The sequence below is a fragment of the Xenorhabdus hominickii genome (genome assembly GCF_002632725.1).
Classification (GTDB): domain Bacteria; phylum Pseudomonadota; class Gammaproteobacteria; order Enterobacterales; family Enterobacteriaceae; genus Xenorhabdus; species Xenorhabdus hominickii.
In genome coordinates this window covers 138,439-196,109 of sequence record NZ_NJAI01000004.1, presented here as the reverse complement: position 1 = coordinate 196,109, position 57,671 = coordinate 138,439, and the positions used below count along the sequence as shown (strand labels likewise).

Below are 57,671 nucleotides of genomic sequence, written 5' to 3'. Positions count from 1 at the left end.
GTATAAATTCATCAAAATCTCACTTGTCTATGTAACGGAAGATCGAATATAGGATCTTGAAAATACATTAAATTGTAAAGAATTATCTGATTTTGCTGCAAAAACACAAGAATTGTAGTGTTGACCTTAGGTGACAATGATTATTAAATAATAATTATTTGTTATAGTTCTAATAAGGAAAGATATGAAAATCAAGGGAGCTTATTGCCTATTTTTTATTTTGTCAGGGTGTTTTTCCCAAGCTCTGGCACTGGATTTTAGCTACAAAAGCGATATACCTATTGATAACAAGCCGTCAGAAGAATATCTGAAAAAGCGAGATGAGTTGAATCAAGGAAGTTGGAGTACAGAGAAGTTGGCGGAGGCTAATGCCTTAGCTGAGAAACGAGAGAATGAGCTTAAAGAGTATAACGATAGATCCGAACAGAAAAATAGACTGGCATTTTCTTATGATTGGGATGATAAGCAGTTGAAACTTGCCCCTCATATGCAACAAGGACATCCTATGCAGAATATAAAAGAACACACAAAACGTCGGTGCTATAGAGAAACTAGGCAGAAATTACAAAAAGAGAAAGGTAATGCTTATTCCAATGCTGATATTGCCGATTCCTGTGGCTTTTATCATTGATCCTATAACCCATCTGCTACCACAACAGATTCAACTCTATTTTTGAAACTGTGCAACAGTGTGTAAGGATGCAGAATATAGCGAAAGGATTCGTAAATTTAGTCGTCATTGCTGTCAATAAGCCTCGAATTATTGTGGCTCTCTTTCTATGCATTTATTGTTCCATGCCGATGGTGAATTTCATACATCATCGGCATGGAGATTCATCTACCAGTAAAGTTATTGGGATTTTCAGCATATTATGACTTGATGCACAATGTTATTATGCATAGAGTGGAGCGCAATGGAACGTTATGGCAGTTGAATTCAAGGAACGATGGTTGGAACGGTTTTATGAGGATGACCTTTCCCATAAATGTATTCCTGCGGCATTAAGCAATACTTTGTACCGAAAATTGCAAATGTTGGATGCTGCGACGGAAGAGAATGATTTAAGGGCACCACCAGGTAACGATTTTGAACGTTTAAAAGGGAATTTACAGGGATGGTGCTCAATAAGGGTAAACAGGAAGTATCGCTTAATTTTCCAATGGATGGATAAAACAGCGGTTGATACTTATTTGGATCCTCATAAGTACTGATCTGAACCGCAGTGTTCAGTAGAGAGTCGTCTGTAGAGGAAAAGGATGATGAGAAATACTAAACGTCGCCCAGCAACTGTGGGTGAAATACTTATAAGTGAGTTTCTTGAACCTCTGGGGATAGAAATCAACGTATTGGCCGATGCAATGGGTGTACATAGGAATTCGCTGAGTCGCTTGATCCATGATAAAGGAACCTTAACAGCACCAATGGCAATTAAATTGGGGGCTACGTTAGGAAATACGGCTGAATTTTGGTTGAATATTCAACATGCTGTTGAGGTCTGGGATGTTCGTCATCAAGAGAGCGAGATGAATACCAAGGACATTAAACGGTTAATTTAGTTTTCACCTTCAGTGGACTTGCGTTCAGCCTGATTGGGCTAGCCATCTCACATATATAGAATGAGATGGCTTTGACACATCTATACCCGTCGTCTTTCAAGTTGCAACTTTGTTAGTTACTCCCACTCATCCCAGTCACATAGTTATCTATGCTCCTAGAGACTCGTCCCCTTGCTGTCGTGCAACTAGAAATCCATTGAGTATAATTTACCTATTTAATTGCGATTATTTTCGCAATTAGGATTTTGCTTCTTCTTCGTGTAATTTGCTCATTAAACGGCGAATAGGGATGATTAAGGCCAGTAAAATAGCGGCACAAATTACCAATGATAATGAAACATTGGAGAACAATTGCGGCAGGCTATCCAGTTTATCGGCACGTACATTACCACCAATCAAGCCAGCGGCAAGATTCCCTAATGCACTAGCACAGAACCATAACCCCATGACTTGCCCACGCATACGTGATGGTGCCAATATGGTCATTGTTGCCAATCCGATCGGGCTAAGGCAGAGTTCACCTAGTGTCAGAAAGAGAACGCTGACAATTATCCATAGTGGTGAAACTGTATTGCCTGTCTCCAGTACGTTTTGGGAGGCAAGCATCATGATCCAAAAACCACCAGCAGCAAACAGCATACCAATTAAAAATTTACCGATACTGCTTGGGTTCATATTGCGTCTTGCCAGTGTAGGCCACAACCAGCTAAAGATCGGTGCCAACAGAATAATATAAAACGGGTTGATTGATTGGAACCAGACCGCAGGGATCTCATAACCCAGAACTATGCGGTCAGTATAGTCTTTGGCAAATAAGTTAAACGATGTCGGTTTTTGCTCAAATGCTGACCAGAATAAGGCGGCTGAAACCAGCAAGATAAAACAGATGAACAAGCGAATTTTCTCATTGCGATCTAATCCTGCAAACAGGAATAAATAGGCAAAATAGAGGATTACACTTGATGCAATAACATAGATTAAGGTGTTGGCAACTTTAACTGGATTAAATGGAATCACGCCTATCGCTATCAGTGTCACCACCGCACAGGTAGCCATCACGATGACACTGATCCATTTGCCAATATTTTTGCGTTTTACCATTGGGCGATCCCAACAGGAATCCAGCTCCTGTTCTTTATCATAGCGACGCATCAGAGGGATGGTATAAAAGCGGAAAATTAGCAATGCGGCCAGCATGCCTAATCCACCGACACCAAAGCCCCAGTGCCAACCATAATCGTTAACCAGCCAGCCAGTGATTAATGCAGCGATTAAGGAACCTAAATTGATACCCATATAAAACAGGGAGAAACCACCATCACGGCGAGGATCATCTTTTTTGTACAGAGTACCCACCATAACGGTGATACAGGTTTTGAACAATCCAGTTCCGAGTGTAATGAGCAACAATCCAATAAAGAACAGGTTATTACCCCAAATTGCAGAGAGTGCAATTGATAGATGCCCCAAGGCGATAATTATCGAGCCATACCAAACGGCAAGTCGTTGGCCTAACCAGTTGTCAGCCAGCCACCCACCAGGTAGTGATGTTAGATAAATACTTCCAGCAAAAATTCCGACAATCGCAGATGCTTGCTCACGGGGTATACCCATGCCGCCTTCAAATACCGCAGCAGACATGAATAAAATCAGAAGGGGGCGAATACCATAGAACGAAAATCGTTCCCACATTTCTGTCATAAAGAGGGCACTAAGTGGATAAGGATGCCCAAAAAAAGTCCTGTTTTTTCCGTTATTGGTTGAAGATTGCATCTAATAATTTTTCCTAAAAATTCATCTTCGTGATGGAGATGTTTTACAAGTTAAAATGAAAAAGGACACTTTATAATCATGTCAAATAATATCGTTAACATTTCGTTATAAAGTTACTTACTTAATTATTGGTGTATTTTTAACATGCTCTCTGCATTTTTCATTGGTAAGAAGCACATTTTCTACTTTATATTTCATTTTTTAGAACGAAAGTCGATAAGAATCTCAACTTTAGAATTTAATAGTAGATATATGATGGAAAATATTGACTCAGGCATTTTTTTATTCTTTGTAATGTTTTTTATTAATCCATTGATAATAAAATAAATAATCTTTTAATTAATAATCTTTGTTATATTTTATTTAGGTAATCATTTGGATATGAATATTGAGCAATGAAAGGTTACATAAAAACAATCGGCTTTATGTGTTGAAAGACAAGTAAAATATAGGGTTATTAACAATTCGATAGCATTATCAAGAGGGGATGATTAATTTGACCATTTTTCAGTCAATATCTCGCAGGAGACTAAAATATCGGCTGCTATTGTCTATAAATAGCAGCCGAGTAGTATTCATCAGTGAATATTATCGTTACTACCATATAAAGACGGCATACCTTCGGGACGTGTTTTGAAACGGCGATGTAGCCACATATATTGGTCTGGTGCTTGCATAATTTCCTTTTCAATGACCTTATTCATGAATGCTGCTGCTTCTACTTCATCTTGTTGAGGAAAGTTTTCTACAGCTGCTTGAATAATCAGCTCATAACCTTTTCCATTAGGCAATCTGCGGGGTGTAAAGGGAATCAATGCGGGATTGGAAAGGCGAACGAGAATTGAAGTTCCCGTTGTGGTTGCTGCATGTTCAACAGCAAATAACGGTGCAAATACACTTTTGCGTGGGCCGTAATCATGATCAGGTGCGTACCAAACGATTTCCCCTTTTTTTAAGCAGCGGATCATGCCTTTAACATCTTTTCTATCCAGCATGTATTTATTGGAACGGAGTCTTCCCCATGTTTGTAGCCAATCCATGACTGGATTGTCGTTTGGGCGATAGACACCGATTCCCGGGTTCAAGATACCAAAGATACGTGCCCCCAGTTCTAGTGTCAGAAAATGAATCCCAATAACGATGATCCCCTGACCTGTAGATTGCACTTTTTGTATATTTTCCCGTCCGGTGACTTTGAACCAATGTTCGATTCTCCAGTCAGGCCAAAACCAGGCCATGCCGGTCTCAAATAACCCCATGCCAACAGATTCAAAGTTTTTAGTTAGCCACTCATCTCGTTTCTCCGGTGACATATCGGGAAAACAAAGTGCTAGATTGCGTTCGGCGACTTTGGCCCGCTTTTTCAAAAAGCGTTGTGAGAGCCGGCCGAGTCGAGTTCCCATCCAGTAAATCACTGGATAAGGGAGTAAAACTAATAAATAAAGTATGCTGATGCCTAGCCAAGTCAGCCAGTAACGTGGGTGTAAAAATGAACGATGAAAAGTGGGTGCTTGTATCATGTGTTTTCAGTATGTTTTTTAGTCATTTTGAATCATTGCTGTGCTCAAAATTTTCACGTTCTCATTCTTAGCGAACGAGCTGTACGCTTCGGTTTCTGTGCCAGCCTGCATTCAAGCTGTCTGCAATAATATTAGATACCTATTGAGATAGGCTCTAAGCGTAGTGTTGGCACATTGTGACATTTTTTAGTGGAATATCGAAATATTGAGGCACTAAATACTTAATTGGGCGATAAATTGTTCGCTAGGCTCACTACCTGATAACGTTTTTTGCCATGTTTTTTACTATGTTTTTTACCATATAATGGGAGCGTACTTATGGTGTTGGCATGATTATGATATTCCTGTGTTAGATATTCAAATGTTTGCTTCACATTGGTTGAGTGGGAGGAGGCTCATGTTTGGATTGTACCCCAGTAAGTATTACCTGTAAAAATAGCAGGGTTATAAATCACTATTCGCTAAAGGTCATTTTCGCTATGATATTCGGCCATCAATGGGGCAGACATTGAAGTTTTTATTTTTTGTCATCGAAATTCAGGAAAGTACACCATGCCTGTCTTTTAAGGCTCTATCTATGAAGCCTTGTCTTATTCGATTGGAATAAAAATACTTTTAAATCAAACAAATAAAAAGTAACACTAAGCAACTATAATAAATTGAGACAGGCTATTTTTGGTGATGAGGGGCGCAGGGAAGATCATGCGTCCCTCTGTGCTTCTTTCGTGTTCAAAATACACATTAAGTTACCGGATGAAGAGCCGTGGCTGGCGAAGATACCTGTTGCGGCGCGTAAGAATAACAGTTATCTCGTTTACACACACGTCTTTTTTACGGTATTGATTGATCGTGCTGAAGATTTCCAAAATAGTTGAATGTCACCTTTTATGCGGGCGGATTTTACTAGTGTTTCTGAATCCGCCTATTATTAATAATAATTACGAGCTCCTTATTTTAAAATACTATCGTATTTAATTTATATATTTTGATTAATCTCCTTGAGGGGAGGTTTTTATTTTAATTGCTAAGTTTTATTTTTTGGTTTAATATGGTTATTATTAAATAACAATCTAGAGTTGTTGTTTATTGAAAGGCTTATGAGCCAAGTTCATAAATACTTTGGGTACAACCACTTGACCATGAAAAATTCACATACATTAACGTTGTTATGCTGCTGATTACTATGTCAACTCTTGCCTTATCCAAGTTGCTTATATTGCAAGAAAAATTATCTTTTATTGTATATATGCGCCAATCATTTGTAATAAACAGTACCCACCAATAATCAAAATCTGGAAACCAAAAGCTTGAATCATAAGTAATATCCATAACAGGTATATTTTGTTGATAGCCCCCAACGTTCTTTAACATCTTGTGTTCTTCTTTTTTATGACTATTAGCTCTGCGATGACGTATTATCACAAAATTAAGGTCGGTTTCCCAAATAGTAGAAAGAAAAACTTGCCCTTTTCTTATATCAGACATAATAACTTCTCCTGTGTTATTTATCGAAATATTACTCCAAGTTTTAACCTTAAAAAATTTATCTTAGTATCAGTTTATATTATGAGTCGTCAAAATTAACCTTGTCAATGATTGAATAAATATAGGTGTAAATTGTATTTATTATTAGTATAGTACAAGTTTTAATTTTTATTTATTTTTTCTGAGGGGGGCTAGTATGCATTATTGGTTTTTTTGGTGAAGTATAAATATGGCTAAAGTTATAATGCCGCTTACTTAAGTATGCTTTTGGTTTTTCAGAACAGCGGTATTATCAAACTACTTTTGTTTTTGCTCATCATAGCTTTATTTTACTTTTCAACACCATAAATAATATATTTATAAATATATCAAATTACCTCACAAAACTGTACAGTTTTTTTGGCATTATAACCTTGCTCAAGACCTGTATGGGCAAGGTCTCCCCGCCCATGCGCAACTGCACAAAAATACGCCCCCTTTTGTGTGCGGGCGAGGTGGGGGAGCAAGCGCGCGCATCAAGGGTGTGGACAGACCTATTTTTTCGGGGATCACGATAATTGGAAAAAGTGCCATTACATCGTACCAATGAGCCGCCACAGCGCGTTGGACTCATCAGTCAAGGAAGGCTGGAAAATAAAGAAAAACGCACACTGCGCGAATGAATGAGGATAGTCAGCGCAGTATGCGGTGGGTATGGTGGAATAGGAGGGTTTCCAGATAGGCATTACCGAATACCAGATAATCCAGCACGTAAGCGGCCATATCCTGCTGGGATAACAGCGGATGCGGAATAAAGCAACTCATGATCACATTGCGTTTAAAGAATAAGGGCGACTGATGATACACCGCCGACGAGAACGTCCGCGCCAGCCCGTAAAATCAATCTGGATTTCATACCAGCGGCCATTTTGGGCACACTCCATACAATCCAGTAGATCCCCGCCGGACACTATCGGCATAGGGGTATCGAAGGTACTCAGCCACGCGACAGTGCCGCTTATACAGGCGCACAGGCGTACAGGCGTGCAGGCGTAAAGGCGTAAAGGCGCACTGGCTGGATCTGAATTTTGGCAAACAACCCGCGACCACCTTAAAGCGTAAGCGAAAAAAGCCCAGAAAAAAGAAACAGGAAAAATCCAGCCGTCGTGAAGGTGAATATCTGGAAGGGGCCGACGGGAACGTCTACGTGATGAGCCAGACGTTCAAGACCGAACGGACAGCACGACGGGCGGCGGCGGCAAAATGGGCAACGCTCCAGTGCGGTGCGGCGGAGTTTTCAATCACGCTGGCGCGGGGACGGGCCGATCTCTATCCTGACCTGACCGCTTCAGTTGCGGGGTTCAAAACGGCCATTGACAGCCATCAGTGGACGATATCGCGTGTTGTTCATAACCTGAGTGAAAGCGGTTTTACTACCCAATTAGAGCTGGAATTAAAAATTAAGGATATCGACATGACAGAAAGTGAACAAGATCAATAAACAATGGGTTATAATCGCGGCAGGCACACCCCCAATGATGAGGGTTATTCATGGCGTTTACCTGTCCCCAATGCGGCGCTGTGGCAAAAACACGTACCAGTGAAATGATGAGTGAAGAGACGCGGTGCAATTATCACCAATGTCAAAATATTCTGTGCGGCTGTACGTTTACGGCCATCACTACCATTGAACGGTATTTGACACGCCCCAGAAGTTACCGACTGATTTTTAAGGTCCCGAAACTGGCGTTTCCGTCTAGCCATTACGGTGATGAACAAATTGGTTTTGGATTTTGAATAAAAAATAGCCCCAAATCGGGGCTGATTCTGTGTCTATTGTGCCGGTAACTTATTATTCAGGCATTATTTCCATGATAAGCTCTCCCGTATCTGACACTGTCACGTTCGGTATTAGCGCTATAATTTCTCCTGTTTTTATATCTATTTTTGCCGCCCGAGAATCTTTTAATATCCTTTCGAATACGTTTTTACCTTTGAATACTGTTTGTACTATAGCGTAAGGTTGTTGTTGATTGAGGGCTAATCGGTAGGTTGTTTCAACATGTTGATAACTTGAAACATCAAACATATTACTTTTAATTGCTTTTTCTAACGGTCTGTACGAATTATCCTTAGGGCTAAAGTTTGAAACAAAGTTATCCAGATTGATTAAGTCATGAGGTGTTTTTGAATCTTTTCTGAAATCCTCGTCACACGCAAGAATTTCATCAAGTTTTAGCTGCCCCGGTTTTGCAGAATAGTTTTGGCTTAAACAGTTGTAGAAAGACCCCGTCACCAGCTCATGCATTTTCTTGTAAGGAGAATGGTTTTCACCTGTGGAGGCGGTTTGCTTGTCAAAGCCGCTGGCAAAGCTGGAAAAGTTAGTAACGTTGACAAAATAGTAGATAACGATGCCAGACAGGACGAAAATAGCTATTCCTATTGCAGTTTCCGACTTTAATATGCTCGATCTTTTCTCTCCGCAGTGTGGGCATGCTTGTTCGTTCCTTGCAATTTCTCCCTTACACTTTTTACAATTTACTAACTTCATAGAAATCAATCCCTATCCAATTTTGTTTGGTTATCCATTTCAATCAAATTAATTTATTGAATAAATATTACAAATGAAAATCTTTGGTCAAAGATGATACCGTATAGATGTGAAACTTATTTGATAATTTTATAGCTATAAAATAAGAAAACCCTTCGAAATCTGAAGGGCGTTTGCATCATTAAGATTAACGACTTATGTAACCATGAGTGTGAGATAAAATTATAAGGTTAGCTTTATCATCTGTTGCCTTGCCAACCTCATCGCATGAGGAACGCGGATTCTCAAAAACATAGCCAGCATGATTATGTTTGTTAAGTACACGAATTTCTTTTGTATTTTTTAGGTATGAAGTTTTGCCATCAAGCCAAAGTGGGCTACAGACTCCCATGTTAATGACTGCTTGATAAATGTCGTTGGAAATTTATGGTCAAGGTTGATTCTGTATAGATGTGAAATCTATCTGATAGTTTGATAATGATAAATGAGAAAGCCCCTCGAAAATCAGGAAGCATTTCCGTTCAGTCATTACGGTGATGTTTGGGGTCTTAAGTAAATTCAGAGTAGGGATCTGATAGATCTAGGTCACAGAAAAAAGTAATATTGTAGAAAATAAAAAAACCAAGTGTGTACGAGGGTTTTTTAGTTAAAAATTGTCGATAATGGTCTATCTGTGTCCACAGAGTGGACACAGATAGACATAAGTATATATCAATAGAATACAAGGATATTTTGAACACCATGCCAGTGTTACATAACCGTATTTCTAATAAAGAGCTGAAAGACCGTATGTTGGCTGAAGTTGAGCCGCGCACGACCATCTCTTTTTATAAATATTTTACCATTTCTGAACCTCGGGCTTTTCGCGATAGCCTGTATCAAAAATTTGGCGAGTTGTCTGTTTTCGGACGGGTTTATATCGCCAAAGAAGGTATCAATGCACAAATTAGCGTACCTTCTAAAAATGTTGATGCTTTGAAAGCGTTATTGGATGAGACTGATCCTGCGTTATACAACCTACGTCTTAATATTGCTCTGGATGATGACGGTAAATCATTCTGGGTATTGCGCATGAAAGTGCGTGAACGCATTGTTGCTGATGGTATTGAAGATGAAACCTTTGATCCGTCAAAAACGGGCAAATATCTCAAAGCGGAGCAGGTTAATCAACTGCTGGACGATCCTGACACTGTTTTCGTTGATATGCGTAATCACTACGAGTATGAAGTCGGGCATTTCGAAAACGCGATTGAGATACCTTCTGATACGTTTCGTGAACAGTTGCCAATGGCAGTAGACATGCTGAAAGACGATAAAGATAAAAGTATCGTTATGTATTGTACTGGTGGAATTCGTTGTGAAAAAGCTAGTGCTTATATGCTGCATAATGGTTTTGACAAAGTCTACCATGTCGAAGGTGGCATTATTGAGTATGCCCGTAAAGCAAAAGAACAAGGGTTACCAGTGCGGTTTGTTGGTAAGAACTTTGTTTTCGATGAGCGTATGGGGGAGCGTATTTCTGACGAAATTATTGCGCATTGCCATCAATGCAGTTCGGTGTGTGATAGCCATACCAACTGTAAAAATGATGGTTGTCATTTGTTATTTATCCAATGTCCGTCTTGTGTAGAGCGCTTCGAAGGCTGTTGTAGCGATGTTTGTCGTGAAGAAATGAAATTGCCTGAAGATGAACAGCGTGCTCGTCGGGCGGGGAGAGAAAATGGGGCTAAGATTTTTAATAAGTCCCGCTATCGGTTGAATGATGGCCTGAAGGTTACATCATTACAGTCCGTTAAATAACATACCTCACATCTATTAAGTTGCAGCTTTACTGGCTGATACTTGTTCAAATATTAGTATTGGACACTCAACGTATTGAGTGTCCAGATATTTTTGGAGCACTTAAGTCTAAGTCTGTTGTTAGTGTTTGATATGGTCAAGCTGACTGTATTCTGATGCTTCTATCTTTTCAATCCCAGCCTGTAAAATGAGGATGAGTTGTTTCGCCACCCCTGTCGTTAACCACAATGTTTTGTCAACACTAACATTTTCTGTGGCTTGATCTTGGGAGGATGAGTAATGAAGACGTATCATCATGGCATCATAGGCATCAACAGTACTGATATCCCAGCCTACAACAGGATGAGTTTGAATTATTTCATTTTTTCTTTCCATATAACCTCCTAATCAGACTACAGCATCATTAACGATATATATGATTGACTAAGAGCAAGAGACTTCATCTAGGATGAATCAGTAGCAGTATAAACCTTTTTGGCAATCTAAGAAGGGAAAAGAACGGGATTTTTCTGGAAATCACTGTAATTGATTACTGCTATTTGTTAGTGAGGGAAAACGCGCGGAAATGGAATAAAGAGCCATCTCCGTACGTTCACCTATAGATTAGTAGCGAATTAATTACTCACATACCTTTACATCCCACCTGGCATCTTCTCCAGCAAGGAATGGAATTAATTTTTCATCACCACATTCAATATGTTCAACAACAGGGTTTGGTTTACGTGTGAGTTCAATAAATTCATCATTTACAGGTAAGCCGTAAAATGCTGGGCCATTTAGGGAACAAAATGATTCAAAATGTTCCATTGTATTCATCTCTTCAAAAACAGTGGCATAGGCGGCCAGAGCAGTTGGAGCATTGAAAACGCCAGCACAACCACAAGATGATTCTTTGCGATGCAGAACATGGGGAGCAGAATCAGTCCCCAGAAAGAAACGGTTACAACCACTGGCAACAGCTGCTCGTAATGCTTCCTGATGAATATTGCGTTTTAGTACAGGTAAACAGTAAAGATGAGGGCGGATACCACCAACTAACATATGGTTGCGATTAAACATCAAGTGTTGTGGTGTCAGTGTTGCACCTAATTTATCATCACCATCAAGAATGTATTCTGCAGCTTCCTTAGTTGTAATATGCTCAAAAACAACTTTCAATTCAGAGAATTGCTTACGTAATGGTTCCATTACTTGTTCGATAAATCGAGCTTCACGGTCAAAAATATCGATATGGGCAGCAGTGACTTCACCATGAACCAACAGGGGCATTCCTATTTTTTCCATGGTTTCTAATAACGGATAGATTTTTTTGATATCAGAAACGCCATGGCTGGAATTGGTTGTTGCATTGGCTGGGTACAGTTTACAGGCGGTGAAAATACCTTCTCTATAGCCCGTTTCAATTTGGTCACTGGCCGTTGAATCTGTCAGATAACAGGTCATAAGCGGTTGGAAATGATGACCTGATGGAATAGCTGCGATTATCCGATCTTTATAAGCTTTGGCACTGGCAACATCTGTCACTGGAGGGACAAGGTTGGGCATGACGATAGCTCGGCCAAAAAAACGGCTGGTATGAGGAACAATGGTTTTCAGCATATCACCATCGCGGAAATGGACATGCCAGTCGTCAGGACGGCGGATTTTAATTGTATATGATTCGGTAGTCATGGAACCGGCTCCAGAATATGGATGGAAAATGATGGATGCTGATTCAGCATTCCTTAAGCCGGAGGAGGATGATAAAACGAAAATAGCTAAATAGCTATTAATGAATGAGAAAATGCTATTTTTTTTGAAATTAAATTTTAGATCTATATAGACTAGGGTATTCAGAGGGAATGATCATATCAAAAAAGGAAAATAAAAACACGAGGGTGAATTGAATTTGGCTCCTCCAGCTGGACTCGAACCAGCGACATACGGATTAACAGTCCGCCGTTCTACCGACTGAACTATGGAGGAACTCCTTCAATACGGAGCGAATATTAACGATACTTTTCATGTTTGTCAAAGCAGAAAATAACAATAACAGTTTGTTTGCTGTTAATGTGTACTGAATGGGCTTTTTTGAACTTTCTGAGGGCTAATTGGAGAGAAAGTCGGCAAGAGAAAGACAAAACCGGAGTGCAGAAGAACAGTACAAATCAGGAAGTAAGGGTAAAAGAGTGAAGGCTAAAGAAAGCAAAAACCCCGATTAGTAAAACTAATCGGGGTTTTCAGAATATCTGGCTCCTCCAGCTGGACTCGAACCAGCGACATACGGATTAACAGTCCGCCGTTCTACCGACTGAACTATGGAGGAACTCCTTTAAGACGGGTGAATATTAACGGTACTTTTTATCTTTGTCAAAGTAGAAAATAACAATAACAGTTTGTTTGCTGTTAATGTGTACTAAGTGGGCTTTTTTTGAACTTTATGATAGCTATTTGGAGAGAAAATCGGCAAAAGAAAGACAAAACCGGAGTGCAGAAGAACAATACAAATCAGGAAGCAAGGGTAAAAGAGTGAAGGCTAAAGAAAGCAAAAACCCCGATTAATTTTACTAATCGGGGTTTTCAGAATATCTGGCTCCTCCAGCTGGACTCGAACCAGCGACATACGGATTAACAGTCCGCCGTTCTACCGACTGAACTATGGAGGAATTGACTTGTTCCTGAGAACGGGGCGGATAATACATGTTATGTTCAAAGGTTGTAAAGAGAAAAAAAGGAAAATAAGCTCAAGCGTCTAAATTGCACTCAACTTAATGATTTTTCCTGGCTTTTGATGAAAACATAACTCATTCATCAGGAGCGTATTCATATGTAGATGTGTAGGGTTCAGGCCTAATCGATTTCGAATTGTAGTGAGATAGTAGTGAAATAGTAAGGAGTTACTGAGATCAAATAATGAGAAATAAAAAAAGCGGCTCCCTGATTGGAAGCCGCTATAAACTATTTTCGCTAAGAAACTTAGCTTGTTTTTCACATCTCGTACAATTGATTTGTGCAAAATGTTTTGAATTTGGCTCCTCCAGCTGGACTCGAACCAGCGACATACGGATTAACAGTCCGCCGTTCTACCGACTGAACTATGGAGGAATTGCTCTGTTCCTGAGAACGCGGCGAATACTAGCGATGAACTTGAATAGTGTCAACGAAAAAAGCCTGTTTTTTTATTGTTTGCTCATCATATAAGCGAATTGTATCATCATTATACTACCTCATTGAATTTACGCGCTTTTTTTCACCATATTGATAGGGTGAGTATAGGGCGACTGTTCTGAGCAGGCGATCATAAACACATCATAAAAACAAATCACGTGTTTCCTCTTGATGATATGTTTGATGTCATTTTTGACTTCATTGGGTACGCGAGGATGAGCGAGAATTTTATTAATGGCGTTTTCAGACACAGGCTCGTTGACGAACCACTCACCATTATAACATACACGTAAATCGAGTACGTCAATGTCTTCGAAATGATAGATTGGTTTGATATCAAATAGCAGAACGGCTGCCATAGCGATAAAAGTTATGGTAAATGCAAAAAGAGACCAAGCACCAAAATAGGGCGCATACCACATGAGCATGGCAAGAAAAGCATAAGAGATAACCATCGCCAGACACAGGTATGGGTGATGACTGATAAAACCGCTGTTGAAGCGTATCTTACCATCACGGTGCTCTTTAAGATTAATCCGCTCAAGATCTTGAATCAATATTTGTTTGATGATGTTCATTATACTAACCCACTTATTTTGTCGAAAAGTGTTGTAAAAAGCATGCTAACCTTGAAAACTGTGTCCTTTTCAAGGTTAGCATGCCCGTAACACACATCTGTATAGCAATTACTTTAATTTATTTGCAAAATTGTTATTGCTGTCAATAGATATCAGTATTTTCGCTAAGACAAAAGTTGAATAAATCAAATAAAATTATAAAAACACGTTTTTATTATGCTATTTTGTTCTAATATTGAGCATGTACGGTTTTTTTAAAACGATAATACATAAAAAGGTTGCTATTCGAGTGCGTTAATGCGTTAATGCGTTTGGCCTGATTAACAGACCTACTTTATGTACGACATCTTGAGTTAATGAGTTATGTGTAAGTGCTATCTCTGGTAGCCTTTGTTGACCGTTTCCTTCTTAGTGCCTCCATAAGTAATAGCTGATACTGGCCAACACATGCCCGAGGTGGCGAGTTTTTTTTGATATATAGGAAAGTCAAATGTCTGACAAAATGAAAGGTCAAGTGAAGTGGTTCAACGAGTCTAAAGGCTTTGGTTTCATCACTCCAGCTGATGGTAGCAAAGACGTATTCGTACACTTCTCTGCCATTCAAGGTAACGGCTTCAAAACTCTGGCAGAAGGCCAGAATGTAGAATTCACCATTGAGAATGGTGCCAAAGGCCCAGCAGCAGCAAACGTAACTGCTATCTAATTAGCCTTTAAGCCTTATTCTAAGCTCGCTAGGTCAATATGCCCTAGCGGGCTTTTTGTTTTTTTATTTCTTTCATCTTTCATGTTATCTCTTTGTTAGTTACACAGATTCATTTTAATCACCGATCACCGTTTTTAATTACACGGTTAGCCATATTTTTGGCAATTCAATCAATGACTATTTTGGTATTATTCTAAATTTAATGGGTATATAGTATTATACACAGGAAAATAGTTTCATTGGTTACTTTTTGTTGAGTTAAAATAACTCAATGGAAATAAATGAGCATTAATCAGAACCCATCACAATTGAATGCTAAAATATTTATAGCATTGTTGCTTTTTAATGAAATAGCAATTTTTTTGGAAAACTATCAATTGGACAGCCAACGTTTTAGTCTAAATAAAAAGTAATCAGTAAGCGGTTCATTCCTTTCGATTTGCTACTTATCTAAACAGGTGGGTAATGCTACTTCACTTTATAAGCTTGTACTTACCCGAAGAAAATTAAGGTATGTTGGAGTATGTATGTTGTGGTTATATGTCCATTATTTATTCCTTTCGGGAATATTAAAATCATTAAATCGAATTAAATATTTATCATCTCAATTTCTATGTATGATGAATAGCCCCTCTCTTCAGGTTATTTATTGCTCGTTAATTTAACTATGAATGGTTTCCAAGTAGTTAAATTCCTTATACACAACAAGTGGAGGAGTTTTAGTCGCTGTATAAAAACTGCTTTTAGCCATTCAATCAATAGAATTTCAGCCAATAAAGTCAACCGAATAAATCCACTATTGTACATAACTCTTTGGACCCAACAAATTTTAAGTCAGGCATAATTAATCAAGCACTAACTTGAAGAGTAAAGGATGTATTTATCCATTTGATGATATGGGGGATACCAGGTTGTTAACATCTGTTGCTGTTCATTTACTGTTACTGCCCGCATTGTGCTTCGGGGTTTTGATCGGAGCGGAGTGTCAATGGTATCAACGTATGGCAGGATTGAAAACAATGCATTTGGTGTCAAGCCGTACAGTGAATTAATGCCTAATCACAGCAACAAGCCTTGGATTTAGAACCGCGTTATAAAATCCATATATTATTTACGACATAAATGATGAAATTTTGGTAAGGACGTTAAGCTTACAAGCACTCGATGGATTAGGTGTTAGGTTGCAGTTATTGAGTAGCACTGATGTCATTCACCTGGTAGGTTTGAGGCTTGGTTAAATTAAACAGCCTCTATCAAAGTGGTACCAAGGATCTAACGGATCAAGCGATTGTCAGGTATAGCAGAGAAAATTTAGACATCGATTTTCTTCGCAGCTACAGAAAAATTGATGAGTTACCTTTGGATTTTGTTAGACGTAGATTATCAATTTCTGTACGTGATTTGTATAAAAAATACCAATTAATCTGCAAAGGTACCGTAGAGAAAATGCTATCAGTTTACTTCTATATAAAGGCAAAGGAGAAAATTATTTCTCTTACTGAAAGAAGTCACAACAATGCAAGGGAATTAGTTAGTAACTATAACTAACGAGGTTTCAGGGTGTTAATCTTAACGATAAGGGAGTTAAGTCTTGATGAAGTGAAACATCCGCTTTCTGTGACTGATGAAAAGGAAATGGCACTATAAGGTTTATTAACATTTCTAGAACTACCAAAAGATGATGCAGCAATAGCGATTTCAGCATTAAGAAAAAATGGTATTTTGGTTAAGTTAGTTACCGGAGATAATCCTGCCATGACCGCTAAAATTTGCCGTGCAGTAGGTTTAGATTCTGGAAATATTCTTATTGGTTCTAATATTGAACCTATGAGTGATGAAGACCTTTCAAAAGAAGTGGAATTAAAGTCTGTCTTTTGTAAGTTAACTCATCGCAAAGATCACACATTTTAAAGATATTGTAAAATAATGGTCACACAGTTGGTTTTTTTGGCGATGGAATAAATAATGCTCTGGTATTACGGGATACTGATGTTGGAATTTTAGTTGATACTGCGACGGATATCGCAAAAGAGTCAGCAGATATCATTCCTCTTGATAAAAATCTCATGGTATTAGAGGTGGGATAATTAAGAGAAGGGAAACGTTTGGGGATATTATTAAGTATTTAAATATGACAGCCAAACCGAATTTTGGAAACGTATTTTCTGTATTGGTTGTCAGTGCATTTATTCCATTTTTACCGATGTTATCCATTCATTTGCTTGTACAAAACCTAATGTACGATATTTCACTGCGTCTTTACTATAAGACAGAAAAGATAAAGAATTTTTTGAAAAAGCTCTGTAAGTGGGATTCAGAGCATATCGGATGTTTTATACTCTGGCTTGGATCCACATCGTCTATCTTCCTCATTATGGTTTATGTCATGATGTGGTACGTATTTACAGCGAACAGTGTAAAGCATCAGGCCATATTTAAATTGGGATATTTTGTTTAATGGCTACTGTCACAGATATTGCTTGTGCATATGTTGAGCACATAAAAGGCTCCTTTTGTACAAAGTACGGCTACGTTACCTGTCTTGATTAATGACATTAATAATAATTATGCTAGGTATTTACATTCCATTTTCACCTTTTGATATGTTAATTGGATTACAGCCATTGCTATGGGAATATTTTTCATGGCTAATTGGGATATTAATAAGTTACTGTATCATCATCCAAATGATGAAAAGATTTTACATCTATCGATTTGGTAGATGGTTGTAAATAATTCTCATTACTTAAAATTTTATTCTGTATAGGTTAAGGGATTAACCCACATAAAAAACCTGCCTTTATAACTCTCCTTATGGTGAATTTTTTGCAAATATTTAGAATAGGTATTGATGTTATTCTTTGAATATGAACCTCCTATCACATTGGCAAATTAATTTAAGGAAGTAATAGCGTTATATTTACCTGTTATTTTTTTTATTTTAAACGCTGAATTAAATGAACTATTGCTACTGGAGTTTTAAGTTCAGTAGGGTAAATTTATTTTTTATATTTATTTTATCTATTTCTATTATTTATTTTCGCCTAAATATCTATTTATTTTTTTATTAGGACTTATGCAATAATAAACTGTTACTAAATTTACATTTAGTAGTGATTTTATATCTATGTTTTTTGTTATTTAAGTAGTTAATTTTTAGTCAATAGTTTGTTTAGTTTCTGAATTTTACTACAGCCTATAAGGTGCTGGAGTTTTACTAAAAATATTTATTAAACTTAACATTTTACTGGTGGAATAAGTTTTTTTTAATAAGATTTATTTATGATTTGCTTGTGTGGGCTTGTCGATAAGGGGAAATAATCTCTAACAAAAATTTCGTTAAATTTATGTCACATTTAGGCTGTATATGTGTTTTTTATGTTTAGATAAATTTATGTATTGTTTTGGTTTGAAGTGGCTTTGATATCTCTTATGAGGCATAAGTTTTATTGAGTTAGCAAAGTGTTGCTGGCTGTGCTTTCAGGAAGGCAAGGATACATATGTTTTTTATTTCAACACCATACTATATTTTATCTTATTTTTGTGATCTGTGTGATATTTGTGTTCAAAGTGGATAATTTACACTCTTGTTGCAGTGTAAAAAAAAGACGATCGTAAACTAAAAATGATCAGACTGGTAGCTTTTTAATAACTAGTGTTCACATATAATTAATAAATTTGGCCCAACTATGATTTAAATCAGGTTGTAGTGGAAGATGGGTACCTACCTGAATTATCAAGAGGCAAATTTTACTAAGATGTTGTTAATTTAGCTAAAGGGAAGATTTTTTATCGTTATTTTGGATTTGTAAGTTTAATAGATCGAATAAAACAAAAAACAATCCCTAATGTTTTTATTTAGATAATTTAACTTATTAATTGTAGACTATTTTTAGTTTTCTATTGCTTGAATAGTTAATGAGCGAGAATCATAATAAAAAGTATCTGTTTTGTGATGATGATCACATAGTATTTAAAATGACATATATTCTCCGTTGTATAAGTTGATGATTCAGGAGTAAAGTTAATTAGCATTAAGAATATTCTTAATCAATTGTGGCAAGTGCATTACCCAGATGACGCAATAATACTTTTACAACCCATTACCGAAATATTTTAGAAATTGGGCGATCCCAAGAGTAATACAAAGGACAGTTACTGCTCTGGCTAAAGATGTATATTTCAGTTATGTCGGAGATTATTGAATCTCATGCTACTGGTAATTTTGTCGTGAGTGATTCTTTGATCACTTAATTTGATTTTTTCATGTAATCGGACGGGATATATAGAAATGAGTACGGTTGAATTGCTCAAACATATTTATGACATAAATTTATCGTATTTGCTTTTAGCGCAACGGCTAATTAACCATGAGAAAGCATCTGCGATGTTCCGTTTAGGTATTAGTGAATCGATGGCTGATACGTTGGCCGAGCTGACATTGCCTCAGTTAGTAAAATTAGCTGAAACAAACCAACTAGTTTGCCATTTTCGGTTTGAAGATCACGAAACCGTAAAGCAGTTAACGAAGGAATCGCGGGTAGACGATCTGCAACAGATTCATACAGGTATTTTGCTGTCTACTCATCTTTTTCAGCAGTTATCTGCGAAGGATGACACTTCAATAAAGAAAAGAGCGTAAAGATGGTTGAGAAAAGTATTGTTCAGGAAGCGAAAGATATTCAGCTGGCAATGGAACTCATCACTTTAGGCGCTAGATTGCAGATGCTTGAGAGTGAAACTCAACTAAGCAGAGGTCGATTGATCAGGCTGTATAAAGAATTGCGGGGAAGTCCTCCCCCTAAAGGAATGCTACCGTTTTCGACGGATTGGTTTATGACTTGGGAACAGAATATTCATTCGTCAATGTTCTACAATGCTTACCGTTTTCTGTTGAAAAGTGGACATTGTGAAGGTGTAGAGGTTGTTGTAAGAGCCTATCGGCTGTACCTTGAGCAATGTCCTCCGGGTAGTGAAGGTGGACCTGTTTTGGCGTTGACCAGAGCTTGGACACTGGTTCGTTTTGTTGACAGTGGTATGTTACAACCGACAGAGTGTCGCTGCTGTGGTGGAACTTTCATCACGCATGCTCACCAACCAGTGAATAGCTTTGTTTGTAGTCTTTGCCAGCCGCCTTCACGAGCGGTAAAAAAACGTAAACTTTCCTCTCAACCTGCCGATATTAATTCACAACTGCTGGATGGATTTGCTCAGCAAGCGATGTGAATTAAAACTGGAAGTTAAATTCAGGTTACAGGTTTGAATATAAAACCTGTAACCTGCTACCACCCCCTTTCTTCTGCTTATTAATTCACCCTGTTCAAATCCCATCTGCTCACCAACTTAGCTAAAGGATATCGCGTGTTAGTACTTTTAGGATATATCGTGGTTTTTGGTGCGGTGATTGGTGGCTATCTGCTTGTCGGTGGCCATCTGGGCGCACTTTATCAGCCAGCTGAATTTTTGATTATTGCAGGTGCGGGAATTGGTGCTTTTATCGTAGGCAATAATGGTAAGGCGATAAAGGCAACGCTGCGTGTTTTGCCAAAAGTATTGCGCAGATCAAAATATAACAAAAAGATGTACATGGATCTCATGGCGTTGCAGTTCCGTCTGCTGTCTAAATCTCGTCAACATGGGCTTTTGGCATTGGAACGAGATATTGAAAATCCACATCAAAGCGACATTTTTACACAGTATCCTAGCTTGTTGAAAGATCAGTATTTGATGGATTTTATCACTGATTACATGCGCTTAATCATCAGCGGTAATATGAACCCTCATGAAATCGAAGCCTTGATGGATGAAGAAATCGAAACTTACGAGCAAGAGAGTGAAGTGCCAGCGACGAGTTTGTCGTTGGTGGGGGATTCATTACCTGCATTCGGGATTGTCGCTGCCGTAATGGGGGTGGTACATGCCTTAGGATCTGCGGATCGTCCTGCAGGAGAGCTGGGTGCTTTGATCGCACATGCAATGGTGGGAACATTTCTAGGGATCTTATTGGCTTATGGTTTTGTTTCTCCTCTAGCGACGTTATTACGTCAGCGCAGTAGTGAACAAGTCAAAATGATGCAATGCATTAAAGTAACGCTGCTTTCTAGTCTGCATGGTTATGCACCACAAATTGCTGTTGAGTTTGGCCGCAAAACATTATTCCTCACAGATCGTCCTTCATTTACAGAGCTTGAAGAGCATGTTCGTCGGGTTAAAGCCCCTGTACAGCAAGAAGTTGAAGAATAATTATGAAAACGAATAATGTTTCTGTCGTTAGAATAAAGAGGCGAAAAAAACATGATTCGAGGCATTTTGGAGGATCATGGAAAATCGCATATGCCGATTTCATGACTGCAATGATGGCGTTCTTTTTGGTTATGTGGCTGATATCAATCGCGAGTCCACAGGAATTGACCAGCATAGCAGAATATTTTCGTACGCCTTTGCAGGTAGCGATCAATAAAGGGCCAAAAAGCAGCGATAGTACAAATCCGATTCCTGGAGGAGGCGATGATGTTTTCCAACAGAATGGGGAAATTTCCCGTCAATCCAAAGTGGATGAAAAAAGTGAAGAAAACCGTCGCTTGAATCGTTTGCGCCAGCAACTTGATCAACTGATTCTCACTGATCCTCGTCTTAAAGAACTGCGTCCTCATTTATTGATAGACATGATGGACGAAGGGTTGCGTATTCAGATCATCGATCGAGAAAATCGTCCGATGTTCATGATTGGCAGTGCGAAGGTTGAGAGTTACATGAGCGATATCTTGCAGGCAATTGCGCCGATCTTGAATGATATTCCAAATAAAGTCAGCCTTTCTGGTCATACGGATAGTTTACAGTATGCCAACGGTCAGCGGGGTTACAGTAACTGGGAACTTTCTTCTGATCGTGCTAATGCGTCAAGGCGTGAATTGTTGATGGGCGGTTTGGATGAAGTCAAAATTTTGCGTGTTGTGGGTATGTCATCCACCGTGAGCATGCAAAAAGGCATCGATCCTAATGCGCCGGTTAACCGTCGTATCAGCATCATTGTACTGAATAAAGATGCAGAAAAGCGGATTGAGCAGGAAAACAGTGGTGGCAGTGCCATGACGGCTAACAATAGTATGGATATGAAGGAAGTCATCAGAACGGATTCGAATGAGGGAACACCTTCTCCAGCAACCCACGGAACGATCCACTGAAATAAAAAAACCGGAGCAGCCTGCTGCTGAACCATCCAATGATACTAAATAAGGTGACAGAGTAAGTAACGATGGATATTACCGAGTTTTATCAGACTTTCTTTGATGAAGCAGATGAACTATTGGCCGATATGGAGCAGCATTTATTGTTGCTGAATGCCGATGAACCTGATCATGAACAGTTAAACGCAATATTTCGCAGCGCCCACTCCATTAAGGGGGGCGCTGCGACTTTTGGTTTTACCAAACTGCAACAGACTACGCATGTTTTAGAGAATCTGCTCGACAGCGCCAGACGTGACGAGATCCGCCTGACTTTTGACATTATCAACCTGTTTTTAGAAGCGAAAGATATTATGCAGCAACAATTGGATGCTTATAAAAGTTCTCAGGAGCCGGATGAAGATACATTCAATTACATTTGTGAGACATTGCGTCAGCTTGCATTAGAGCTAGAGGAAGATAAACGGGAAGATGAATCTGCTGCTGTATTCGCTGATATTCAGACTGAATTTGAAAAGGAAGCCGTTGTAGATGTCGTTGAGGCAGAACAAGATGGTACAAAAGCTCAGCCAGAAGAAAAACAAATTTCCGTAGACAAAACTGATCATGGAAGGATCAGGGTTCATTTATCTGGATTGAAAGAACGTGAAGTTGCTTTGCTAAAGGATGAATTGGGGCATCTTGGTGATCTTTATGATGTTGAACAAACTTCAAACAGTCTTGAAGCATCAATGATTACCTCTGCAACAGAAGATGATATTACGGCTGTGCTGTGTTTTGTCATTGAGCCTGAACAGATAACGTTTTTGCCACCGAATGAATCACAATCAGAAAATACGGACACCGAAACACAGCAAGAAGATGAAGTAGAAAAAAATACGGCGAAAGAGATCAGTGCAACGGCAAATACGGTAACTGCAAATAATCCACAATTGATTGATGCTCCGAAAAAAACGGATGCGCCTATAACAGGTCGTCCAGCGCCACGTCCTGCTGCTGGGTCACCTCGTCAACGTGCTGAATCCTCCAGTATTCGTGTTGCTGTTGAAAAAGTTGATCAACTTATTAACTTGGTGGGCGAACTGGTTATTACTCAATCCATGTTGGCTCAACACTGCAATGGCCTGGAGCCGACAAAACATAGCGAACTATTGAGCTGCATGGCCCAATTGCAACGAAATTCCCGCGATTTGCAAGAATCTGTCATGTCTATCCGCATGATGCCGATGGAGTATGTCTTTAGCCGTTATCCGCGTTTAGTGCGCGATTTGGCTGGAAAACTTAATAAGAAAGTGGAATTGATGCTGATTGGTAGCTCAACAGAATTGGATAAAAGCCTGATTGAGCGAATTATCGATCCACTTACACACTTGGTGCGTAATAGTCTTGACCATGGTATCGAAAGTCCAGAAAAACGGCTCGCAGCCGGAAAAGAAGAAACAGGCAAGTTAACACTGTCTGCTGAACATCAGGGCGGAAATATCTGCATTGAAGTGATTGATGACGGTGCGGGATTAAATCGTCAGAAGATCTTAGCAAAAGCGCAGTCTCAAGGATTGAGCATCAGTGAAAACATGAGCAATGAAGAAGTGGCCATGCTGATCTTTGCTCCAGGATTTTCTACCGCAGAAGTGGTCACCGATGTTTCTGGCCGTGGTGTCGGCATGGATGTGGTTAAGCGCAATATTCAGGATATGGGCGGACAGATTCAGATCACCTTCCAAGAAGGAAAGGGGACAGTCATTCGTATTCTGTTACCACTGACATTGGCAATACTGGATGGCATGTCTGTCAGAGTTAATAATGAAGTTTTCATTTTGCCACTAGGCGCCGTAGTCAGCTCATTGCAGCCACAGGATGAAGATATTTATCCGTTGACTGGTGATGAAAAGCTATTGCAGGTACGTGGTGAATACTTACCGTTGCTTGAACTGTACCGGATATTTGATATTCCGAATGGAATAACTGATCCAACAAAAGGTATTGCCGTCATTGTGCAGAGTGCCGGACGCCGCTATGCGTTGTTGGTGGATAAACTGGTGGGGCAGCATCAAGTTGTTGTTAAAAACATTGAGAGCAATTACCGCAAAGTGCCAGGTATCTCAGCGGCCACCATCATGGGGGATGGTAGCGTTGCACTTATAGTTGATATTCCTGCCTTGCAGAAACTTAACCACGAACAGTTGGCTGAGCGCAAAGCGGGGCTGGTGAATGTCAATTAGCTATTTTTACAGTAATGTTTTTTGCAGTAACGTTTTCACAGTGACTTTTTTACAGCTACTTTTGGACAATGACTTTCACAGTAAAAGGTAACATCATGTCAGCCATAGAAGAATTCAATAAATTATCGGGGGAAACGACCGGAAAGGAATATCTGGTCTTCACCTTGGGTGACGAAGAGTATGGAATTGAAATATTGAAAGTGCAGGAAATCCGTGGGTATGATCATGTTACCCGTATTGCTAACACACCTGCCTTTATCAAGGGCATCACCAACCTGCGCGGAGTGATTGTTCCTATTATTGACTTGAGGATCAAATTCTCACAGGAAGATATCACGTATAACGACAACACGGTTGTTATTGTCCTGAATCTGCTTAACCGTATCGTCGGAATTGTCGTTGATGGCGTATCTGACGTGTTATCCCTGAAAGACGATCAAATCTGCCCTGCACCAGAATTTGCGGTCACCTTATCAACAGAATACCTGACAGGGCTGGGTTCTATTGATGAACGTATGTTGATTCTGGTCGATATCGAAAAACTTCTTAACAGCGAAGAAATGGCGCTGGTAGATTCAGTCACCAAAGACTGATATTTCGGGGCTGTTGCGATCAAACAACAGCCTTAATTGTTCTAGATCAAAAAAACACCGTAAAAAATCAATTTTTAGAATTACGCGTAAAGTTCCTTTTGTGGATGCCGATAACACTGGCATAGCAATTTATTACAAAAGGGAAGTCATGTTTAACCGAATGAAAATAGTGACGGGACTTATCTCAGTCATCATATTATTTGGTGCTCTGCAATTTATCTCCGGGGGACTGTTCTTTAATGGTTTAAAGAACGATACTGAAGCCTTTGATTTATTAGATAAAATGCGGCAGCAGCAAAAACTATTGGATGAAAGCTGGATTAACCTGCTGCAAGCCCGTAATAATCTGAACCGCGTTGGCATCATCTATATGATGAAAGAACGCGATCTTGACGGTACTTACCACATTGATGATGTTATGGCTGAATCCAAAGTCAGTCTGGCTCGTGCGGAACGCCGTTTTGAGCAATTTGATCAACTCCCTAAACTGCCTATACATGATCCAGAGCGTCTCCAACGTTTAAAACAAACTCATCATGACTATCTCAATGCGCTCAAAGAGTTGGATGGTTTTTTGGCAAAAAAAGATTATAAAGGGTTTTTTGGCCAGAAAACCACCGATTATCAGAACGCTTTTAATGTGGAATACGACTTTTATCTGAACCAGAATCAAAAACTGTATGATGAAGTGTCGCACGAAGCTGATGCCGCTTATCGCAATATCATCATTGGCTTGATTTCTGTGCTTATATTGTTGGTTGCGGTTATGGCGGTAAGCTGGATTGGTTTGCGTAAGGCATTGATCAATCCATTGAACAAGCTGCTGGAAAATATCAAAGCCTTCTCGAAAGGTGACTTGACCCAAACCATCAGTGTGTCCGGTACCAATGAAATGGGCATGTTGGCGGTTGGCCTGAGACACATGCAGGATGAATTGATCCATACTGTCAGAAGTGTTCATCAAAGTACCGAAACCATCTATACCGGCACCAGTGAAATTGCTGCGGGTAACAACGATCTCTCTTCTCGTACAGAACAGCAGGTGGCTTCGCTGGAAGAAACTGCTGCTAGCATGGAACAGTTGACGGCAACGGTAAAACAGAATGCTGACAATGCCCGCCAAGCGAGCAATCTGGCTGATAACGCCTCTGATATCGCCCGTCAGGGAGGTAAAGTGGTGGCGAGTGTGGTGCAAACCATGCATGACATTGCAGACAGTTCCCGCAAAATTTCTGATATTACTGGCGTGATTGATGCTATTGCATTCCAGACTAATATTCTTGCGCTTAACGCTGCGGTAGAAGCTGCCCGTGCAGGTGAGCATGGCCGCGGTTTTGCGGTGGTTGCTGGTGAAGTACGCAATCTGGCACAACGCAGTGCGGAAGCAGCCAAAGAAATCAAATCACTGATTGAAGACTCTGTAAGCCGTACTGACACCGGTTCCATACAAGTAGAAAGCGCGGGAGAAACGATGAACAAAATTGTCGACTCTGTTACCCGCGTGACTGACATTATGGGGGAAATAGCATCGGCTTCTGATGAACAAAGTAGGGGAATTACTCAAGTTGGTGTCGCTATTTCTGAAATGGATAGGGTTACCCAACAGAACGCATCACTGGTTGAACAGTCTGCGGCCGCCGCAGCGGCATTAGAAGAGCAGGCCATGATATTGACTAAAGCCGTCGCGTTATTCCAGTTACCGGAGCAGGCCGAAAGGAAGCAGCCTGAGAAAAGAAAACATGAAGTTTTATCGACGATAAAGTCGCCGACTCCTCCAGCTAATAAAACGAATCCTCCCGTGCTGAAGAAAGGCAGCAATGTGGAAGACCCCTCTAATTGGGAAACATTCTAAAAATAATAGCGATAACCACGGCTGCATAATGCAGCCGTTAAACGAGGTGATTACATGTTAGGCAGGCTTCGCATATCAACCAGTTTGTATCTATTGCTCATGATGTTTTGTGTTATGCAAATTATTTCGAGTGGTTTGTCTTTAGGAATAATTCATACAGACCAGTCATATATCGAAAGAATTGATTTGGGAACTAAACGAAGAGATACCCTTGGATTGAGCTGGGCAGCAATGCTGCAAACGCGTAACACTCTCAACAAAATCGCGATTGCTCAAAAAGTGGGACAATCGCAGGATCAAATAGACGGCATGGAAGCGTTGCTCAAAAGCTCATTGAATGAAGCGGAAAGGAATTTCGCTCAGTTCAGTGCCTTACCTCAAATAGAAAAGAATGACAAAAGCACCACTTTATTGGCTGCGGTTGAACATTCTTACCAAGAATATATTAATGCACTAAAAGAGCTGAGAACTTATCTCGATGAAGGGAATTTTCAAGCTTTTCTTGATCAACCCACAGAGGATTATCAGCGCCAGCTAGAGGTCGCATACAACAACTACATGCAGTATCTCGGTCATAACATCAGTACAGCGGTTTCCGATGGTGCATTTTACTATAAAGTCTCCATCGCCATGTTTTTCGGTTCTATCCTGATGGTATTTGTTGTTTCAGCCTCAGCACATTGGTGGATGCGGCGTAATCTGCTCCGACCGTTTGACAACATGCGAGCCTGTTTCCAGGATGTAGCAGAAGGCCGTCTGAATAAAGAAATTGCCGTTACGACCTATGATGAAATTGGCGATATCTTCAGAAAACTACGTGACATGCAGAAATCTCTGATCAAATCGATTGCTTCTGTGCGAGACAACACCAATCAGATGTATGCTGGCATTCAGGAGATTACACAGGGAAATACCGACCTGTCATCACGCACTGAAGAACAGGCAGCATCGCTGGAAGAAACTGCTGCTAGCATGGAAGAGTTGACTGTTACTGTCAAACAGAACGCTGAAAATGCACGTCAGGCCAGTGAACTGGCAGTATCTGCTTCCCTGACTGCATCGAAAGGCGGTGAATTGACCATCAGCGTGGTGGCCACTATGGATGAAATTGCCTACAGTTCGAAGAAAATCAGTGCGATTATCAGTGTCATTGATGGCATTGCCTTCCAAACCAATATCCTGGCATTGAATGCAGCTGTTGAAGCTGCACGTGCTGGCGAACAGGGAAGAGGGTTCTCTGTAGTCGCTGGTGAAGTCCGCGATCTGGCACAACGCAGTGCCGAGGCCGCTAAAGAGATCAAAAAACTAATCGACGAATCCGTCCATCGCGTAAACCAAGGCTCAGAACTGGTGAATCATGCGGGACAAACGATGGATGAGCTTGTGAGATCAGTTAACCAAGTCACTGAGTTGATGGCTGAAATTGCCTCAGCTTCCGATGAGCAAAGCCGAGGTATTCATCAAGTTGCTCAGGCAGTGAGTCAGATGGATCAAGTCACACAGCAAAATGCGGCATTAGTTGAACAATCTGCGGCTGCTGCATCAGCACTTGAAGATAAGGCAGACATATTAGTGAAAACAGTTGCTCAATTTGAACTGCCGATAGATTCAGAACATGAATACGATCATCAGAAGTTTTCTGCATTAAACAAGACCGATGAGTATGTTGTAAGCCAAGTACGCTGAGGTCAGATGAAATACAATTTAATAGCTTCAGATTCTGATGCTACTGCACCGCTGAACTTTATGTTTCAGCGGCATGCTTTGTCGGATGCGCAATTCGATCGCATCTGCCAGTTTATCTATCAACGGGCTGGCATTGTACTGGCAAAAAATAAACGTGAGATGGTGTATAACCGCTTAATTAGGCGGCTTCGTGTATTGGAGCTTAATGATTTTGGCCAATATTTGTCGATTTTGGAACAAGATCACCACAGCTATGAATGGGAACTGTTTATCAATGCATTGACCACCAATCTTACTGCGTTTTTCAGGGAGGCCCATCATTTTCCTATTTTGGCGGCACATGCCAGCAGGAAAAATGGAGGGACATACCGCGTTTGGAGCGCCGCTGCTTCAACGGGGGAGGAGCCATATTCTATTGCAATGACCTTGTATGATTCACTGGGGCATCGGTCAAATCGAATAAAAATCATTGGCAGCGATATAGATACCAGTGTGCTGGAAAAAGCCCGGCAAGGTGTTTATCGACAGGAAGAATTACGATATCTGAGTGAGAGCCAGAAGAAGAAATATTTCTTCAAAGGGGTAGGTTTCTTTGAAGGATATGCTCGGGTTCGACCTTTGCTTTCCGAACTGGTGTCTTTTCAACACCTGAATTTATTGGATTCTGAGTGGGCGCTGGAAGGTAAGTTTGATGCGATATTCTGCCGTAACGTAATGATTTATTTTGATAAAAAAACGCAGGAAAGGATTTTGCGCCGTTTTGTCAATTTCTTAAAACCGGATGGTTTGCTCTTTGCTGGGCATTCCGAAAACGTCACTCAAATCAGCCGAGAGTTCTACTTGCAAGGACAGACCGTTTACGGTGTAGGTCAGGCAAGGAGGGGTCATGAATAAAATAACTGTTCTTTGTGTGGATGATTCGGCGCTGATGCGCCAAATTATGCGGGAAATTATCAATAGCCACCCTGATATGGAAGTGGTGGATTGTGCTCCTGATCCGTTTGTTGCCCGCGATTTAATTAAAAAACACAACCCGCAGGTATTAACATTAGATGTTGAGATGCCACGCATGGATGGCATTGATTTTCTTGAGAAACTAATGCGATTACGTCCTATGCCGGTTGTCATGGTATCTTCCCTGACAGCGAAAGGTTCGGAAATTACATTGAAGGCACTAGAGCTGGGAGCGGTAGATTTTGTGACCAAACCGCAACTGGGGGTCCGCGAAGGCATGTTGGCCTATAGTGAATTGATTGCCGAGAAAATCCGAGCTGCGGCTCAGGCAAAAGTCAGTACCATCGCGTCAGCATCAGTGATCTCAGAGCCACTGAATTTCAAGCCACTACTATCCAGTGAAAAATTGATTGCTGTCGGGGCATCAACGGGAGGCACAGAAGCGATTAAAAATCTGCTGCAACTCCTGCCAATCACCAGTCCTGCCTTGTTAATCACACAACATATGCCGCCAGGCTTTACCCGTTCATTTGCGGAAAGACTCAATAAACTGAGTCAGATCACAGTCAAAGAAGCAGAGGATGGAGAGCGTGTCTTACCGGGACATGCTTACATTGCGCCAGGGGATTACCATATGGAACTTTGCCGCAGTGGTGCAAATTACCAGATTATGACAACCAGCGCCCCAGCGGTAAATCGCCATCGCCCGTCCGTTGATGTCTTATTTCGTTCTGTCGCCAAATATGCGGGACGCAATGCGGTAGGCGTCATTTTGACGGGAATGGGAAGTGATGGTGCCGCTGGTTTACTGGAAATGAAACAGGCTGGTGCCTATACACTGGCACAAAATGAGGCGAGTTGTGTGGTATTTGGCATGCCGAGGGCAGCGATTCAATTAGGGGCGGTTGATGACATTATGGATATACAAAAAATCAGTAAAGCGATACTGACTAAAATCAGTGCAGGGCAATCAATTCGTATTTAGTAATTATAAGTGAAATTCCAAGGAGTTTTTATGGCAAGTAAGGATCTGAGATTTCTGGTAGTCGATGACTTTTCAACTATGCGTCGAATTGTGCGTAATCTACTGAAAGAATTGGGGTTCAACAATGTAGATGAAGCACAGGATGGGGCAGAAGCGTTGACCAAGCTTCGTACTGCTGAATTTGATTTCGTTATTTCTGACTGGAACATGCCAAACATTGATGGTCTTGAATTGCTGAAGATGATTCGCAGTGAAGAAAAATTGGCGGCCTTACCTGTCTTGATGGTGACGGCAGAAGCCAAAAAAGAAAACATTATTGCAGCAGCACAAGCCGGAGCCAGCGGTTATGTTGTGAAACCGTTTACTGCGGCAATTTTGGAAGAGAAACTCAATAAAATTTTTGAAAAATTGGGGCTCTAAGGAGACAAAATGAGTGAAAATCCAGTCATGCCGAGAGATGAGGCGGTTACTACCAGTGAAATAATCAGTCGTATCGGGCAGCTAACAAGAATGCTGCGCGATAGTTTGCGTGAACTGGGATTAGATCAAACCATTGCTCAGGCGGCTGAGGCGATCCCTGATGCGAGGGAGCGATTGAATTACGTTGTCCAAATGACGGCACAAGCGGCTGAAAGGGTACTGAACTGCGTTGAAGTAGCGCAGCCCCGTCAAAACGAATTGGAGGAGTCTGCAAAATCCTTGACTCAACGTTGGGATGAATGGTTTGCAAACCCCAAAAATCTGGAACTGACTGATGCCCGCTCATTGGTGACGGACACGAGAAACTACCTTAATCTTGTGCCTGACTATGTCTCATTTACCAATGCCCAATTACTTGAAATCATGATGGCGCAAGACTTTCAGGATCTCACAGGGCAGGTCATTAAGCGGATGATGGAAGTCATACAGGAACTGGAAAAACAGCTGGTCATGGTCTTAATGGAAAACATGCCTTCTGATCAGATGGCCAAAACGAAAAAAGAGAACGATAGTCTTCTTAATGGCCCTCAAGTCAACCAGAATGGTTCTGGTGTCATTGCCAACCAAGCACAGGTTGATGATTTATTGGATAGTTTAGGTTTTTGATAACGAGAGATTTAATAAATAGTACCTTTATCTTTTAAGCGCGTTTGGGTTAGTCTGGTGGCTGCCCAAATGTTCGCTCAGAGGAAAACGAAGTGAAGTCGATTGATAAAATTATTCAGTTAAAAAACGCATTTGTTTCTTATCGGGCAGAATTTGCTGAAGACCCACAGTGTAATAAGTATCCCGTGGTTTTTTTGCATGGCACAAATAGCAGCGGCAGCAGTAGTTTTGGAAAAATTACAAGAACATTCAGTGCTGATCGAACCGTCATCATTCCTGATTATGCAGGATGCGGAAATTCTGGATTACCGCTAGAAACATTAACGATTGAACACCTTGCGGAGCAAATCGCTGCCGTGATAGAAAACAGTAGCTGTATTCCTGTTGATTTAGTGGGCGTTTCTTTGGGAGCCGTGGTTGCTGCGGTTGTTGCGGCAAAATACCCGAATCTAATCAATAAATTGGTACTGACTGCACCGTGGGCAACAAGTGATGATCCTCGTCATCAGTTAATGTTCAGTACTTGGTTACATTTGGAGCGTAATGATAAAACATCAGCAATGGCTTTTGGCTTATCACATGCACTAAGTCCAGAATTTATTTCATCGCTGGGGCATGAAACTATACAGCGTATTTGTGCTCAACCAGCAGAAAAAGAGATAGAGAAACGCCTCGTTTTGGGGTTAAACATCAATATAACTGATTATCTTACTCAAATAGATCAAGACACACTGGTTATTGGGTTAAGCAACGATACGTTAATTCCACCTTATTTGGTGCGAGAAGTTTGTAAAAGTATTAAAAACAGGACCTACAAAGAGATTAATAGCGGTCATGCAGTACAAATCGAAAAACCAGCAGAATGGGCTGATTTGGTAAAAGATTTTTTACAAAATCGAGCACCCCACCGGTAAATATTTATAAATTGTTGACAACGACACATTGTAAATAATCGATAACTGTTTTCGGGTATGTCCCTTATTCAGCAACCTAGCAGCTTGCTGCCGATCTTCTTCGGCAAATATCACTGGCCGTCCTCCAATTCGTCCTTGCTTTCTTGCTGCGGCCAGACCTGCATTCGTTCTTTCCACAATCAGTTCGCGCTCCATTTCTGCCAATGCACTCATTACATGGAAGAAAAACCGCCCCATTGCTGTGCTGGTATCAATACTGTCGGTCACACTTTGAAAATGAATTCCACGCTCATGCAGTTCTGAAATCAGGGTTACCAAATTCTTTACACTGCGTCCCAGTCGATCTAATTTCCAAACGACCAGCGTATCGCCCGATTTAAGATGTTTTAAAGCTCGTTTTAGCCCCGGGCGGTTGGCTGTTTTACCACTGATTTTATCTTCAAAAATTAATTTACAGTTGATATTGATTAACGCATTTCTTTGTAAATCACTATTTTGGTCATTTGTTGACACTCTGATGTAACCAATTCTTGTCACTGATAATCCCTTAGTTACTGTTGAAACTCTTTTTAAGAAATAGGCTGTTAGTCATGTTTAGCCGCAGGTGATTATTTAATAAATTGATTTTAAATATGAATTGTTTTTCATTTGGTATGTAATAATCATAAATATTCATCTTATATCGTTTTTTTAGTTTAAAATCTCTTAAAAATCACATAAAAACAGATTATTTCCTTTTAATTGTCTTAAAAATGAAATTATATGCCAATTTTGATATCAATGGAACAGCAATGGAGATAACGCTAGGTATATCTAATAACGAAATATTAAAACAATTAGGCAGGACCAGCAGAAAGATTTATTGAAGGTGTTCGGTGGCCTCAAGGGGTATTTGGGGTTAGGATAAATATGTTCAAAAAGAAATAATCAATAAGGTTGTGTAATTAAAAAAGTCGGTATATTGTGATGGATGTAACAGCAATGTTACATAACTTATTGTGTTCTTAAACCTCGCCTCAGCGGGATATTTTCTTGCAAAATCAAAGAGGAAACCATGAAAAAAACACTGAGTGCCATCATTATTGGTACCCTTTCTTTTGGTGCCTTAGCACAGCAAGGCGGCTTCATTTCTCCGAATAACACAGACTACACTCAGGGGGGATTTAAAGGCCCAACGTCCGATCTGATCAGCGTTAGTCAGGCAAAATCCCTTCGTGATGACGCATGGATTATTCTGGAAGGCAACATTGTTAAACAGGCCGGTCACGAACTCTATGAGTTCAGGGATAGTAGCGGTATTGTTTACGTTGACATTGATGACAAGCGTTGGTTGGGCCAGACGGTCACTCCGACCGATAAAGTTCGTATCGAAGGCGAAGTGGATAAAGATTGGAACAGTGTCAAGATTGATGTCAAAACTATTCGCGTTGTGAAAACTACCCATGTTGTGAAATAACACCAGCGCTGTGAATATAGCTTCGCAATCGCTGGGACTTTTTTGTCTCTACCAGTAGTCAATCCAACTTACCGGAAATACCGGATAGTTCAGTTGTTTGGGTAAATCGAATAGCTCATTCAATACCCTATTCTCAATAAAGGGTATTCTCAGAATCAGCCTCATTAATCGTTTGGGGCTTTTTTATTTATCATTTTGAATCTGGGCCGTACTCAAAATCCTCACGTACTACGTGTGTGCTCAGGTTTCTGCGCGCAGACTGTGCTCAAACTGACTGCAACAATATATACCTATTGGAATAGGCACTTCATTTGTTTAATAGTGTGATAAAAAATTCGCCTATACCCAATGGACTTCAAGATACAGCCAACAAAGCGGCAACTTGAAAGACGGTGGTATAAACAGGTTTGTATCTGAATAAATGATGAATTAAGAAGCGTTATCTGTGTGATTGATAAGATGTTATCAGAACAAGTGACTCAACTCACAGTATCAATTTTTTCTTACCAATGTAACTCAATTAATCCTCGCTTATTTTTCCAAAATGCTCTTTATTTAATTGAAATGAATTTGTTGCTAATTTGTTATATTGAATTCCGAGGGTGTCTATGGAACTGATTACACAATGGTTAGGTGCAATAAACGGGGTAGTATGGGGAGTACCCATGCTAATTGGGTTTCTGGGTATCGGTATCTTCATGCAGATCCGCCTAGCCTTTTTGCCGATCCGTAAATTGGGCATGGGATTCAAATTACTCTTCCAAAAGAATGAAAAACGGGGCGAAGGCCAAATTTCACCTTTCAATGCGTTAATGACTGCATTGTCTGCAACAATAGGGACAGGAAATATTGCGGGTGTCGCGACAGCTATCGTTATGGGTGGGCCGGGAGCATTGTTCTGGATGTGGATGACTGCATTAGTGGGCATGGCTACAAAATATTCAGAAGCGGTGCTGGCGGTACGTTTTCGTGAAACCGATAAAAACGGTAATTACGTTGGCGGCCCAATGTACTACATCAAAAATGGCTTGGGGAAAAAATGGGTTTGGCTGGGAACACTATTCGCCTTCTTTGGTAGCATAGCGGGCTTTGGTATAGGAAATACCGTTCAAGCTAACTCTGTTGCTGACGTACTGCAAAGTAACTTTGGCATTGAAAAAACCATAACTGCCGGAATTTTGGTGGTTCTGGTTGGTGCGGTGCTGATTGGTGGCATTAAACGTATTTCTGATGTCGCAGGTAAATTAGTGCCGGTTATGACGGTAGGTTACTTTGGTGCTGGTATTGTTGTTATTGCTCTCAACATTACTGCCGTTCCAGATGCGTTTGTTTTAATCATTAAATCAGCTTTTACGCCTGTTGCGGCACAAGGTGGATTTGCAGGGGCGGCTGTTTGGGCTGCGATTCGTTTTGGTATTGCCCGTGGCGTATTTTCTAACGAAGCAGGTATGGGAAGCGCACCTATTGCCCACGCAGCAGCAAAAACACAAAACCCAATTCGTCAGGGATTGATTGCGATGCTAGGAACCTTTATTGACACGATTATTGTTTGTTCCGTAACGGGCTTAACCATAGTGATTACTGGTGGCTGGCTGACAGGCGAAACGGGGGCAACAATGACTGCGACTGCTTTCTCATCCGTGCTCCCGGGAGGGAACTATATTGTTGCCATCGCCTTGGCTATTTTTGCTTTCACCACCATTTTGGGGTGGAGCTTCTACGGTGAAAAATGTATTCAATACTTATTGGGGCCAAAAGCTGTTGTTCCGTTCCGTATTGCCTGGATTATCGCATTACCGATTGGCGCTACTCAGTCATTGGCTTTTGTTTGGTTGCTGGCGGATACCCTTAATGCAATGATGGCGATCCCCAATCTGATAGCGATTGCATTGCTCAGCCCGGTCGTCTATCGGCTGACTAAAGACCATATTCGTGATGTTAATGCGGATAGTATTGATATAAAGTCCCCGGTTAAAACAGATTAGTATCAGATTTAATTAGGTTTATTAAAAAATAAAGAGAGCTAATTTTAGCTCTCTTTATTTTAATTTTTTTATGGTTTTTGCTTGGATAGTGAATTAGAGTGAATTTTTCTATTAGGTTTATTCTCTTGGTTTAAATGGATAAATATCTAAAATTAGCTCACATATTCAATATGTTTTTTTGTGTAAAATCTTTATTTTTTACTAGGGTGTTTAGATGGAGACTGTGAACGTTCAATATCGGTTTTTGCAATCAAATAAAGTATGTCAAAAAGCATGGAATGGGTAACCGGATTAATTGTCTGAATTGTAAGACACTCGATTATTCAAAATCAGTTGAAATGCATAACAAAATCATCGGTACTTTCATAGAACGAGAATATTTTATCTAAAGCACATCAACGTATTGAATACGTGACTACAGCTTCATTGATTTTAACAAAGATAACAATATAGAACTTATTCCCGAGAAGACAGAAATCTCCATTTCTCTTAAAGCATGTTATATCTAACCCGCAAACAAAATTACTCCGGCAAAGCTAATGGTAAAATGACTATACTATCAGCTATAAATAACTCTATCCCATCCATCACCTATGCTGGAGTTTTGGTCTCCCGCCTCCGGCGTTTTTCAAAGCAGTCGCTTTTTCAAAATAACCGCCTTTTCAAAACACTCTCCTTCTAAAAAAATTACCATAATGCCCCAAATATCCCCGCAAAGTTTGCAGTGTTCCCGCCATTGAATCTCTGGGCTTTTGTCATGCTTAGCACAATTTTATTTGCCCTTTGCCAAAGGCAAATTTTCTGCATGTAATCACGAACGCTTACCAAGGAAAGCTGTGGCTGAAGATAGCGATCTCGAAAAAACCGAAGAACCCACGCCTCATAAACGGGAAAAAGCTCGCAAAGAAGGGCAAATTGCGCGTTCCAAGGAACTTACCTCCATCCTGATGTTAGCAGGAGGCGTAAGTCTGCTCTGGATGAGTGGGCAGTCGATCACGCATGAACTTTCATTGATGGTATTCGAAGGATTTAATTTTGACCATAACATGGTTAGCAATGATAAACAGATGGTGCAGCAAGTTGGCCGGTTGCTGAAACAGGCGGTCTGGGCATTGCTGCCGGTGTTTGTCGGTTTGGTATTAGTCGCTCTCAGCGCACCAACTTTGATGGGGGGACTGATATTCAGCTCAAAATCCATCAAATTTGATTTGACCAAACTAAACCCTATTTCTGGTCTGAAGAAAATCTTCTCCATGAATGCGTTGGCGGAACTGTTCAAAGCCATATTGAAAGCGTCGCTGGTGGGAGGCGGTTCTGCTCTGTTTATCTGGCTTAATTGGCCTACCATGTTGAACCTGACAGCTCAGCCACCGTTAATGGCATTAAGCGATGCCATGCTGATGTTGATATTTGCCAGTTACATCGTCTTATTTATGTTGATACCGATGGTATCGTTTGATGTGCTTTATCAAATCCGCAGCCATCTGAAAAAATTGAGAATGACCCGTCAGGAGATCAAGGATGAATTTAAGGAACAAGAAGGGGATCCACATGTAAAGGCGCGGATACGTCAGCAACAGCGTGCGGCTGCGCGTAAACGCATGATGGCGGATGTTCCCAAGGCTGATGTCATTGTCACCAACCCAACCCATTATGCTGTTGCTTTGCAATATGACAGTAAAAAAATGAGCGCACCCAAAGTATTGGCAAAAGGGGCGGGGCTTATTGCCTTGCGTATCAAAGAAATTGGTGCGGAAAATCGCATCCCGTTATTGGAAGCTCCTCCTTTGGCGAGAGCGCTGTTTCGTCATGCCGAAGTAGGGGGCTTTATTCCTGCAGCGCTCTATGCAGCCGTTGCAGAAGTGCTTGCCTGGGTTTACCAATTGAAACGTTGGAAACAGGAAGGTGGCCTAAAACCGAAAACACCTGAAAATCTGCCAGTGCCGCCAGCACTGGATTTTGCTGGAGAAAATAATCGTCATGGCTAATCTGGCCTCATTACTACGTTTAACGGGGAATATAAAAGGCTCCCAGTGGCAAATGCTTGCGGGGCCTGTTTTGATCCTCATGATCTTGTCGATGATGGTACTACCGTTGCCACCATTCCTGCTCGATCTGCTATTCACTTTTAACATCGCACTTTCCATTATGGTCTTGCTGGTGGCCATGTTCACCCGTCGGACACTGGATTTTGCCGCGTTCCCGACCATTTTGCTGTTCTCAACCTTACTGCGTTTGTCACTGAACGTTGCTTCCACGAGAATAATTCTGATGGAAGGGCATACGGGTTCTGCGGCCGCGGGGCAGGTTGTGGAAGCCTTTGGTCACTTTCTTGTCGGCGGTAATTTTGCCATCGGTATTGTAGTTTTCGTTATCCTGATCCTGATTAACTTTATGGTCATTACCAAAGGTGCGGGGCGTATCGCAGAAGTGGGCGCACGATTTGTACTTGATGGGATGCCCGGCAAACAGATGGCGATTGATGCTGACTTAAACGCAGGATTGATTGGTGAAGATGAAGCCAAAAAGCGTCGTGCAGAAGTCACGCAGGAAGCGGATTTTTACGGTTCAATGGATGGTGCTAGTAAATTCGTGCGTGGGGATGCCATCGCCGGATTGATGATACTGGTGATCAACATCATCGGTGGTTTGATTGTTGGCGTCGCCCAACATGGCTTGGCGCTGGGTGATGCCGCGGAAGCTTATACCTTGTTGACTATCGGTGACGGATTAGTTGCTCAGTTACCTGCATTGATCATCTCGACAGCGGCAGGTGTTATCGTAACCCGAGTGGCGACTGATGAAGATGTCGGTCAGCAAATGGTAACCCAGCTTTTCAATAATCCTAAAGTAATGATGTTAAGTGCCGGAGTTCTGGGTTTACTTGGTCTGGTGCCGGGAATGCCTAACTTCGTCTTTTTGTTGTTTACGGCGGCGTTGGCAGGTGCGGGCTATTTCCTGTTGCGTAAAGATAGAAACCCGCTGACAGCGAAACATGAAGAGATGAAAGCGGTGGAAGAACAGCAACAAACCGCAGAGGCTTCATGGTCTGATGTCCAGTTGGAAGATCCGCTGGGAATGGAAGTGGGTTATCGCTTAATCCCGATGGTCGATTTTCGTCAAAACGGAGAATTACTCGGGCGTATCAGTGGGATCCGCAAAAAATTCGCGCAAGAAGTGGGTTATTTACCACCCGTGGTACATATTCGTGACAACCTTGAATTGGCACCTGCCAGTTACCGAATCATGATGAAAGGGGTAGAGATTGGTCGTGGTGAAGCGCATCCGGGACGTTGGCTGGCAATTAATCCGGGTGGTGCCGTGGGTGAACTGCAAGGTGACTTGACGAAAGATCCTGCTTTTGGTTTGGCTGCTGTCTGGATTGATGACAGCTTAAGGGAACAGGCTCAGGTACAGGGTTATACTGTCGTGGCAGCAAGTACCGTTGTTGCAACTCACCTGAACCACTTATTATCGCAACATTCCAGTGAGCTGTTTGGCAGACAGGAAGCACAACAATTGTTTGAGCGCGTCAGTCAGGAAATGCCGAAACTGACGGAAGATTTCATTCCTGATGTTATCAGCCTGACAACACTGCATAAAGTTCTGCAAAACCTGCTGGCAGAGCAAGTACCGATTCGTGATATGCGCACCATTATTGAAACATTGGCAGAGCATGCTCCGGTACAGAAAGACCCTTATGAATTAACAGCAATGATCCGAATTGCGCTTGGTAGGGCGATTGCTCAGCAATGGTTCCCGGGAGCGGATGAGATCAACGTCATCGGTTTGGATGCGGGGCTGGAAAGATTGCTGCTTCAAGCACTGCAAAATGGCGGTGGACTGGAGCCGGGTCTGGCGGAAAGCCTTGAACGCCAGGCAGCAGAAGCGCTGGAGCGTCAGGAAATGTTGGGTGCACCTCCAGTATTATTGGTTAATCATGCACTGCGTTCACTGTTATCTCGCTTCTTGCGTCGCGTACTGCCTCGCTTGGTTGTACTTTCTAACCTTGAAATCACCGATAATCGTCAGATCAGAATGACGGCGACTATTGGTGGTGCAAGGTAAGCTTTCACTTCCATTACAACCAACCTTATTATTTTGATAAGGTTGGTCAATCATTCTTCTATATTCCCTTTATATTTTAAATTATTTTTACCAGCAATCTGAAGAATAAAACGAACAATATTTATTCTATTATTAGTGCAATATTTGATATACCATATATTAGCTGTATCAGAATTTTCTATTTTTTCAAAAATATCTATTACATTATAACAAACAAGGATAATATGTTTTCACATAAAAATAACCCAATTAGAGCTAATTATACTGATCAATATATCAGGGTATATCAGGCTTATTCCGATTCAATTGCTGACAGCACCATTAAACACGGCACTTTTATTTCCCCACCTTTTAGCATGACTCGCATGACATGGATCAAGCCCTCCTTCTTATGGATGATGTACCGATCCGGTTGGGCAAAGAAGGATGATGGTCAGAAAAGAATTCTAGCGATTGACCTGACACATGAAGGATTCAAACAGATTATCCAACAAGGTGTAATCAGTCATTTTGATCCTGAATTTTTCAATTCAATGGAAATCTGGGAAGAGAAAGTGCAGAACAGTGATGTTGTAATTCAATGGGATCCAGAGCGGGATATTTCGTTGAATAAGCTAGAGCAAAGAACAATCCAGATTGGGCTGCGCAATCAAGCTTTAAATAGCTATGTTAATCAATGGATTACTAATGTTACAGATATTACCGATAGGGTGTATCATATTCATGAGTTGGTGAAAAATAATAAGCTGGATATGGCTAAAAAACTTTTGCCAGAAGAAAAAATTTACCTTGGGTTATGATACATAAAAGTGTAAAGCAAAATTTTTGCATCTTGCTTTATTATATTTTCTTCAATAAACACTTTTTTCTCTTACACTATAGCCTGCTGTTCCAGCAGAATGGTGTCTGCATATAATATCACTATAACTTACAGAGACATATTCTTCCTGTTGAGCACTATTTTGAGATGTTCTGAGTAATTAACATTGTAATGTTAATTTTTCATTGTTTGAGATGGCTATTAATCTTAAAGAGTAGGGTTTATCGATTGGTTTTATAAAATTGACAGGGTGATGTATCATATTTTGGGTGAGAGCGATTTAACTATTGAACTAAGTTATGGAGTTATAGAAAAAATTTCTAAATCAGCAAGAATATTGAAAATAAATCATCTAAATAGCCAAGCAAGGGGCTAAGGATACCAAATATAAAATAGGAGTTTTATATGATAAGGGATTAGGTGTTAAAAAATTATAATGAAGTTGCAAAATGGTATATTCAATTAGCAAAACAGGGAAATGCAAAAGCACAATTTAATCTCTTTGGGGCGAATTCCCCGCCGCTATCGACAGTAAGGTTTGATGATTAAATTTAAATAATTGTAGCTATTAGGTAATGTTTAGTTGTAAGTTTAATGTATTTAATTTATACATGATGAAATTGTAGTAATAATTGTTTAATTTTAATTAATTAAACAATTTATTTTATTGATAAATAAAAATATGTTTTTTTGTTTTATATTGAAAACAATATGAATACCGAGTATATAGATTCTTATAAATCCAGATAGGATTAGATTCATATCTAATTGAGAGATGATAGACATCGATGAGTCCACTATCTTAGAAGGTGTTCTTATGAGTCAGAAATTTTTTAAATTTAACCAATTTCTTTGTAAGCACAGTCACCATGGTTTGACTGAATGTAATCCAAAAGTTCCCTGTGGATGTGGAAAATGCATAGGTATTTCTTTATATATCTTAGCAAATTTATATGAGTGCGAATCAGAAAGTTTGTCACCGGAAAGAGCATTTCAGTTAACAGAGATGTATGCAAAGATGCTTAAAATGACAAGAAACCCAATGACTTTAGAACCAACAGTGATGGGAAACTTTAGTCATTTAGAGCAAATAATTTCAACTCTTCAATTAAAATATCAATCATACGAAAAATATCCTTTTGGCGATTTTTTTTATTCTTTTGATGGTTCGGGTTTCGCTTTGGCTTACCTTTATGCATGTGATTCAATTAAAGGGCTATCGTCTCAATATTTATTTTGTACTAGTTTTAAAGATAGGCAGGACGCAATAAGTGTTGGTAGATCTATAGGGGGCAATCATACGGGGTTTATTGTTTGGGAAAATTCCAATTTCTTTATATTTGATCCTAATGTTGGTGGTGGGTTATTTCAATTCGGTATTGCTAGAATTACACCATATACTATTGAAGGTGGTTTTAATATAATGAGTGTTAAATTGGGAAGTTCTCAAAAAGTTAGGCTTGTATCTATATTTAAACCACGATTTGATCTTGAAACTAAAAATAGTTGCATATTGAATAACGCTTTAAAAGATATTCATTCTTTCAAGGAGGATATTTAAATGAATAATATTTTCTATAGAGGTAATGATATTTAAAAGGTAAATGAGTGCCGCCAACATTGCTAAGACTTGAAAAATTAAGGAAATAGGAACACACAGAAACAGACCTCTTATTATTGCTGATAAATCAAGAGGTCTGTAGATGTTACTGCTCAAAGCAGTTAATATAACGAACAATCAAACGCTGATCTTGTGACCTGATAGCGCTGAATTATGGCGGGCTTGTCCATCGGCACCATAGAGAGAAGGGCTGTGGTGACTTTTCAGAAAAGCGATTGCTTTACTGTTCAACTCAATATGCTGATTCAGCAAAAATCCATTATGTACATTTAAATTGCGGATACGCTCAACCGTTTGGCTAATTTGGCTCCATAATATTGCCAATCTTTCGTGGCCGGCATAAGGTGCGTTTATTTTTAGCATTTCACTTAATTGCTGTCGCTTGCGTTCTGCGTGATCGAGTGCGGCCAGAAAAAATGTTTTTTGTTCTGTCACTCGATGTAAATGATTTGCTTCAATAAAGCCTTCGCTTAATATGCGCTGCTCTTCTGCCATAGTTTGCGAAAGCGAATTTAAGTGCGCACTTTGCTGTTCAAGCAAGAGTTGAAGTTCTTCCATTTATGGCTCTTTACTATTCGATGGTTTATTTATCATATTCCATATTTTCAAGGGATTCTCTGAATAAGGCATCAGCAATTTTACCGCTGTCCATTGTCAGAGTTCCCTTTGCAATGGCTTCTTTTAATTGTTGTACTTTCTGGATATTAATATCCTGGCTACTTGGCTGAACGAGCTTTTTCTGCGCTTCGCTCAGCTTGACTTGTGTATCTGCGCTTTTTTCTGCGACAGCCACAGTTCTGCGAGTGCTTTGAGCACCTTCATTGGCATTGCGTTGTTGTACAGCAGCAATAGCCAGTAGAGGTTGAGTGCGTTCAATACTCATAATCGTAATCCTTTAATCAGGCACTATTTATTTGTCTTAGGTAGCAGGCGATATACCGCTGGCATGCCTGTAAATCATGGTCTGTTGGTTATATCGGCTTGAAGAAATAAAACTTTAGCCATTTATAACATCATTTTTACACTACCATTTTCTTGGGCTTCACCAGTGATAATCTGCCCAGAAACCAAGCGGACACGGATATTATCAAAACTCGCGGCGTTGTTAATCGCTTTTCCTTCGTAACGCACTTGAAAATGATGTCCATCTACGGTGATGACCACATTTTGTCCAGCTTTAATCGCCCATGGACGCCGAATCATATTGCGTGTGATGAATTGTCCGGCAGGAATGTTACGGATAGCAACACCATTTTGTATGGCCTTTCTGTTACGGATTATGTCATTTGGTAACTTATCCAACGCACCTGTTTTTATCTGAAAATCTTTTTCAGTCAGTACCGCATTGCGGTTAATAATTCGCTTCGAAACTAAATATGGGCCAGTGACATTGACGTATACCTGAATAAAACGGCGTTGTTGGCCGCAGTGTACGGGGATAGAAAGATTGCCCCAGTTTCTGTTACTCAGTGAAGGCTGTATTTCAGGAAATTCACAGACCGGCCATTGTTGCTTAGGCGTTTTGATTTCTATGGAGACTTTATGGTCAGCAGTATGATGGAGCTGCCTGAAATACTCATTTATTGATTGCGGTAAGTTGTTTCCCCACACCAAAGAACAGCTAAAAAATAGATTAAGGAAAAAGCTAAGGAACCCGATAAATTTTAATGCAGGCATTTAACCACCTTGACCCTGTTAGCGAACCATGATTTCAAAAAATATTCAGTACCTGTTAGATGTTAATAGTGTAACGCGGTTGATTATTCGTTAATGGGATAAATAGCAATCCAATTTGTATCTATTCTTCGAATTACCTTTTTTTTCTACGTTTATTCTGTTAGCTGCTTAGAGCTTATACCCAATAGATTTTACGAACAGACCCAGGGGAGGAATATGCTCGATAAATTAGATGCCGCCTTTCAATTTCGACAAGAATCGCTGGCACTCCGTAACCAGCGGCAGGAAATTTTGTCTGCCAATATCGCCAATGCGGATACCCCAGGCTATCAGGCGCGTGATATCGATTTTGCTGCTCAACTGAAAAAGGTGATGGCACATGGTCGTGTAACGGGGAATGGAATTGGGCTAACTCTGACTTCCGATCGACATATTCCCGTTCAACCTCAAAAACGTCTGGAGATGGATCTGCTGTATCGGTTACCTCACCAGACGGCAATGGATGGAAATACCGTTGACATGGATATGGAACGCAGCAATTTCGCAGATAACAGTCTGAAATATCAGGCCGAACTTACGATGACAAATGCGCAGATCAAAAGCATGATGTCAGTTCTACAGTCACAAGGATAATGGGAATGTCTCTACTCAGTATTTTTGATATTGCCGGCTCCGCGCTTTCCGCTCAGTCCCAGCGACTGAACGTTAGCGCCAGCAATATGGCGAATGCCGATAGCGTTGTCGGGCCGGATGGGGAGCCTTATCGCGCCAAACAAGTGGTATTTCGCGTTGCCGCACCCGCAGGGCAGGAGATCGGTGGTGTGCGTGTCAGCGAAGTGGTGGATGATCCTACGCCTTTTCGCCTTGAATATCAGCCGGGTAATCCACTGGCAGATGAAAAAGGGTATGTACGTATGCCAAATGTGGATGTGGTCGGGGAAATGGTCAACACTATCTCTGCATCCCGTAGCTATCAGGCAAATGTTGAAGTGCTTAACACAACCAAGTCCATTATGTTGAAAACGCTGACCCTGGGTCAGTAACAGGAATTCCGTTATGGCAGTTACCACTTCAATTAATGATTCATTAGACAATTCGACGGTAGGTGAACTCGCTGCTGTCACTCAACAACAGTCACAAAATAGTGGCGACATCAAAGATAACTTCTTGAACTTATTGGTCGCGCAGCTCAAGAACCAAGACCCCACCAATCCGATGCAAAATAATGAGCTGACTACTCAGCTTGCACAGATTAGCACCGTTCAGGGCGTTGAAAAACTCAATAAAACGCTGGGGGCGGTTGTCGGGCAAATGGAAGGCAATCAGGCGATGCAAACGACATTGCTGATTGGTCGCGGTGTCTTGACGCAGGGCAATAAGATTTTAGTCGGTTCCAATGAAGAAGATGGAATCAGCGCAACGCCGTTTGGCCTTGAGCTGACTCGACCGGCCGATAGCGTCAAAGTGACAATTACAGATAAAAATGGCGCGGTGGTGCAGGAGTTGGATTTCGGTAAATTGAATGCCGGTGTCCATAGCTTCATATGGGATGGTAAAGGCGCAGATGGCAAGGACGTGGCAAACAGTGCATATAGCTTCACTGTTTCCGCAAGCTATCAAGATCAAGCGTTGGTGACACTTCCGCTGACTTATGCCGTGGTACACGGCGTCACGCGGGGTGAGGATGGCACTAAATTAGATTTAGGGCTGGCGGGTACGGTAACCATGGATAAAGTTCGTCAGATTCTTTATTAAACGGAGGACATAATGGCTTTTTCACAAGCAGTCAGTGGCTTAAATGCCGCAGCGAGTAACTTGGATGTTATTGGTAATAATATTGCAAACTCGGCGACATTCGGCTTTAAATCCAGCTCCGCTGCTTTTGCGGACGTTTTCAGCGGCTCAGAGGTTGGTTTAGGTGTTAAGGTTTCTGGCATGGTTCAGAACTTTAAAGACGGCTCAACCACCACGACTAACCGTCAGTTGGATATGGCTATCACACAGGGCGGTTTTTTCCGCATGCTGGATTCTAACGGTAATACTTTCTATTCCCGTAACGGTCAGTTCAAAATGGACGCAGACCGTAATTTGATCAATATGCAGGGTATGAAACTGACGGGATATCCGGCGGTAAATGGAGAAATTCAACAGGGTGGTGCAGTGGGGCCAATTTCGGTTCCAACAACGATGCTGGATGCGAAAGCAACAAAAGAGGCCAAGTTGCAAGCTAATCTGAACTCGATGGATACAGCTATCAAAGATAAATTTGATCCAAGCAATAAGGATACTTTTAATTACAGCGCTCCACTTCAAGTTTTCGATAGCTTGGGCAATCAGCACGATCTCAATGTGTTTTTTGTTAAAACAGAAAACAATAAATGGCAAGTTCATGCTCAGGATACTTCTGTAGTGGGTTCTGAAGCCAAACCATTGGGGGAATTTGCATTCAGTACTAGTGGCCAAATGGGTACTATTGATCCATTCAAATTTACAATACCAGCCCTGAATGGTTCTGAGCCTGCAGAAATCAGTATTGATTTCAACGGTAGTAAGCAGCAGAGTATTGCTCAAAATTCCATCTCTCCGCCAAAGCAAGATGGCTATGAACCTGGTCATTTCACCAATTATCGCATAGATAACGACGGTAAAATTTACGGTCTTTACTCCAACGATAAGACACTCGTTTTAGGTCAGGTGGTGCTGGCTAATTTCTCCAATCCTGAAGGTTTGGCTGCGCAAGGCGATAACGTCTGGGCGGAATCCAGTGCATCTGGTAGCCCTGTTGTGGGTACAGCAGCTTCCGGTAACTTCGGTAAGCTAATCAGCGGTGCGCTGGAGTCTTCTAATGTGGACATGAGCCAAGAGCTGGTCAATATGATTGTCGCCCAGCGTAACTATCAATCCAACGCTCAGACCATCAAGACGCAGGACCAAATCCTGCAAACGCTGGTCAGTATGCGTTAATAAGCTCAGGCGGATAGCTTTATGGATCACGTCATTTATACCGCGATGGGCGCAGCACGTAACACGCTGGAACATCAGGCCGTCACAGCCAACAATCTGGCCAACGCATCAACGCCGGGCTTCAAAGCTCAGCTCGCAGCACTGCGCGCCGTGCCGATTGAAGGCGAAACCTTGCCGACTCGTACATTGACCGTTGCCTCTACCCCCGGCATGGATAGCCGTCAGGGGCCAATGAATTATACCGCCCGTCCATTGGATGTGGCTGTCGGACAAGGCGGCTACTTGGCTGTCCAGATTGAAGATGGGACAGAAGCCTATACGCGCAACGGTAGCATTCAGATTTCGTCCGAAGGGCAATTGATGGTGCAGGGGCGTATGTTGATGGGCGAAAACGGGCCGATTGATGTTCCGCCACAGGCTGAACTGACCATTGCGGCATATGGTGCCATTTCTGCTTTGATTGCCAGCGATCCGCCTACTTTGTTAGGGCAGATTGGCAAGCTGAAAATCGTTAAGCCGGAAGCAGGTCAAGTGGTACGGGGCGATGACGGTCTGTTTCACTTAACGCCACAAGCGCAGGAACAGCAGGGCAACGAACTGGCGGCCAGTACGGAAGTCAAAGTCATGCCGGGTGTACTGGAAGGCAGCAATGTCAATCCGGTGGAAAGCATGGTGAACATGATTGCCAATGCACGTCGCTTTGAGATGCAGATGAAAGTCATACACAGTTCCGATGAAAATGCACAGCGGGCTAACCAAATTCTCGCTATGAGCTGAATCGGGAACAGGGGATAAATTCATGATCCGATCTTTATGGATTGCTAAGACTGGGCTGGATGCTCAGCAAACAAATATGGATGTGATTGCCAACAACCTGGCAAACGTCAGCACCAACGGTTTTAAACGCCAACGTGCAGTATTTGAAGATTTGCTCTATCAAACTGAACGTCAGCCGGGCGCGATGTCGTCTGAACAGACTAATCTGCCATCAGGTTTGCAGATTGGTACTGGTGTGCGTCCAGTGGCGACTGAGCGTCTGCACAGTCAGGGCAATTTGGCACAAACCAATAACAGTAAAGACGTGGCAATCAAAGGGCAGGGCTTCTTCCAAATCCAGATGCCTGATGGCACCACGGGCTATACCCGTGATGGTTCATTTCAGGCGGATCAAAATGGTCAATTGGTAACCGCCGGTGGTTTTCAGGTCGTACCTGCAATCATTATTCCAGACAATGCTACCAAAATCAGCATTGCCCGTGATGGGATTGTCAGCGTGAACGTGCAGGGGCAAAACGCGCCTCAGCAGGTTGGGCAATTGACGCTGACCACGTTCATCAATGAGAGTGGTTTGGAAAGCATCGGTGAAAATCTGTATCTGGAAACCAACAGTTCCGGTGTTCCGGTGGAAAATGCACCGGGCATCAATGGCGCCGGATTGCTTTACCAAGGCTATGTTGAAACTTCTAACGTTAATGTGGCGGAAGAATTAGTCAATATGATCCAGGTTCAGCGGGCCTACGAAATCAACAGTAAAGCAGTCTCTACGTCTGATCAGATGTTGCAAAAACTGACTCAGTTATAACCTAATCATTAATCAGTGGGGAATATACCCAAAAGGGAAATCAATTCCCCACTATTTCTGCTATAAACTTAAGAGCATCGAAGATGGATATAATGCCCGTTGCCGAGAACCATTCCGGAAGCCATGCTAAAAACCATGTAACTTATGACTCTGCTGGTTTACGGAAAAACCGGAGAAATAAGGGGCGTATCAGCAGATCTGTGGTGGTACTAACATTGGCGGTACTGACATTAGGGGGCTGTGCTTATATGCCGCACAAACCGCTGGTGAAAGGGCAGACAACCGCAAAACCCGCCGAAGCAGCTATTCCTACGCCAAATGGTTCTATTTTTCAGACCGTCCAGCCAGTTTATTACGGTTATCAACCCCTGTTTGAAGACCGTCGTCCCCGCAATATCGGTGATACGCTGACCATAATCTTGCAAGAAAATGTCAGTGCGAGTAAAAACTCCTCTGCCAATGCCAGCCGTAATGGAAAAACCGGTTTTATGGCTACCCTGACTCCCCGTTTCCTACAGGGATTGATGGGCGGTGGTAAAACCGATTTGAGTATGGAAGGCAACAATGAGTTCGGTGGTAAAGGTGGGGCGAATGCTAACAATACATTCCGGGGCACGATTACCGTGACCGTGGATAGTTTGCTGGCAAACGGCAACCTGCATGTGGTGGGTGAAAAACAGATCGCCATCAATCAGGGTACGGAATTCATTCGTTTCTCTGGCGTTGTGAACCCGCGCACAATCACTGGCACTAATACCGTGAGTTCTAACCAAGTTGCGGATGCCCGCATTGAGTATGTTGGCGATGGTTATATCAACGAAGCACAGCATATGGGTTGGTTGCAACGTTTCTTTATGAATATCTCGCCGTTTTAAAAGAGGATGGTCAAGATGAAAAAATTAGTCGCCAGCCTTTTTACGCTTTTGCTGGTGTTGTCGAGTACGTTTGTGTCTACCAGTGCTTTTGCGGAGCGCATTCGTGATTTGACGACCATTGAGGGTATCAGGGATAACGCACTGATTGGTTATGGTCTGGTGGTTGGGCTAGATGGCACGGGTGACCAAACCATGCAGACACCTTTCACTACTCAAAGTTTGAGTAATATGTTGTCGCAGTTGGGAATTACCGTGCCGCCCGGTACGAATATGCAGCTTAAAAATGTGGCAGCAGTCATGGTGACAGCAAAGCTGCCGCCTTTTTCACGTGCAGGGCAAAACATTGATGTCGTAGTGTCCTCACTAGGTAATGCCAAGAGCTTGCGCGGTGGAACATTGCTGATGACACCGTTGAAAGGGGTGGATAATCAGATCTACGCGCTGGCTCAAGGGAATATTTTGGTTGGTGGAGCGGGCGCTAGTGCGGGTGGTAACAGTATTAAAATCAATCAACTTGCGGGCGGACGTATCTCCAATGGTGCTGTGATTGAGCGAGAATTGCCAACACGATTCGGCCAGAAAGGGACGCTTAACCTGCAACTGAATGATGATGATTTTGGGATGGCCCAGCAAATTAGTGATGCAGTTAATCGTCTGAAAGGAACGGGTACAGCAACACCTCTGGATTCCCGCACCGTGCAGTTACGTTTGCCGATAGAGAACAGCGAACAGGTGAAGTTTCTGTCTCAAGTTCAGAATTTGACTATCCGTGTGGATGCCGGTGATGCCAAAGTGATTTTCAATTCCCGTACAGGGTCGGTGGTCATGAACCGCAATGTCACGCTGGATAGCTGTGCGATTGCGCATGGTAGTTTGTCTGTGACTGTTGAACGCCAGACAGTGGTTAATCAGCCTAATACACCATTAGCAGGGGGTAACACTGTTGTAACCCGTAATACCGGAATAGGCATTCAGGAACAAGGCGGTGCATTACAGCAGGTTAGCTCCAGCGCGAATCTGACTCAAGTTGTGCGAGCATTAAATGCTCTGGGCGCGACACCAACGGATTTAATGTCGATCTTGCAGGCGATGGAGAGCGCAGGTTGTTTGCGTGCGAAATTGGAGATTATCTGATGAATGATTTTCTGACAACGCCTAACGCTGCTTACGATGTTAATTCGTTACATTCACTGAAAGCGAAACTGTCACAGGAACCACAACAAGGGCTACGGCAAGTAGCCCAGGAACTGGAAGGCGTCTTTGTCCAGATGATGCTGAAAAGTATGCGTTCCTCTCTGCCGCAGGATGGCATTTTGAGCAGTGATCAGACGCGTTTTTATACTTCGATGTACGATCAGCAAATTGCTCAGGATCTTTCTCAAAAAGGGCTGGGATTTGCCGATATGATCGTCAAACAGTTCTCCAGCGCGAATGCTCCCAATGAATTAGCGGGGACTATGCCGATGCCGCTGGATAATGAAATCCTGCAAACATTACCCAAGCCGGCATTGGCGCAGTTTATGCATCAGGCTATGTCTGGCTATCAGTCTAAGTCTCAAAAACTGTCTTCGTCCTTCAGCAATGGTTCTGCTCAGTCGAAATTATTACCAATGAACAGCGCCAACTTTGTTTCCATGCTTTCGCTGCCGGCACAGTTGGCGAGTCAGCAAAGTGGTATCCCTCATTTATTGATTATTGCACAGGCTGCGCTGGAATCCGGTTGGGGACAACGGGAAATTCTGACGGCAGAAGGCAAAACGAGCCACAACCTGTTTGGTATTAAAGCCGGTAAACATTGGAAAGGGCCTGTTACCAATATTATGACGACGGAATACATTGATGGTGAGCCGAAAAAAATGCAGGACAGTTTCCGCGTGTATGGCTCTTATATGGAAGCGATCACGGATTACGTCAAGCTGCTGACGGAAAATCCCCGTTATGCCAAGGTAGCGCAATCGACAACAGCAGAGCAGGGGGCGTACTCCTTACAAGATGCAGGATATGCGACCGATCCCGGCTATGCACAAAAATTGGTATCACTGATCCAGCAGTTAAAAAATACCGGCAATCAAATGGCAAAACTCTATGCCTATGATTTCGATAATCTGTTCTGAGCACCTATCATTTTTGCTCAAGGAACAGGGAAATTTGCCGATAACTGTAGCAGTGAATGACCTCCCATAATGGAGGCTTAAAGAAAACGTAAAAGGATCTACACATGTCCAATGGTCTTATGAATACTGCTATGAGTGGTATTAATGCTGCGCAGGTGGCAATGGGTGTAGCGGGTAATAACATAGCCAACTCTAAGAACGCGGATTATAACCGACAGACTACCGTGATGACGCAAAATAATGGAACCATGTCGCCAGTGGGTTTTATGGGGAACGGTGTGGTTGTCAGCACCATTAACCGCGAATACAGCGAATTCGTTAACCAGCAATATAATGCTGCACAAACCAAATATGCTGCTCAGAAAACTTATAATCAACAGATCAGCAAAATCAACGATCTGTTAGCGGATAAAGATACTAGCTTGTCCAGTACTATCGAAGATTTTTTCAAAAATCTAGGGACTGTTGTGAGTAATGCGGAAGACAGTGCCGCAAGGACTACCGTACTGGGCAAAGCGGAAGGTTTGGTGAGTCGTTTCAAAGAAGCAGATGAATTTCTGCGTCAGGTAGACAGCAGCATAAATTCTCAAATTGAACAGAATGTTCAAGAGATCAATCAATACTCAAAAGAAATTGCTAACCTGAACAATGAAATCACGCGTATGCGTGGTACCGGCACTGGCGAACCTCTGGCGTTGCTGGATAAGCGTGATGAAGCCATTAATCGGTTAAACCAGTTGGTGGAAGTGAACGTCATCCAACAAGATGGTGGGGTTTATAACGTCTCATTTGGCGGCGGCATGACGCTGGTTTCGGGCAATAAATCCTATCAATTGGAAGCCATCTCTTCCAGCACTGACAGCGGCCGTATCACACTGGGCTACAACAATGGCACAGTGGGTACCAGAGAAATTGATGAACGTTTCATTACCAAAGGTGCATTGGGCGGCGCGTTGAGTGTGCGTAAGGAAGTGGTGGACTCAACCCGCAGTGATTTGAACCAACTGGCACTGGTGATGGCAGATCAATTCAATCAGGTACAGCACGGAGGTTTTGATCTGAAAGGCAATAAGGGCGAAGATTTCTTTAAGTTCGACCAGCCTAAAATAATTTCTAATAGTAATAATAAAGGCACTGCTGAAATTACGGTGAGATATGCAAATACCACCGAAGTGAAAGCCAGTGACTATACCCTCAAATTTGAAGGTGGGGCTTGGAAAGTTCAGCGCGTTTCTGACAAAGCAATCGTTTCTGTGAAAGAAGAGGACGGAGCGCTGTTATTTGATGGACTGAAAGTCAATATTGATGCCTCTAAATCAAAAGATCACGATACCTATACGTTGAAAACTGTCAGCAACGTTGTAGCAACATTGGAAGTGAATCTGAAAGACTCTTCCCAATTGGCGACTGCCAGTGACAAAAGTGCGGGTCCAAGCGATAACCGCAATGCGAAGAAATTCCTTGAATTACAGGACAAGCGTTTGGTTGATGGCAAATCTTCCTTTGCTGGGGCATACGCCTCGTTGGTCAGTACCGTGGGTAGCGACGCGAATAGAGCTAAAGTGGATGCCGAAGCGCAGGGGCATATCGTTGATAAACTCAGCGCAACCCGTCAATCAATTTCTGGCGTCAATATGGACGAAGAGTACGGAGAGTTACAACGTTTGCAGCAGTACTATCTGGCAAACGCCCGTGTAATCCAAACCGCATCAACCTTGTTCGATGCGATTTTGGGTATTCGCTAATTACCGCTCGGTTGCAGATAAAAAGGAAATAATATTGTGCGTGTAAGTACGAATCAATTATACAGTCAAAAAATGAATGGGATCTTTGAGGCTCAATCCAAATGGATGAAATCAGGTGAGCAACTATCCAGCGGTCGTCGGGTGATTAATCCGTCTGATGATCCACTGGCGGCTTCGCAGAATATTATGGTTTCTCAATCTGAATCGAAAAACCAGCAGTTTGCGACCGCTCGCATTTTTGCCAGAAACACGATGTCGGTGCAATTGAGTATTACCTCAAATGTTGTCTCAGTCTCAACCAACGTTTTTGAAACGTTGGTTGCCGCGGCGGATGAGCACAGTGATCAGGATCGTGAATCTTATGCACAGCAGTTGGACGGTTTAAAACAACAATTGTTGAACCTTGGCAATAAAACCGATGGTAATGGCCGCTATATTTTTGCGGGTTATAAGAGTGATGTTCCCCCTTTCGTTGCTGATGAAAAAAGTGGAAAGGTAAGTTACGTTGGTGGTGGTGAAAAAATCACGCAAAAAGTGGATGATAACCGCTCAATGACTATCGCGCATACCGGGGAGCAGGTGTTTTTATCTCAGCCCAGCAACCCGCTCAAAGAGCCTGATGGCAAAACGAATAGTGAGTCAGATGTTTTTGCTTCCATTGATATGGCTATCAAAGCACTAAAAACACCGTACAGCACTGCCAGTGAGGAAGAAAAAAATGAAGCTATGGAGCTGATGGATAAAGCCAACCGCGGCATTCGTAATAGCCTGAACAATTTTTCATCGGTAGAAGCGGTGTTAGGTTTGCAACTTCAGGAACTGGAACAGCTTGATTCATTGGGCAGTGAACGCAGTATTTCCAATACTGTTCGCTCAGGGGAGCTGGTTGATGTGGATTGGACAGCCACTATTGCTGAGTACTACCAGCAACAGGCTGGATTACAAGCTTCTTTCAAAGCATTTACTGACTTAAAAGGTATGTCTTTATTTGAGATGTATCGCTAATTCAGATTGGTATATACCCTTTATTTGGGGATAGCATCTTTCATTTCACACCCTTATCAACGATACCATTAAATGGGGAGTCGATAAGGGTTTATTTATTCCTTTCCATTGTTTTATTGGCTGAGCTTTCTTTCAATCATGTCATCATTATTTCATGGTAATACATGGTCGTAGTGTTAATGTCATCCGCGCTATAAACCTCTTCATTCCCCCAAGCAGATCTTCTGTGTGAAAAAATTAGCATTTTAAAAATCACCTTGAGCGATTGTTAAACGATTTTTGTGTAAATAATGACATGAAAATTAAGGTAAAAAAACGGGAATTTGAAAGGATAAAAATTTCTGTTACCGATGATGTTTTGGCCTTCCTGGTAGTGTATATGAATGGAATAGAGTAAAAATAGACAGTAAATACAGTTAAAACTGGCTTGCTATCTATGGTTTCTAATGGAGAAGGTAGAGGGCAATATAGAGCTTCTGTTTACCTTCCATCCTAGGATAAATCCTGATTTTTCTATTTATTATATTATTTTATCTTGTGATCAAGATCTTATCTTTGATAGGAAAGAGGAATATTGCATTAGTTTTTTTGATATAAACCCTTAGGTGTTTTGTTTTGATAATTTTTGGCTAGGGTTAAATCTTGTCTTACTATAGATGATAAGAATAAATAAACATGAAAATTATAAATATACTCTTTTGTGTTATTTTTATTTTGTTCAGTGTGATATTGATTGGATGTTTTGCAACAGTGGATCATGACTGGATGATTGGGGAAAAAGGGTTCAATACGGTTTGTGATGTAGTTAATACTTTTGTCATTAAGGATGACAGAACATTGACTGCACCTTTGTGTTTTGTCTTTCTGTTGCCTTTTATGATTTATTTTGTTGTGAAGGGGGTGAAAGAAGTTTCGGAAAATAGATTACAATCGATTGTTTATTTATTAATCATCGTGCTTTCAGTAGGATATTGGTATTGGATGTTTTTTGGTCGGTTTATGGATTGCCCATTTCCCACACATTGATGTTTTATATCCAATAGCCTCTAAGTTGAATAGCTTCCAAGTTTCATCGCCGTGGCAATAAATAATTTCTTAGAAGCAGCGCTAAATATGAGTAGAAGCAAAGCTAATTATGAGGAGATTGGTGCTTCCTCCCGCGCATACATTCCATAATCGCGTATTACAGCAGCAACCCTCAGACGATAATCTGCAAACACACCATTGCGTCCTAATACTTGTGCTTCTTGATGTTGATAAGCAACTCGCCATTGTTTTATGGATTCTTCATCACGCCAATAAGAGAGTGATAAATATTTATTGCTGTGGCTGAGACTTTGAAAACGTTCCACGGAAATAAAACCCGGAATAGTGTCCAATAATGGCCTGATTGCAGCAGCGGTATCGAAATAACGTTCACTCTGGTTTTCTGCGATTTCTACCTCAAATATAACAGCTAGCATGGTCGTCCCCTTGAAGAATGAAAAAACCTACGATATCTTGCTGAGTTCATTGTTACTTCGATGGCTAACAAAACATGCATGAATTTACCCTTGAAGAAAGAGTGGCAGCCATTGCATCAGTACTGGCGGATCGTACTCGTGCCCGCATGCTGTTTTTGATGATGGATGGACGTGCCTATACAGCGACAGAACTCAGCGCCGCATCCGATGTTGTACCATCAACAACCAGTGCTCATTTAAATCGTTTGGTAGCAGAAAACTTAATTACGTGCATTAAACAGGGTCGGCATCGTTATTTTAAGATCCATAGTGCAGAAGTGGCTGAATTACTGGAAAACATGATGCGCTTTGCTCATGGTGATCAGCCGGATATTGCCAAAATATCTACACCTAAGTCACTGCGTTTGTTCCGAACTTGTTATGACCATATGGCAGGAGAAATTGCGGTAAAAATTCATAATAGCCTATTGTTGAATCAGTGGATGACTGATAATTATGAGTTAACGTCAATGGGAAAAGATTTTCTGATTTCTCTTGGGGTATGTTGTGATGCAGACACTTCCCTACGGCGAAAATTTGCCTGTTCCTGCCTTGATTGGAGTGAGCGACAATTTCATCTCGGCGGGTTTTTAGGCGCATCGTTACTTGATACTTTTTTAAGGAAAAAATGGGCTGTCAGACAATTGGATAGCCGAGAGTTGGTCTTAACGGAATCAGGTTGTGTTGTTATAAGAAAAATAGTGCGCTAATCACTAGGTGTTTTTCTGGTTATCGTGTTTGCTAAAGTTTTTTATTTAATGAGTTTCGATATATTATCTTTCCTCATCACTGAATAGTGATTGGGCCTATTGATACGATGAAAGTTTCAATATAAATATATTTATACTAAATGGATTTCAAAATGCAGTACTTATGTCTTGGGAATGAATCCCTATTAGCATAGCTAATTCGATGTTTATAACTACTTAACTGGGAGGAGTGAGCATAGCCAACAAATTTTTAATTTGGAAGACGATAAATATATACGATTTAGTTATAATGCAACAATATATTTTATGTTAAAGATTATAAGTTAAAGGTCAAGTTATTAAATAATTATGAAAATTGTTTTTATCTTTATGTTTGAAGTAAATATTTTTTCTGGATATTTTTGTGGTGTAGATTATTTAATGATCTGAATTTATCTAAATAATTCTATCATAAAATTGGAATCACGACCAATTTTATGAACAAAAAGATATTATCACGCAATATTATTCATTCAGACTAATATAAATAAAATTATATTTTTTATTTATGTCATAACGATAATTTTAATATTTTAATAATTATTAAAAACTATTCTTACATTAGAGAACTATGCTTATATTAATAAAATATACGTACATACATTTAGCTTTATCCGCTAGTTTGATCAGTTTTGTCATATGTAAATTCAGAGAGTTTGCCTGTAGCAGTGCTAAATATAGAAGAATGCGATATTTTCGAATATACATCGAATATAGTTTGTAATTATTAACTTTGAGCATTTACTTGAAGCTCAGGGGAACATATGTGTAATTTACGGTCATGTATTAAATAGTTAGATTGAATATCAAAAATAGTACTCACGCTCAATAAAAGTTCCTATCACCTTATCGTGCATTTCTTCGGATTTTGAATAACTGATAGTTTTTCTATTCAGTCTTTTTACTCGAGTACGCTGAGTTAAATTCGTTCTCTCT

53 protein-coding genes, 4 tRNA genes and 4 pseudogenes (1 of these 61 running past the window's edge) are annotated in these 57,671 nt (G+C 41.2%); 42 read left to right on the top strand and 19 right to left on the bottom strand.

The window, feature by feature from the left end; translation table 11 throughout:
- On the bottom strand, positions 1 to 12 hold the start of the coding sequence (locus Xhom_RS13490) for a PhzF family phenazine biosynthesis protein (protein ID WP_069315224.1). It extends 777 nt beyond the left edge of the window; only the first 12 of its 789 coding nucleotides appear in the window; it begins with the start codon at positions 10 to 12; the stop codon falls past the left edge of the window.
- A 172-nt stretch (positions 13 to 184) separates the two neighbouring features.
- Here Xhom_RS13490 and Xhom_RS13485 point away from each other — a divergent pair, with 172 nt between their 5' ends.
- The 3 genes from Xhom_RS13485 to Xhom_RS13475 all read left to right on the top strand — a co-directional run bounded on the left by Xhom_RS13485 (position 185) and on the right by Xhom_RS13475 (position 1,557).
- On the top strand, positions 185 to 631 hold the full coding sequence (locus Xhom_RS13485) for a hypothetical protein (protein WP_069315225.1): 447 nt from the start codon (positions 185 to 187) through the stop codon (positions 629 to 631).
- Positions 632 to 924: 293 nt separating this feature from the next.
- Positions 925 to 1,212 carry a type II toxin-antitoxin system RelE/ParE family toxin gene (locus tag Xhom_RS13480; protein ID WP_069315226.1) on the top strand — a complete coding sequence of 96 codons (288 nt, stop codon included), beginning with the start codon at positions 925 to 927 and terminating at the stop codon, positions 1,210 to 1,212.
- A 45-nt stretch (positions 1,213 to 1,257) separates the two neighbouring features.
- Positions 1,258 to 1,557 (top strand): HigA family addiction module antitoxin, encoded by a 300-nt coding sequence (locus Xhom_RS13475; protein WP_198148733.1) that lies wholly within the window; start codon positions 1,258 to 1,260, stop codon positions 1,555 to 1,557.
- Between the two features lie 237 nt (positions 1,558 to 1,794).
- Here the strand turns inward: Xhom_RS13475 and Xhom_RS13470 are convergent, their stop codons facing one another.
- Positions 1,795 to 3,330 carry a peptide MFS transporter gene (locus Xhom_RS13470; protein WP_069315228.1) on the bottom strand — a complete coding sequence of 512 codons (1,536 nt, stop codon included), beginning with the start codon at positions 3,328 to 3,330 and terminating at the stop codon, positions 1,795 to 1,797.
- Between the two features lie 578 nt (positions 3,331 to 3,908).
- On the bottom strand, positions 3,909 to 4,850 hold the full coding sequence (locus Xhom_RS13465; protein ID WP_069315229.1) for a Kdo(2)-lipid IV(A) acyltransferase: 942 nt from the start codon (positions 4,848 to 4,850) through the stop codon (positions 3,909 to 3,911).
- Between the two features lie 659 nt (positions 4,851 to 5,509).
- Between Xhom_RS13465 and Xhom_RS13460 the strand changes: the two genes are divergently transcribed.
- Positions 5,510 to 5,725 carry a type II toxin-antitoxin system YafO family toxin gene (locus Xhom_RS13460; RefSeq protein WP_071933821.1) on the top strand — a complete coding sequence of 72 codons (216 nt, stop codon included), beginning with the start codon at positions 5,510 to 5,512 and terminating at the stop codon, positions 5,723 to 5,725.
- A 220-nt stretch (positions 5,726 to 5,945) separates the two neighbouring features.
- Here the strand turns inward: Xhom_RS13460 and Xhom_RS13455 are convergent, their stop codons facing one another.
- Complete coding sequence (locus Xhom_RS13455) at positions 5,946 to 6,335, bottom strand: hypothetical protein (RefSeq protein ID WP_069315230.1); 390 nt, start codon at positions 6,333 to 6,335, stop codon at positions 5,946 to 5,948.
- 711 nt (positions 6,336 to 7,046) lie between these two features.
- Positions 7,047 to 7,315, bottom strand: a pseudogene (locus tag Xhom_RS13450) (phage portal protein); the annotation flags it as partial.
- 56 nt (positions 7,316 to 7,371) lie between these two features.
- Here Xhom_RS13450 and Xhom_RS13445 point away from each other — a divergent pair.
- Positions 7,372 to 7,815 (top strand): annotated as a pseudogene (locus tag Xhom_RS13445) (phage late control D family protein); the annotation flags it as partial.
- 50 nt (positions 7,816 to 7,865) lie between these two features.
- Positions 7,866 to 8,111, top strand: coding sequence for an ogr/Delta-like zinc finger family protein (locus Xhom_RS13440; RefSeq protein WP_069315232.1), 246 nt, complete (start codon positions 7,866 to 7,868; stop codon positions 8,109 to 8,111).
- A 55-nt stretch (positions 8,112 to 8,166) separates the two neighbouring features.
- Here Xhom_RS13440 and Xhom_RS13435 read toward each other — a convergent pair whose 3' ends face one another.
- The gene (locus Xhom_RS13435) at positions 8,167 to 8,865 is read right to left on the bottom strand and encodes a hypothetical protein (RefSeq protein ID WP_069315233.1); all 699 of its coding nucleotides are present in this window, start codon (positions 8,863 to 8,865) and stop codon (positions 8,167 to 8,169) included.
- Positions 8,866 to 9,606: 741 nt separating this feature from the next.
- On the opposite strand from Xhom_RS13435, the gene trhO reads away from it, so the two are divergent.
- Complete coding sequence (gene trhO, locus Xhom_RS13425; RefSeq protein WP_069315234.1) at positions 9,607 to 10,665, top strand: oxygen-dependent tRNA uridine(34) hydroxylase TrhO; 1,059 nt, start codon at positions 9,607 to 9,609, stop codon at positions 10,663 to 10,665.
- Between the two features lie 120 nt (positions 10,666 to 10,785).
- On the opposite strand, the gene bssS is transcribed toward trhO, so the two are convergent.
- From bssS to Xhom_RS13390, 7 genes are all read right to left on the bottom strand, one after another.
- Positions 10,786 to 11,040 carry a biofilm formation regulator BssS gene (gene bssS, locus Xhom_RS13420; protein ID WP_069315235.1) on the bottom strand — a complete coding sequence of 85 codons (255 nt, stop codon included), beginning with the start codon at positions 11,038 to 11,040 and terminating at the stop codon, positions 10,786 to 10,788.
- 243 nt (positions 11,041 to 11,283) lie between these two features.
- Entirely contained in the window at positions 11,284 to 12,336 is a 1,053-nt protein-coding gene (gene pyrC, locus Xhom_RS13415) for a dihydroorotase (protein WP_069315236.1), read from the bottom strand.
- A 218-nt stretch (positions 12,337 to 12,554) separates the two neighbouring features.
- A tRNA-Asn gene (locus Xhom_RS13410) sits at positions 12,555 to 12,630 on the bottom strand.
- 264 nt (positions 12,631 to 12,894) lie between these two features.
- Positions 12,895 to 12,970 (bottom strand) — tRNA-Asn (locus tag Xhom_RS13405).
- A 264-nt stretch (positions 12,971 to 13,234) separates the two neighbouring features.
- A tRNA-Asn gene (locus Xhom_RS13400) sits at positions 13,235 to 13,310 on the bottom strand.
- Positions 13,311 to 13,673: 363 nt separating this feature from the next.
- Positions 13,674 to 13,749 (bottom strand) — tRNA-Asn (locus Xhom_RS13395).
- A gap of 131 nt (positions 13,750 to 13,880) precedes the next feature.
- Positions 13,881 to 14,390 carry a YlaC family protein gene (locus Xhom_RS13390; RefSeq protein ID WP_069315237.1) on the bottom strand — a complete coding sequence of 170 codons (510 nt, stop codon included), beginning with the start codon at positions 14,388 to 14,390 and terminating at the stop codon, positions 13,881 to 13,883.
- Positions 14,391 to 14,880: 490 nt separating this feature from the next.
- On the opposite strand from Xhom_RS13390, the gene cspE reads away from it, so the two are divergent.
- From cspE to Xhom_RS13315, 15 genes are all read left to right on the top strand, one after another.
- The gene (gene cspE / locus Xhom_RS13385; protein ID WP_010847246.1) at positions 14,881 to 15,093 is read left to right on the top strand and encodes a transcription antiterminator/RNA stability regulator CspE; all 213 of its coding nucleotides are present in this window, start codon (positions 14,881 to 14,883) and stop codon (positions 15,091 to 15,093) included.
- 1,722 nt (positions 15,094 to 16,815) lie between these two features.
- The gene (locus tag Xhom_RS45855) at positions 16,816 to 17,004 is read left to right on the top strand and encodes a hypothetical protein (RefSeq protein ID WP_145957455.1); all 189 of its coding nucleotides are present in this window, start codon (positions 16,816 to 16,818) and stop codon (positions 17,002 to 17,004) included.
- A 2,380-nt stretch (positions 17,005 to 19,384) separates the two neighbouring features.
- Entirely contained in the window at positions 19,385 to 19,735 is a 351-nt protein-coding gene (gene flhD, locus Xhom_RS13375; RefSeq protein WP_069315239.1) for a flagellar transcriptional regulator FlhD, read from the top strand.
- Positions 19,736 to 19,737: 2 nt separating this feature from the next.
- Entirely contained in the window at positions 19,738 to 20,319 is a 582-nt protein-coding gene (gene flhC / locus Xhom_RS13370; RefSeq protein ID WP_069315240.1) for a flagellar transcriptional regulator FlhC, read from the top strand.
- A gap of 135 nt (positions 20,320 to 20,454) precedes the next feature.
- Positions 20,455 to 21,336 carry a flagellar motor stator protein MotA gene (gene motA, locus Xhom_RS13365; RefSeq protein WP_069315241.1) on the top strand — a complete coding sequence of 294 codons (882 nt, stop codon included), beginning with the start codon at positions 20,455 to 20,457 and terminating at the stop codon, positions 21,334 to 21,336.
- Between the two features lie 2 nt (positions 21,337 to 21,338).
- The gene (motB, locus tag Xhom_RS13360) at positions 21,339 to 22,277 is read left to right on the top strand and encodes a flagellar motor protein MotB (protein WP_099139766.1); all 939 of its coding nucleotides are present in this window, start codon (positions 21,339 to 21,341) and stop codon (positions 22,275 to 22,277) included.
- A 71-nt stretch (positions 22,278 to 22,348) separates the two neighbouring features.
- Positions 22,349 to 24,502 carry a chemotaxis protein CheA gene (gene cheA / locus Xhom_RS13355; protein WP_069315242.1) on the top strand — a complete coding sequence of 718 codons (2,154 nt, stop codon included), beginning with the start codon at positions 22,349 to 22,351 and terminating at the stop codon, positions 24,500 to 24,502.
- Between the two features lie 95 nt (positions 24,503 to 24,597).
- A complete protein-coding gene (cheW, locus tag Xhom_RS13350) occupies positions 24,598 to 25,095 on the top strand; it encodes a chemotaxis protein CheW (protein WP_069315243.1) in 498 nt (165 codons plus the stop codon).
- Between the two features lie 148 nt (positions 25,096 to 25,243).
- Positions 25,244 to 26,947 (top strand): methyl-accepting chemotaxis protein, encoded by a 1,704-nt coding sequence (locus Xhom_RS13345; protein WP_069315244.1) that lies wholly within the window; start codon positions 25,244 to 25,246, stop codon positions 26,945 to 26,947.
- A 54-nt stretch (positions 26,948 to 27,001) separates the two neighbouring features.
- Positions 27,002 to 28,633: a methyl-accepting chemotaxis protein gene (locus Xhom_RS13340; protein WP_069315245.1), complete on the top strand. Its 1,632-nt coding sequence runs from the start codon at positions 27,002 to 27,004 to the stop codon at positions 28,631 to 28,633.
- Between the two features lie 6 nt (positions 28,634 to 28,639).
- Positions 28,640 to 29,527, top strand: a complete 888-nt coding sequence (gene cheR, locus Xhom_RS13335; protein WP_069315246.1) for a protein-glutamate O-methyltransferase CheR — start codon at positions 28,640 to 28,642, stop codon at positions 29,525 to 29,527.
- Positions 29,520 to 30,572, top strand: coding sequence for a protein-glutamate methylesterase/protein-glutamine glutaminase (locus tag Xhom_RS13330; protein ID WP_069315247.1), 1,053 nt, complete (start codon positions 29,520 to 29,522; stop codon positions 30,570 to 30,572). The genes cheR and Xhom_RS13330 overlap by 8 nt, the downstream gene beginning before the upstream one ends.
- A 30-nt stretch (positions 30,573 to 30,602) precedes the next feature.
- Positions 30,603 to 30,992: a chemotaxis response regulator CheY gene (gene cheY, locus Xhom_RS13325; protein ID WP_069315248.1), complete on the top strand. Its 390-nt coding sequence runs from the start codon at positions 30,603 to 30,605 to the stop codon at positions 30,990 to 30,992.
- 9 nt (positions 30,993 to 31,001) lie between these two features.
- A complete protein-coding gene (gene cheZ / locus Xhom_RS13320) occupies positions 31,002 to 31,658 on the top strand; it encodes a protein phosphatase CheZ (RefSeq protein ID WP_069315249.1) in 657 nt (218 codons plus the stop codon).
- A gap of 92 nt (positions 31,659 to 31,750) precedes the next feature.
- Entirely contained in the window at positions 31,751 to 32,572 is an 822-nt protein-coding gene (locus tag Xhom_RS13315) for an alpha/beta fold hydrolase (protein WP_232326227.1), read from the top strand.
- Here the strand turns inward: Xhom_RS13315 and Xhom_RS13310 are convergent.
- On the bottom strand, positions 32,546 to 33,109 hold the full coding sequence (locus tag Xhom_RS13310) for a recombinase family protein (RefSeq protein ID WP_069315250.1): 564 nt from the start codon (positions 33,107 to 33,109) through the stop codon (positions 32,546 to 32,548). The two genes, Xhom_RS13315 and Xhom_RS13310, sit on opposite strands and share 27 nt — an antisense overlap.
- 517 nt (positions 33,110 to 33,626) lie before the next feature.
- On the opposite strand from Xhom_RS13310, the gene Xhom_RS13305 reads away from it, so the two are divergent.
- The 7 genes and pseudogenes from Xhom_RS13305 to Xhom_RS13275 all read left to right on the top strand — a co-directional run bounded on the left by Xhom_RS13305 (position 33,627) and on the right by Xhom_RS13275 (position 42,462).
- Positions 33,627 to 34,028, top strand: coding sequence for a YgiW/YdeI family stress tolerance OB fold protein (locus tag Xhom_RS13305; protein ID WP_069315251.1), 402 nt, complete (start codon positions 33,627 to 33,629; stop codon positions 34,026 to 34,028).
- Positions 34,029 to 34,636: 608 nt separating this feature from the next.
- Complete coding sequence (locus tag Xhom_RS13300; RefSeq protein WP_069315252.1) at positions 34,637 to 36,013, top strand: alanine/glycine:cation symporter family protein; 1,377 nt, start codon at positions 34,637 to 34,639, stop codon at positions 36,011 to 36,013.
- Between the two features lie 284 nt (positions 36,014 to 36,297).
- A pseudogene (locus tag Xhom_RS13295) lies at positions 36,298 to 36,402 on the top strand (IS1 family transposase); the annotation flags it as partial.
- A 447-nt stretch (positions 36,403 to 36,849) separates the two neighbouring features.
- Positions 36,850 to 38,001: a flagellar biosynthesis protein FlhB gene (flhB, locus tag Xhom_RS13290; protein ID WP_069315253.1), complete on the top strand. Its 1,152-nt coding sequence runs from the start codon at positions 36,850 to 36,852 to the stop codon at positions 37,999 to 38,001.
- Positions 37,946 to 40,081 (top strand): annotated as a pseudogene (flhA, locus tag Xhom_RS13285) (flagellar biosynthesis protein FlhA); the annotation flags it as partial. The gene flhB and the pseudogene flhA, both read left to right, overlap by 56 nt.
- 224 nt (positions 40,082 to 40,305) lie before the next feature.
- A complete protein-coding gene (locus Xhom_RS13280; RefSeq protein ID WP_069315255.1) occupies positions 40,306 to 40,881 on the top strand; it encodes a DUF4291 domain-containing protein in 576 nt (191 codons plus the stop codon).
- Between the two features lie 837 nt (positions 40,882 to 41,718).
- Positions 41,719 to 42,462: a hypothetical protein gene (locus tag Xhom_RS13275; RefSeq protein WP_145957454.1), complete on the top strand. Its 744-nt coding sequence runs from the start codon at positions 41,719 to 41,721 to the stop codon at positions 42,460 to 42,462.
- Between the two features lie 177 nt (positions 42,463 to 42,639).
- Here the strand turns inward: Xhom_RS13275 and Xhom_RS13270 are convergent, their stop codons facing one another.
- From Xhom_RS13270 to flgA, 3 genes are all read right to left on the bottom strand, one after another.
- Complete coding sequence (locus tag Xhom_RS13270) at positions 42,640 to 43,080, bottom strand: flagella synthesis protein FlgN (protein WP_069315257.1); 441 nt, start codon at positions 43,078 to 43,080, stop codon at positions 42,640 to 42,642.
- A 25-nt stretch (positions 43,081 to 43,105) separates the two neighbouring features.
- Positions 43,106 to 43,405, bottom strand: coding sequence for a flagellar biosynthesis anti-sigma factor FlgM (flgM, locus tag Xhom_RS13265; RefSeq protein WP_069315258.1), 300 nt, complete (start codon positions 43,403 to 43,405; stop codon positions 43,106 to 43,108).
- 122 nt (positions 43,406 to 43,527) lie between these two features.
- Positions 43,528 to 44,199: a flagellar basal body P-ring formation chaperone FlgA gene (flgA, locus tag Xhom_RS13260; RefSeq protein WP_069315259.1), complete on the bottom strand. Its 672-nt coding sequence runs from the start codon at positions 44,197 to 44,199 to the stop codon at positions 43,528 to 43,530.
- A gap of 216 nt (positions 44,200 to 44,415) precedes the next feature.
- Between flgA and flgB the strand changes: the two genes are divergently transcribed.
- The 12 genes from flgB (at position 44,416) to Xhom_RS13200 (ending at position 55,510) form a co-directional block, all read left to right on the top strand.
- Positions 44,416 to 44,832 carry a flagellar basal body rod protein FlgB gene (flgB, locus tag Xhom_RS13255; RefSeq protein WP_069315260.1) on the top strand — a complete coding sequence of 139 codons (417 nt, stop codon included), beginning with the start codon at positions 44,416 to 44,418 and terminating at the stop codon, positions 44,830 to 44,832.
- A 5-nt stretch (positions 44,833 to 44,837) separates the two neighbouring features.
- Entirely contained in the window at positions 44,838 to 45,242 is a 405-nt protein-coding gene (gene flgC / locus Xhom_RS13250; RefSeq protein ID WP_069315261.1) for a flagellar basal body rod protein FlgC, read from the top strand.
- Between the two features lie 13 nt (positions 45,243 to 45,255).
- Positions 45,256 to 45,954, top strand: coding sequence for a flagellar hook assembly protein FlgD (locus tag Xhom_RS13245; RefSeq protein ID WP_069315262.1), 699 nt, complete (start codon positions 45,256 to 45,258; stop codon positions 45,952 to 45,954).
- A 12-nt stretch (positions 45,955 to 45,966) separates the two neighbouring features.
- On the top strand, positions 45,967 to 47,163 hold the full coding sequence (flgE, locus tag Xhom_RS13240; protein ID WP_069315263.1) for a flagellar hook protein FlgE: 1,197 nt from the start codon (positions 45,967 to 45,969) through the stop codon (positions 47,161 to 47,163).
- Between the two features lie 21 nt (positions 47,164 to 47,184).
- Positions 47,185 to 47,940 carry a flagellar basal body rod protein FlgF gene (locus tag Xhom_RS13235; RefSeq protein ID WP_069315264.1) on the top strand — a complete coding sequence of 252 codons (756 nt, stop codon included), beginning with the start codon at positions 47,185 to 47,187 and terminating at the stop codon, positions 47,938 to 47,940.
- A gap of 22 nt (positions 47,941 to 47,962) precedes the next feature.
- A complete protein-coding gene (gene flgG / locus Xhom_RS13230; protein ID WP_069315265.1) occupies positions 47,963 to 48,745 on the top strand; it encodes a flagellar basal-body rod protein FlgG in 783 nt (260 codons plus the stop codon).
- Positions 48,746 to 48,828: 83 nt separating this feature from the next.
- Positions 48,829 to 49,620, top strand: coding sequence for a flagellar basal body L-ring protein FlgH (locus Xhom_RS13225; RefSeq protein ID WP_069315266.1), 792 nt, complete (start codon positions 48,829 to 48,831; stop codon positions 49,618 to 49,620).
- Positions 49,621 to 49,635: 15 nt separating this feature from the next.
- Entirely contained in the window at positions 49,636 to 50,754 is a 1,119-nt protein-coding gene (locus tag Xhom_RS13220; protein WP_069315267.1) for a flagellar basal body P-ring protein FlgI, read from the top strand.
- On the top strand, positions 50,754 to 51,734 hold the full coding sequence (flgJ, locus tag Xhom_RS13215) for a flagellar assembly peptidoglycan hydrolase FlgJ (RefSeq protein WP_069315268.1): 981 nt from the start codon (positions 50,754 to 50,756) through the stop codon (positions 51,732 to 51,734). The genes Xhom_RS13220 and flgJ overlap by 1 nt, the downstream gene beginning before the upstream one ends.
- Positions 51,735 to 51,838: 104 nt before the next feature.
- Positions 51,839 to 53,479, top strand: coding sequence for a flagellar hook-associated protein FlgK (gene flgK, locus Xhom_RS13210; RefSeq protein ID WP_069315269.1), 1,641 nt, complete (start codon positions 51,839 to 51,841; stop codon positions 53,477 to 53,479).
- 36 nt (positions 53,480 to 53,515) lie between these two features.
- Positions 53,516 to 54,484, top strand: a complete 969-nt coding sequence (gene flgL / locus Xhom_RS13205) for a flagellar hook-associated protein FlgL (RefSeq protein ID WP_069315270.1) — start codon at positions 53,516 to 53,518, stop codon at positions 54,482 to 54,484.
- Positions 54,485 to 55,159: 675 nt separating this feature from the next.
- On the top strand, positions 55,160 to 55,510 hold the full coding sequence (locus Xhom_RS13200; RefSeq protein ID WP_069315271.1) for a DUF2645 family protein: 351 nt from the start codon (positions 55,160 to 55,162) through the stop codon (positions 55,508 to 55,510).
- Positions 55,511 to 55,617: 107 nt separating this feature from the next.
- On the opposite strand, the gene Xhom_RS13195 is transcribed toward Xhom_RS13200, so the two are convergent.
- On the bottom strand, positions 55,618 to 55,947 hold the full coding sequence (locus Xhom_RS13195) for an antibiotic biosynthesis monooxygenase family protein (protein ID WP_069315272.1): 330 nt from the start codon (positions 55,945 to 55,947) through the stop codon (positions 55,618 to 55,620).
- Between the two features lie 74 nt (positions 55,948 to 56,021).
- Here Xhom_RS13195 and Xhom_RS13190 point away from each other — a divergent pair, with 74 nt between their 5' ends.
- Positions 56,022 to 56,696 (top strand): ArsR/SmtB family transcription factor, encoded by a 675-nt coding sequence (locus tag Xhom_RS13190; protein ID WP_069315273.1) that lies wholly within the window; start codon positions 56,022 to 56,024, stop codon positions 56,694 to 56,696.
- Between the two features lie 845 nt (positions 56,697 to 57,541).
- On the opposite strand, the gene Xhom_RS13185 is transcribed toward Xhom_RS13190, so the two are convergent.
- Positions 57,542 to 57,671: IS1 family transposase (locus Xhom_RS13185; protein ID WP_244590775.1), on the bottom strand; the 130-nt coding region annotated here is incomplete at its 5' end.

Excerpts from the sequence above, each read along its gene's own strand:
- Xhom_RS13485 (WP_069315225.1), top strand. The coding sequence starts at position 185 with ATGAAAATCAAGGGAGCTTATTGCCTATTTTTTATTTTGTCAGGGTGT.
- Xhom_RS13480 (WP_069315226.1), top strand. The coding sequence starts at position 925 with ATGGCAGTTGAATTCAAGGAACGATGGTTGGAACGGTTTTATGAGGAT.
- Xhom_RS13475 (WP_198148733.1), top strand. The coding sequence starts at position 1,258 with ATGATGAGAAATACTAAACGTCGCCCAGCAACTGTGGGTGAAATACTT.
- Xhom_RS13470 (WP_069315228.1), bottom strand. The coding sequence starts at position 3,330 with ATGCAATCTTCAACCAATAACGGAAAAAACAGGACTTTTTTTGGGCAT.
- Xhom_RS13465 (WP_069315229.1), bottom strand. The coding sequence starts at position 4,850 with ATGATACAAGCACCCACTTTTCATCGTTCATTTTTACACCCACGTTAC.
- Xhom_RS13455 (WP_069315230.1), bottom strand. The coding sequence starts at position 6,335 with ATGTCTGATATAAGAAAAGGGCAAGTTTTTCTTTCTACTATTTGGGAA.
- Xhom_RS13440 (WP_069315232.1), top strand. The coding sequence starts at position 7,866 with ATGGCGTTTACCTGTCCCCAATGCGGCGCTGTGGCAAAAACACGTACC.
- Xhom_RS13435 (WP_069315233.1), bottom strand. The coding sequence starts at position 8,865 with ATGAAGTTAGTAAATTGTAAAAAGTGTAAGGGAGAAATTGCAAGGAAC.
- trhO (WP_069315234.1), top strand. The coding sequence starts at position 9,607 with ATGCCAGTGTTACATAACCGTATTTCTAATAAAGAGCTGAAAGACCGT.
- bssS (WP_069315235.1), bottom strand. The coding sequence starts at position 11,040 with ATGGAAAGAAAAAATGAAATAATTCAAACTCATCCTGTTGTAGGCTGG.
- pyrC (WP_069315236.1), bottom strand. The coding sequence starts at position 12,336 with ATGACTACCGAATCATATACAATTAAAATCCGCCGTCCTGACGACTGG.
- Xhom_RS13390 (WP_069315237.1), bottom strand. The coding sequence starts at position 14,390 with ATGAACATCATCAAACAAATATTGATTCAAGATCTTGAGCGGATTAAT.
- cspE (WP_010847246.1), top strand. The coding sequence starts at position 14,881 with ATGTCTGACAAAATGAAAGGTCAAGTGAAGTGGTTCAACGAGTCTAAA.
- flhD (WP_069315239.1), top strand. The coding sequence starts at position 19,385 with ATGAGTACGGTTGAATTGCTCAAACATATTTATGACATAAATTTATCG.
- flhC (WP_069315240.1), top strand. The coding sequence starts at position 19,738 with ATGGTTGAGAAAAGTATTGTTCAGGAAGCGAAAGATATTCAGCTGGCA.
- motB (WP_099139766.1), top strand. The coding sequence starts at position 21,339 with ATGAAAACGAATAATGTTTCTGTCGTTAGAATAAAGAGGCGAAAAAAA.
- cheA (WP_069315242.1), top strand. The coding sequence starts at position 22,349 with ATGGATATTACCGAGTTTTATCAGACTTTCTTTGATGAAGCAGATGAA.
- cheW (WP_069315243.1), top strand. The coding sequence starts at position 24,598 with ATGTCAGCCATAGAAGAATTCAATAAATTATCGGGGGAAACGACCGGA.
- Xhom_RS13345 (WP_069315244.1), top strand. The coding sequence starts at position 25,244 with ATGTTTAACCGAATGAAAATAGTGACGGGACTTATCTCAGTCATCATA.
- Xhom_RS13340 (WP_069315245.1), top strand. The coding sequence starts at position 27,002 with ATGTTAGGCAGGCTTCGCATATCAACCAGTTTGTATCTATTGCTCATG.
- cheR (WP_069315246.1), top strand. The coding sequence starts at position 28,640 with ATGAAATACAATTTAATAGCTTCAGATTCTGATGCTACTGCACCGCTG.
- Xhom_RS13330 (WP_069315247.1), top strand. The coding sequence starts at position 29,520 with ATGAATAAAATAACTGTTCTTTGTGTGGATGATTCGGCGCTGATGCGC.
- cheY (WP_069315248.1), top strand. The coding sequence starts at position 30,603 with ATGGCAAGTAAGGATCTGAGATTTCTGGTAGTCGATGACTTTTCAACT.
- cheZ (WP_069315249.1), top strand. The coding sequence starts at position 31,002 with ATGAGTGAAAATCCAGTCATGCCGAGAGATGAGGCGGTTACTACCAGT.
- Xhom_RS13305 (WP_069315251.1), top strand. The coding sequence starts at position 33,627 with ATGAAAAAAACACTGAGTGCCATCATTATTGGTACCCTTTCTTTTGGT.
- Xhom_RS13300 (WP_069315252.1), top strand. The coding sequence starts at position 34,637 with ATGGAACTGATTACACAATGGTTAGGTGCAATAAACGGGGTAGTATGG.
- Xhom_RS13280 (WP_069315255.1), top strand. The coding sequence starts at position 40,306 with ATGTTTTCACATAAAAATAACCCAATTAGAGCTAATTATACTGATCAA.
- Xhom_RS13275 (WP_145957454.1), top strand. The coding sequence starts at position 41,719 with ATGAGTCAGAAATTTTTTAAATTTAACCAATTTCTTTGTAAGCACAGT.
- Xhom_RS13270 (WP_069315257.1), bottom strand. The coding sequence starts at position 43,080 with ATGGAAGAACTTCAACTCTTGCTTGAACAGCAAAGTGCGCACTTAAAT.
- flgM (WP_069315258.1), bottom strand. The coding sequence starts at position 43,405 with ATGAGTATTGAACGCACTCAACCTCTACTGGCTATTGCTGCTGTACAA.
- flgA (WP_069315259.1), bottom strand. The coding sequence starts at position 44,199 with ATGCCTGCATTAAAATTTATCGGGTTCCTTAGCTTTTTCCTTAATCTA.
- flgB (WP_069315260.1), top strand. The coding sequence starts at position 44,416 with ATGCTCGATAAATTAGATGCCGCCTTTCAATTTCGACAAGAATCGCTG.
- flgC (WP_069315261.1), top strand. The coding sequence starts at position 44,838 with ATGTCTCTACTCAGTATTTTTGATATTGCCGGCTCCGCGCTTTCCGCT.
- Xhom_RS13245 (WP_069315262.1), top strand. The coding sequence starts at position 45,256 with ATGGCAGTTACCACTTCAATTAATGATTCATTAGACAATTCGACGGTA.
- flgE (WP_069315263.1), top strand. The coding sequence starts at position 45,967 with ATGGCTTTTTCACAAGCAGTCAGTGGCTTAAATGCCGCAGCGAGTAAC.
- Xhom_RS13235 (WP_069315264.1), top strand. The coding sequence starts at position 47,185 with ATGGATCACGTCATTTATACCGCGATGGGCGCAGCACGTAACACGCTG.
- flgG (WP_069315265.1), top strand. The coding sequence starts at position 47,963 with ATGATCCGATCTTTATGGATTGCTAAGACTGGGCTGGATGCTCAGCAA.
- Xhom_RS13225 (WP_069315266.1), top strand. The coding sequence starts at position 48,829 with ATGGATATAATGCCCGTTGCCGAGAACCATTCCGGAAGCCATGCTAAA.
- Xhom_RS13220 (WP_069315267.1), top strand. The coding sequence starts at position 49,636 with ATGAAAAAATTAGTCGCCAGCCTTTTTACGCTTTTGCTGGTGTTGTCG.
- flgJ (WP_069315268.1), top strand. The coding sequence starts at position 50,754 with ATGAATGATTTTCTGACAACGCCTAACGCTGCTTACGATGTTAATTCG.
- flgK (WP_069315269.1), top strand. The coding sequence starts at position 51,839 with ATGTCCAATGGTCTTATGAATACTGCTATGAGTGGTATTAATGCTGCG.
- Xhom_RS13200 (WP_069315271.1), top strand. The coding sequence starts at position 55,160 with ATGAAAATTATAAATATACTCTTTTGTGTTATTTTTATTTTGTTCAGT.
- Xhom_RS13195 (WP_069315272.1), bottom strand. The coding sequence starts at position 55,947 with ATGCTAGCTGTTATATTTGAGGTAGAAATCGCAGAAAACCAGAGTGAA.
- Xhom_RS13190 (WP_069315273.1), top strand. The coding sequence starts at position 56,022 with ATGCATGAATTTACCCTTGAAGAAAGAGTGGCAGCCATTGCATCAGTA.